53 protein-coding genes, 1 tRNA gene, 1 pseudogene and 1 riboswitch (2 of these 56 cut by a window edge) are annotated in these 55,718 nt (G+C 73.4%); of the genes and pseudogenes, 20 read left to right on the top strand and 35 right to left on the bottom strand.

The genetic code is table 11. From position 1 onward, the window contains the following. Positions 1-620 carry the 3' portion of a pyridoxal phosphate-dependent aminotransferase gene (locus tag HUT16_RS21810; RefSeq protein ID WP_176189798.1) on the top strand. 595 nt of this gene lie to the left of the window's left edge, so 620 of the gene's 1,215 nt are visible here — the last part of the coding sequence; the start codon falls outside the window, past its left edge; the stop codon is at positions 618-620. 57 nt (positions 621-677) lie between these two features. Here HUT16_RS21810 and HUT16_RS21805 read toward each other — a convergent pair whose 3' ends face one another. Then, positions 678-2,507 (bottom strand): phosphoenolpyruvate carboxykinase (GTP), encoded by a 1,830-nt coding sequence (locus tag HUT16_RS21805; protein WP_176189797.1) that lies wholly within the window; start codon positions 2,505-2,507, stop codon positions 678-680. A gap of 273 nt (positions 2,508-2,780) precedes the next feature. Here HUT16_RS21805 and HUT16_RS21800 point away from each other — a divergent pair, with 273 nt between their 5' ends. Next, positions 2,781-3,440 carry a hemolysin III family protein gene (locus HUT16_RS21800; RefSeq protein WP_176189796.1) on the top strand — a complete coding sequence of 220 codons (660 nt, stop codon included), beginning with the start codon at positions 2,781-2,783 and terminating at the stop codon, positions 3,438-3,440. Between the two features lie 10 nt (positions 3,441-3,450). On the opposite strand, the gene HUT16_RS21795 is transcribed toward HUT16_RS21800, so the two are convergent. Together HUT16_RS21795 and HUT16_RS21790 are read right to left on the bottom strand one after the other, a co-directional pair. Beyond that, the gene (locus HUT16_RS21795) at positions 3,451-3,720 is read right to left on the bottom strand and encodes a hypothetical protein (RefSeq protein WP_176189795.1); all 270 of its coding nucleotides are present in this window, start codon (positions 3,718-3,720) and stop codon (positions 3,451-3,453) included. A gap of 200 nt (positions 3,721-3,920) precedes the next feature. Continuing rightward, positions 3,921-4,853, bottom strand: coding sequence for an NADP-dependent oxidoreductase (locus HUT16_RS21790; protein WP_254897929.1), 933 nt, complete (start codon positions 4,851-4,853; stop codon positions 3,921-3,923). Between the two features lie 153 nt (positions 4,854-5,006). Between HUT16_RS21790 and HUT16_RS21785 the strand changes: the two genes are divergently transcribed. Next, positions 5,007-6,029 carry a GlxA family transcriptional regulator gene (locus HUT16_RS21785; RefSeq protein WP_176189793.1) on the top strand — a complete coding sequence of 341 codons (1,023 nt, stop codon included), beginning with the start codon at positions 5,007-5,009 and terminating at the stop codon, positions 6,027-6,029. 155 nt (positions 6,030-6,184) lie between these two features. Here HUT16_RS21785 and HUT16_RS21780 read toward each other — a convergent pair whose 3' ends face one another. Both HUT16_RS21780 and HUT16_RS21775 read right to left on the bottom strand, forming a co-directional pair. Continuing rightward, a complete protein-coding gene (locus tag HUT16_RS21780) occupies positions 6,185-7,003 on the bottom strand; it encodes a hypothetical protein (RefSeq protein WP_176189792.1) in 819 nt (272 codons plus the stop codon). Positions 7,004-7,014: 11 nt separating this feature from the next. Continuing rightward, complete coding sequence (locus HUT16_RS21775) at positions 7,015-7,662, bottom strand: papain-like cysteine protease family protein (protein WP_176189791.1); 648 nt, start codon at positions 7,660-7,662, stop codon at positions 7,015-7,017. 255 nt (positions 7,663-7,917) lie between these two features. Between HUT16_RS21775 and HUT16_RS21770 the strand changes: the two genes are divergently transcribed. Beyond that, on the top strand, positions 7,918-8,856 hold the full coding sequence (locus HUT16_RS21770; RefSeq protein WP_176189790.1) for a hypothetical protein: 939 nt from the start codon (positions 7,918-7,920) through the stop codon (positions 8,854-8,856). A gap of 80 nt (positions 8,857-8,936) precedes the next feature. On the opposite strand, the gene HUT16_RS21765 is transcribed toward HUT16_RS21770, so the two are convergent. From HUT16_RS21765 to HUT16_RS38445, 3 genes are all read right to left on the bottom strand, one after another. Further along, a complete protein-coding gene (locus HUT16_RS21765; RefSeq protein ID WP_176189789.1) occupies positions 8,937-9,845 on the bottom strand; it encodes a GNAT family N-acetyltransferase in 909 nt (302 codons plus the stop codon). 39 nt (positions 9,846-9,884) lie between these two features. After that, positions 9,885-11,999: a thioredoxin domain-containing protein gene (locus HUT16_RS21760; protein ID WP_254897928.1), complete on the bottom strand. Its 2,115-nt coding sequence runs from the start codon at positions 11,997-11,999 to the stop codon at positions 9,885-9,887. 469 nt (positions 12,000-12,468) lie between these two features. Then, on the bottom strand, positions 12,469-12,981 hold the full coding sequence (locus HUT16_RS38445) for a hypothetical protein (RefSeq protein ID WP_254897927.1): 513 nt from the start codon (positions 12,979-12,981) through the stop codon (positions 12,469-12,471). On the opposite strand from HUT16_RS38445, the gene HUT16_RS38440 reads away from it, so the two are divergent. Next, positions 12,968-13,648 carry a GIY-YIG nuclease family protein gene (locus HUT16_RS38440; protein ID WP_254897926.1) on the top strand — a complete coding sequence of 227 codons (681 nt, stop codon included), beginning with the start codon at positions 12,968-12,970 and terminating at the stop codon, positions 13,646-13,648. The two genes, HUT16_RS38445 and HUT16_RS38440, sit on opposite strands and share 14 nt — an antisense overlap. Before the next feature lie 165 nt (positions 13,649-13,813). On the opposite strand, the gene HUT16_RS21750 is transcribed toward HUT16_RS38440, so the two are convergent. Continuing rightward, positions 13,814-14,359, bottom strand: coding sequence for a Uma2 family endonuclease (locus tag HUT16_RS21750; RefSeq protein ID WP_176189788.1), 546 nt, complete (start codon positions 14,357-14,359; stop codon positions 13,814-13,816). Positions 14,360-14,415: 56 nt separating this feature from the next. Here HUT16_RS21750 and HUT16_RS21745 point away from each other — a divergent pair. Next, positions 14,416-14,810: pseudogene (locus HUT16_RS21745) on the top strand (Uma2 family endonuclease); the annotation flags it as partial. Positions 14,811-14,908: 98 nt separating this feature from the next. Here the strand turns inward: HUT16_RS21745 and HUT16_RS21740 are convergent. Both HUT16_RS21740 and mca read right to left on the bottom strand, forming a co-directional pair. Further along, positions 14,909-15,100 carry a hypothetical protein gene (locus HUT16_RS21740; protein ID WP_176189787.1) on the bottom strand — a complete coding sequence of 64 codons (192 nt, stop codon included), beginning with the start codon at positions 15,098-15,100 and terminating at the stop codon, positions 14,909-14,911. Between the two features lie 78 nt (positions 15,101-15,178). Further along, the gene (gene mca / locus HUT16_RS21735) at positions 15,179-16,048 is read right to left on the bottom strand and encodes a mycothiol conjugate amidase Mca (protein ID WP_176189786.1); all 870 of its coding nucleotides are present in this window, start codon (positions 16,046-16,048) and stop codon (positions 15,179-15,181) included. Between the two features lie 158 nt (positions 16,049-16,206). Here mca and HUT16_RS21730 point away from each other — a divergent pair, with 158 nt between their 5' ends. Both HUT16_RS21730 and greA read left to right on the top strand, forming a co-directional pair. Continuing rightward, positions 16,207-16,644 carry a DUF4307 domain-containing protein gene (locus tag HUT16_RS21730; RefSeq protein WP_176189785.1) on the top strand — a complete coding sequence of 146 codons (438 nt, stop codon included), beginning with the start codon at positions 16,207-16,209 and terminating at the stop codon, positions 16,642-16,644. Positions 16,645-16,873: 229 nt separating this feature from the next. After that, positions 16,874-17,371, top strand: a complete 498-nt coding sequence (gene greA, locus HUT16_RS21725; protein ID WP_176189784.1) for a transcription elongation factor GreA — start codon at positions 16,874-16,876, stop codon at positions 17,369-17,371. 87 nt (positions 17,372-17,458) lie between these two features. On the opposite strand, the gene HUT16_RS21720 is transcribed toward greA, so the two are convergent. From HUT16_RS21720 to ilvA, 3 genes are all read right to left on the bottom strand, one after another. Then, entirely contained in the window at positions 17,459-18,319 is an 861-nt protein-coding gene (locus tag HUT16_RS21720; protein WP_176189783.1) for an ABC transporter permease, read from the bottom strand. A 1-nt stretch (position 18,320) separates the two neighbouring features. Continuing rightward, the gene (locus HUT16_RS21715; RefSeq protein ID WP_176189782.1) at positions 18,321-19,337 is read right to left on the bottom strand and encodes an ATP-binding cassette domain-containing protein; all 1,017 of its coding nucleotides are present in this window, start codon (positions 19,335-19,337) and stop codon (positions 18,321-18,323) included. Between the two features lie 231 nt (positions 19,338-19,568). Continuing rightward, the gene (gene ilvA, locus HUT16_RS21710; RefSeq protein WP_176189781.1) at positions 19,569-20,780 is read right to left on the bottom strand and encodes a threonine ammonia-lyase; all 1,212 of its coding nucleotides are present in this window, start codon (positions 20,778-20,780) and stop codon (positions 19,569-19,571) included. Between the two features lie 90 nt (positions 20,781-20,870). Between ilvA and HUT16_RS21705 the strand changes: the two genes are divergently transcribed. Beyond that, a complete protein-coding gene (locus HUT16_RS21705; RefSeq protein WP_176189780.1) occupies positions 20,871-21,320 on the top strand; it encodes a MarR family winged helix-turn-helix transcriptional regulator in 450 nt (149 codons plus the stop codon). Between the two features lie 21 nt (positions 21,321-21,341). Here HUT16_RS21705 and HUT16_RS21700 read toward each other — a convergent pair whose 3' ends face one another. Beyond that, complete coding sequence (locus tag HUT16_RS21700) at positions 21,342-22,496, bottom strand: cystathionine gamma-synthase (protein WP_176189779.1); 1,155 nt, start codon at positions 22,494-22,496, stop codon at positions 21,342-21,344. A gap of 174 nt (positions 22,497-22,670) precedes the next feature. Between HUT16_RS21700 and HUT16_RS21695 the strand changes: the two genes are divergently transcribed. The 3 genes from HUT16_RS21695 to HUT16_RS21685 all read left to right on the top strand — a co-directional run bounded on the left by HUT16_RS21695 (position 22,671) and on the right by HUT16_RS21685 (position 25,969). Then, entirely contained in the window at positions 22,671-24,311 is a 1,641-nt protein-coding gene (locus HUT16_RS21695) for a M48 family metalloprotease (RefSeq protein ID WP_176189778.1), read from the top strand. Between the two features lie 38 nt (positions 24,312-24,349). Further along, complete coding sequence (locus tag HUT16_RS21690; RefSeq protein ID WP_176189777.1) at positions 24,350-25,486, top strand: hypothetical protein; 1,137 nt, start codon at positions 24,350-24,352, stop codon at positions 25,484-25,486. Between the two features lie 114 nt (positions 25,487-25,600). Next, a complete protein-coding gene (locus HUT16_RS21685) occupies positions 25,601-25,969 on the top strand; it encodes a cupin domain-containing protein (protein ID WP_176189776.1) in 369 nt (122 codons plus the stop codon). A 3-nt stretch (positions 25,970-25,972) separates the two neighbouring features. Here HUT16_RS21685 and HUT16_RS21680 read toward each other — a convergent pair whose 3' ends face one another. The 5 genes from HUT16_RS21680 to HUT16_RS21660 form a co-directional block, all read right to left on the bottom strand. Then, positions 25,973-26,521: a DUF1203 domain-containing protein gene (locus HUT16_RS21680; RefSeq protein ID WP_176189775.1), complete on the bottom strand. Its 549-nt coding sequence runs from the start codon at positions 26,519-26,521 to the stop codon at positions 25,973-25,975. Positions 26,522-26,660: 139 nt separating this feature from the next. Further along, a complete protein-coding gene (locus HUT16_RS21675) occupies positions 26,661-27,773 on the bottom strand; it encodes a hypothetical protein (RefSeq protein WP_176189774.1) in 1,113 nt (370 codons plus the stop codon). A gap of 387 nt (positions 27,774-28,160) precedes the next feature. After that, positions 28,161-29,438: an Ig-like domain-containing protein gene (locus HUT16_RS21670; protein ID WP_176189773.1), complete on the bottom strand. Its 1,278-nt coding sequence runs from the start codon at positions 29,436-29,438 to the stop codon at positions 28,161-28,163. Positions 29,439-29,579: 141 nt separating this feature from the next. Beyond that, the gene (locus HUT16_RS21665) at positions 29,580-29,906 is read right to left on the bottom strand and encodes a hypothetical protein (protein ID WP_176189772.1); all 327 of its coding nucleotides are present in this window, start codon (positions 29,904-29,906) and stop codon (positions 29,580-29,582) included. Positions 29,907-30,418: 512 nt separating this feature from the next. Beyond that, positions 30,419-31,819, bottom strand: a complete 1,401-nt coding sequence (locus tag HUT16_RS21660) for a cystathionine beta-synthase (RefSeq protein ID WP_176189771.1) — start codon at positions 31,817-31,819, stop codon at positions 30,419-30,421. A gap of 187 nt (positions 31,820-32,006) precedes the next feature. Between HUT16_RS21660 and HUT16_RS21655 the strand changes: the two genes are divergently transcribed. From HUT16_RS21655 to HUT16_RS21640, 4 genes are all read left to right on the top strand, one after another. Continuing rightward, positions 32,007-32,468 (top strand): hypothetical protein, encoded by a 462-nt coding sequence (locus HUT16_RS21655; RefSeq protein WP_176189770.1) that lies wholly within the window; start codon positions 32,007-32,009, stop codon positions 32,466-32,468. Positions 32,469-32,595: 127 nt separating this feature from the next. Next, the gene (locus HUT16_RS21650; protein ID WP_176189769.1) at positions 32,596-33,708 is read left to right on the top strand and encodes an SGNH/GDSL hydrolase family protein; all 1,113 of its coding nucleotides are present in this window, start codon (positions 32,596-32,598) and stop codon (positions 33,706-33,708) included. 56 nt (positions 33,709-33,764) lie between these two features. After that, positions 33,765-34,985: an acetyl-CoA C-acetyltransferase gene (locus HUT16_RS21645; RefSeq protein WP_176189768.1), complete on the top strand. Its 1,221-nt coding sequence runs from the start codon at positions 33,765-33,767 to the stop codon at positions 34,983-34,985. Between the two features lie 290 nt (positions 34,986-35,275). Beyond that, on the top strand, positions 35,276-36,226 hold the full coding sequence (locus HUT16_RS21640; protein ID WP_176189767.1) for a hypothetical protein: 951 nt from the start codon (positions 35,276-35,278) through the stop codon (positions 36,224-36,226). 116 nt (positions 36,227-36,342) lie between these two features. On the opposite strand, the gene HUT16_RS21635 is transcribed toward HUT16_RS21640, so the two are convergent. Further along, a complete protein-coding gene (locus tag HUT16_RS21635) occupies positions 36,343-36,684 on the bottom strand; it encodes a hypothetical protein (RefSeq protein WP_176189766.1) in 342 nt (113 codons plus the stop codon). 152 nt (positions 36,685-36,836) lie between these two features. After that, positions 36,837-37,709, bottom strand: coding sequence for a Bax inhibitor-1/YccA family protein (locus tag HUT16_RS21630; protein ID WP_176189765.1), 873 nt, complete (start codon positions 37,707-37,709; stop codon positions 36,837-36,839). A 168-nt stretch (positions 37,710-37,877) separates the two neighbouring features. On the opposite strand from HUT16_RS21630, the gene HUT16_RS21625 reads away from it, so the two are divergent. Continuing rightward, positions 37,878-38,405, top strand: a complete 528-nt coding sequence (locus tag HUT16_RS21625) for a peptidylprolyl isomerase (protein ID WP_176189764.1) — start codon at positions 37,878-37,880, stop codon at positions 38,403-38,405. Positions 38,406-38,480: 75 nt separating this feature from the next. Here the strand turns inward: HUT16_RS21625 and HUT16_RS21620 are convergent, their stop codons facing one another. Together HUT16_RS21620 and HUT16_RS21615 are read right to left on the bottom strand one after the other, a co-directional pair. Next, positions 38,481-41,039 (bottom strand): ABC transporter permease, encoded by a 2,559-nt coding sequence (locus HUT16_RS21620; protein WP_176189763.1) that lies wholly within the window; start codon positions 41,037-41,039, stop codon positions 38,481-38,483. Between the two features lie 68 nt (positions 41,040-41,107). Beyond that, positions 41,108-41,881 carry an ABC transporter ATP-binding protein gene (locus HUT16_RS21615; protein ID WP_176189762.1) on the bottom strand — a complete coding sequence of 258 codons (774 nt, stop codon included), beginning with the start codon at positions 41,879-41,881 and terminating at the stop codon, positions 41,108-41,110. 334 nt (positions 41,882-42,215) lie between these two features. Here HUT16_RS21615 and HUT16_RS21610 point away from each other — a divergent pair. Beyond that, positions 42,216-42,297, top strand: a tRNA-Leu gene (locus HUT16_RS21610). 119 nt (positions 42,298-42,416) lie between these two features. Next, the gene (locus HUT16_RS21605; protein WP_176189761.1) at positions 42,417-42,869 is read left to right on the top strand and encodes a DNA-binding protein; all 453 of its coding nucleotides are present in this window, start codon (positions 42,417-42,419) and stop codon (positions 42,867-42,869) included. A gap of 35 nt (positions 42,870-42,904) precedes the next feature. Here HUT16_RS21605 and HUT16_RS21600 read toward each other — a convergent pair whose 3' ends face one another. The 8 genes from HUT16_RS21600 to HUT16_RS21565 all read right to left on the bottom strand — a co-directional run bounded on the left by HUT16_RS21600 (position 42,905) and on the right by HUT16_RS21565 (position 52,636). Next, positions 42,905-44,239, bottom strand: a complete 1,335-nt coding sequence (locus tag HUT16_RS21600) for a carboxypeptidase-like regulatory domain-containing protein (protein ID WP_176189760.1) — start codon at positions 44,237-44,239, stop codon at positions 42,905-42,907. A 280-nt stretch (positions 44,240-44,519) separates the two neighbouring features. Continuing rightward, positions 44,520-45,887: an NAD(P)/FAD-dependent oxidoreductase gene (locus HUT16_RS21595; protein WP_176189759.1), complete on the bottom strand. Its 1,368-nt coding sequence runs from the start codon at positions 45,885-45,887 to the stop codon at positions 44,520-44,522. A gap of 513 nt (positions 45,888-46,400) precedes the next feature. Continuing rightward, complete coding sequence (locus HUT16_RS21590; protein WP_176189758.1) at positions 46,401-47,336, bottom strand: Ppx/GppA phosphatase family protein; 936 nt, start codon at positions 47,334-47,336, stop codon at positions 46,401-46,403. Beyond that, positions 47,333-47,992 (bottom strand): DUF501 domain-containing protein, encoded by a 660-nt coding sequence (locus tag HUT16_RS21585; RefSeq protein ID WP_176189757.1) that lies wholly within the window; start codon positions 47,990-47,992, stop codon positions 47,333-47,335. The genes HUT16_RS21590 and HUT16_RS21585 overlap by 4 nt, the downstream gene beginning before the upstream one ends. A 52-nt stretch (positions 47,993-48,044) precedes the next feature. Next, entirely contained in the window at positions 48,045-48,488 is a 444-nt protein-coding gene (locus tag HUT16_RS21580) for a septum formation initiator family protein (RefSeq protein WP_254897925.1), read from the bottom strand. 149 nt (positions 48,489-48,637) lie between these two features. Continuing rightward, entirely contained in the window at positions 48,638-49,927 is a 1,290-nt protein-coding gene (eno, locus tag HUT16_RS21575; protein ID WP_176189755.1) for a phosphopyruvate hydratase, read from the bottom strand. Between the two features lie 301 nt (positions 49,928-50,228). Then, positions 50,229-50,957: a transglycosylase family protein gene (locus HUT16_RS39300; protein WP_176189754.1), complete on the bottom strand. Its 729-nt coding sequence runs from the start codon at positions 50,955-50,957 to the stop codon at positions 50,229-50,231. A gap of 3 nt (positions 50,958-50,960) precedes the next feature. Beyond that, positions 50,961-51,159, bottom strand: a riboswitch (cyclic di-AMP (ydaO/yuaA leader). A 232-nt stretch (positions 51,160-51,391) separates the two neighbouring features. Further along, positions 51,392-52,636 (bottom strand): cytochrome P450, encoded by a 1,245-nt coding sequence (locus tag HUT16_RS21565; protein ID WP_176189753.1) that lies wholly within the window; start codon positions 52,634-52,636, stop codon positions 51,392-51,394. A 156-nt stretch (positions 52,637-52,792) separates the two neighbouring features. Between HUT16_RS21565 and HUT16_RS39295 the strand changes: the two genes are divergently transcribed. Continuing rightward, positions 52,793-53,212, top strand: coding sequence for an SDR family NAD(P)-dependent oxidoreductase (locus tag HUT16_RS39295; RefSeq protein ID WP_176189752.1), 420 nt, complete (start codon positions 52,793-52,795; stop codon positions 53,210-53,212). A 30-nt stretch (positions 53,213-53,242) separates the two neighbouring features. On the opposite strand, the gene HUT16_RS21555 is transcribed toward HUT16_RS39295, so the two are convergent. The 3 genes in view from HUT16_RS21555 to HUT16_RS21545 are tightly spaced (at most 44 nt apart) and all read right to left on the bottom strand, a layout consistent with a single transcriptional unit that may run on beyond the window. Then, the gene (locus tag HUT16_RS21555; protein ID WP_176189751.1) at positions 53,243-54,238 is read right to left on the bottom strand and encodes a MazG family protein; all 996 of its coding nucleotides are present in this window, start codon (positions 54,236-54,238) and stop codon (positions 53,243-53,245) included. Between the two features lie 44 nt (positions 54,239-54,282). Further along, a complete protein-coding gene (locus tag HUT16_RS21550) occupies positions 54,283-55,158 on the bottom strand; it encodes a cupin domain-containing protein (protein WP_176189750.1) in 876 nt (291 codons plus the stop codon). Between the two features lie 14 nt (positions 55,159-55,172). Then, positions 55,173-55,718 carry the 3' portion of a cupin domain-containing protein gene (locus tag HUT16_RS21545; RefSeq protein WP_176189749.1) on the bottom strand. It continues 324 nt past the right edge of the window, so 546 of the gene's 870 nt are visible here — the last part of the coding sequence; its start codon lies off the right edge, out of view; its stop codon occupies positions 55,173-55,175.

Below are 55,718 nucleotides of genomic sequence, written 5' to 3'. Positions count from 1 at the left end.
ACCGGCTGGTGATCTACGCGGACGAGATCTACGACAAGATCCTCTACGACGGCGTGGAGCACACCCCGCTGGCCACCCTGGCGCCCGACCTGTTCTGCGTCACCTTCAACGGCATGTCCAAGTCCTACCGGGTGGCGGGCTTCCGCTCCGGCTGGATGGTGCTCTCCGGCGACCGGCACCGGGCCCGCTCCTACATCGAGGGCCTCAACGTGCTGGCCTCGATGCGGCTGTGCGCCAACATGCCCGCCCAGCACGCGGTCGCCGCGGCGCTCGGCGGCCGGCAGTCCATCCGGGACCTGATCCTGCCCGGCGGCCGGCTGCTCGCCTCCCGGGACGCGGCGTACAGGCTGCTGAACGAGATCCCCGGCGTCTCCTGCGTCAAGCCGAAGGGCGCGCTGTACGCCTTCCCCCGGCTCGACCCGCAGGTCTACAAGATCAAGGACGACGCGCAGATGGTGCTGGACCTGCTGCGCTCGCAGCGGATCCTGATCGTCCAGGGCACCGGCTTCAACTGGCCCGACCCGGACCACTTCCGGCTGGTCACCCTGCCGCGCCCGGAGGACATCACGGACGCGGTCACCCGGATCGGCGACTTCCTGGCCGGCTACGCCCAGCCGTAGCGGCCGTCCGCCCCGCACCCCCGGCGGGTTCCCGGGGGTGCGGGGCGGACCGCTGCGTCAGTCGCCCAGGCGCTTGACCAGCGCCCGGTACTCCTCCCACAGCTCGCCCGGCGTGTGCGCGCCGAACAGCTCCAGGTGGGCCGGGACGAGCGCGGCCTCCTGCTTCCAGATCTCCCGGTCGACCGTGAACAGCAGCTCGCGGTCGGCGTCGGAGAGCTCCAGCCCGTCCAGGTCGAAGCCGTCCACCTCGGGCAGCACGCCGATCGGCGTCTCGACGCCCGCCGCGGTGCCCTCCAGGCGCTCGACGATCCACTTCAGGACGCGGCTGTTCTCGCCGTAGCCGGGCCAGACGAACTGGCCGTCGGCGTTCTTCCGGAACCAGTTGACGTAGTAGATCTTCGGCAGCTTCTCCGGGTCGGCGTCCGCGCCGACCTTGAGCCAGTGCGCGAAGTAGTCGCCCATGTTGTAGCCGCAGAACGGCAGCATGGCGAACGGGTCGCGGCGCAGTTCGCCGACGGTGCCCTCGGCGGCGGCGGTCTTCTCGGAGGCGATGTTGGCGCCGAGGAAGACCCCGTGCTGCCAGTCGAAGGACTCGGTGACCAGCGGGACGGCGGTGGCCCGGCGGCCGCCGAACAGGATGGCCGAGATCGGCACGCCGGCCTGGTCCTCCCACTCGGGGGCGATGGTCGGGCACTGCGCGGCTGGGACGGCGAACCGCGCGTTCGGGTGGGCGGCGGGGGTGCCGGACGCGGGCGTCCAGTCGTCGCCGCGCCAGTCGGTGAGGTGCGCGGGCGGCTGCTCGGTCAGGCCCTCCCACCAGACGTCGCCGTCGTCGGTGAGCGCGACGTTGGTGAAGACGGTGTTGCCCCACAGGGTCTTGATCGCGTTGGCGTTGGTGTCCTCGCCGGTGCCGGGGGCGACGCCGAAGAAGCCCGCCTCCGGGTTGATCGCGTAGAGCCGGCCGTCGGCGCCGAAGCGCATCCAGGCGATGTCGTCGCCGATCGTCTCGACCTTCCAGCCCGGAATGGTCGGCTGGAGCATCGCCAGGTTGGTCTTGCCGCAGGCGGACGGGAACGCGGCGGCGACGTACTTCACCTCACCGGAGGGCGGGGTGAGCTTGAGGATCAGCATGTGCTCGGCCAGCCAGCCCTCGTCACGGGCCATGGTGGAGGCGATCCGCAGCGCGTAGCACTTCTTGCCGAGCAGGGCGTTGCCGCCGTAGCCGGAGCCGTAGGACCAGATCTCCCGGGTCTCCGGGAAGTGCGAGATGTACTTGGTGGTGTTGCACGGCCAGGCGACGTCCGCCTCGCCCTCGGCGAGCGGGGCGCCCACCGTGTGCACGGCCTTGACGAACTCGCCGTCCTCGCCGAGCTGGTCGAGCACGGCCTGCCCCATCCGGGTCATCACGCGCATCGAGACGGCGACGTACGCGGAGTCGGTGACCTCGACGCCGTACGCGGCCAGCGGGGAGCCGACCGGGCCCATCGAGAACGGCACCACGTACATGGTGCGGCCGCGCATCGCGCCGCGGAACAGGCCGTCCTCGCCCTGGAAGACCTCGCGCATCTCGGCGGGGGCCTTCCAGTGGTTGGTCGGGCCGGCGTCCTGCTCGCGCTCGGAGCAGATGAAGGTGCGGTCCTCGACGCGGGCGACGTCGGACGGGTCGGAGGCCGCGTAGTAGGAGTTCGGGCGCTTGGTCTCGTCGAGCTTGGTGAAGGTGCCCTGGGCGACCAGCTGTTCGGCGAGGCGGTGGTACTCCTCCTCCGAGCCGTCGCACCAGACGACGCGGTCCGGCTGGGTGAGGTCGGCAATCTCGTTGACCCAGTCCACCAGGAGCTGGTGGCGGGTGGGCGCGGACTCGGCGAGCGCAGAGATCTGAGGCGGCACGATCGCTCCGTTTCACACCATCTCGGCCAGGAGACGGCTTCGCGGGGGTTGAGGGTGGTTACACGGTAGCCCCGGATCGCCACCCCATCTTCGTCCAATTGGCGCCATTGACGAGATCTTTACTACACGGTGTCTGATTCGGGGGCTCCGTGACGCCCTGCGCATGCCCCGGCGAGACCTTGATCACTCGACCCCAATGCTCCATAACGTACAAAAGTGAGAGTCGCCACTTCACTACGAGCCAGTAACCTACGGTTCCGTAAGATGTTGCCCATGACCGCGGAAGCACTGGAGCTCATGAAGCCCAAGTGGCGTGGCTGGCTGCACGCCGGAATGTTCCCGGCCGCCCTGGCCGCCGGAATCGTGTTGATCTGCCTGGCCGACTCGACGGCGGCGCGGGTCGCCTGCGTCGTCTACTCGGTGAGCGCCTGGATGCTGTTCGGGGTGAGCGCGGTCTACCACCGCTTCACCTGGGGCCCGCGCGGCGAGGCGGTGCTGCGCCGGCTCGACCACGCCAACATCTTCCTGATCATCGCCGGGACGTACACCCCGTTCACCATGCTGCTGCTGGACGGCGCGCGGCAGCAGGTGCTGCTGTGGCTGGTGTGGGGCGGCGCGCTGGCCGGGATCGCGTTCCGGGTGTTCTGGGTCGGCGCCCCGCGCTGGCTGTACACCCCGTGCTACGTGGCCCTCGGCTGGGCGGCGGTGTTCTTCCTGCCCGACTTCCTACACAAGGGCGGCCCGGCCGTCCTGACGCTGATCGTCGTCGGCGGCGCGCTCTACACGATCGGCGGGGTGGTCTACGGCCTCAAGCGCCCGAACCCGTCACCGCGCTGGTTCGGCTTCCACGAGGTCTTCCACGCCCTCACCCTGGGCGCCTTCATCGTGCAGTACGTGGGGGTCTCCCTGGTGGCGTACACCGTCGCCTCCTGACCCCCGACCCCTAGTGGCGAACCGGCTGGGCCCTGGTCTCCAGCCGCTCCCGGGCCCGACGGCAGCGCTCGCAGTGCGCCGCGTCGGGCCCTTCGCCCGCCGTCCGCCGGTGGGCCCGCCCCCGGAACCGGTACCCGACCCAGGCCATCACCGCCAGCACCTCGACCGCGGAGACCGCCCACACCAGGCGGGCCCCGCCGATCAGGTACCCGGCTATGACGGCCAGCGCGGCCAGCACACCGACCACGCCGCTCCAGAACCGCGCCGCACCGTACTCCATCGGCAAACCTCCCGCCGGCCGACAGGCCTTCTGACACGTCGTCAGAGAACTCCCCACCTACAGTGACATGTTCAGCACGGTCCGGGGGCGAACGGGGGATCAACAACGCGTCAATAACAGTGGTGGGAATCCTGTAGGAGGCTCTCCGGTTCGGGCCCGGGGCACGGTCTCCGGTTCGGGCCCGGGGCGCGGCGAGGGGGTCAGTCCACCAGGAGCACCAGCTTGCCCGCGACCCGGCCGCCGTCGCCCGCCCGGTGCGCCTCGGCGGCGTCGGCCAGCGGGAAGGTGCCGGCGATCTCGGCCCGCAGCAGGCCGCGCTCGGCGAGTTCGGCGATCGCCGTCATGCCGGCGTGGTCGGCCTCGACCAGCATCATCGCGGTCCGCACCCCGAGCCGGGCCGCCTCCTCGGCCAGGCCCTCGACGGGGAACGGGAGGATCGACACCAGCAGTCCGCCCCGGCGCAGCGTGCGCAGCGAGCGGAGCTGGTAGTCGCCGCCGATGGCGTCCAGCACCACGTCGACGTCGCGCACCGTCTCGGCGAAGTCGACCGCCCGGTAGTCGACCGGCTCGTCCACCCCGATCCGGCGCAGGAAGTCGTGCTTGCCCGCGCTGGCGGTGCCGATCACGTACGCGCCGCGGGCCTTGGCGATCTGCACCGCCAGGTGCCCGACCCCGCCGGCCGCGGCGTGCACCAGGACCCGGTCCCCGGCCCGCACCTGCGCGGTGTCCACCAGCGCCTGCCAGGCCGTCAGCGCGGCCAGCGGCAGCGCGCCCGCCTGCACCGGTTCGACCGAGGCGGGGCGGCGGGCGAAGGCCCGGGCCGGGCCGACCACGTACTCGGCGTGCGAGCCGGCCCCGTGCGGGTAGGGCAGCATGCCGAACACCTCGTCGCCGGGGGCGAACAGGGTCACGCCGAGGCCGACCGCCTCGACCGTGCCCGCCGCGTCCCAGCCCAGGACGAACGGGGGCCGCCCCAGGAAGAGGCCCGACTGCCGGTGCTTCCAGTCGGTCGGGTTCAGGCCCGCGGCCCGGACCCGGACCAGTACCTCGCTCGGGCCGGGCTCCGGGCGGGGGCGCTCCACCACCCGCAGCACCTCGGGGCCGCCGAGGGCGTCCTGGCTGATCGCGCGCATGGTGCCGGTGGTGTTTCCAGTGTTCTCGGTGCTCGTGGTGCTCGCGGTGCTCGCGGTGTTCGTCGTCATGTCCTCCAGCCTGGCGGCGGCGGGCGGCCCGCCGTGAGTGGCAAGATGGTCACTGTCCGATGGAATCCTGCCAGGAGGTCCGCCATGGCCACCGACCCGCTGTGCGCCGCGCCGTCCGACCCGGCGGCCTCACCGCCGACCGCGCCGCCCGCCGGGGCGGCGAGCGCACCGCACCGGGTCGCCGTGCTCGCCCTGGACGGCGTGTACCCGTTCGAACTGGGCATCCCCAAGCGGGTGTTCGGCAGCACCGACGGCCTGTACCGGCTGTCCACCTGCACCGTCGACGGCCGTCCCGTCCGCACCGACGCCGACTTCGGCCTCACCCCCGACCACGGGCCGGAGGTCCTCGCCACCGCCGACACCGTGGTCATCCCGCCGTTCGCACCCGTCCCCGCCACCCCCGGCCTCGACCCCGCCGTCGCCGCCGCGCTGGCCCTGGTCCGGCCCGGCACCCGGCTGATCTCGATCTGCACCGGCGCCTTCGTGCTCGCCGCCGCCGGGCTGCTCGACGACCGTCCGGCCACCACCCACTGGGCCCTCGCCGACCACTTCCGCCGCCTCTTCCCGCGGGTCCGGCTCGACGCCGACGTGCTGTTCGTCGACGACGGGCGCATCCTCACCTCGGCGGGCGCGGCGGCCGGCGTCGACCTCTTCCTGCACGTCCTGCGCAACGACCACGGCACCGCCGCCGCCAACCGGGCCGCCCGGCTCTGCGTCGTTCCGCCCTGGCGCGACGGCGGCCAGGCCCAGTACATCGAGCACCCCGTCCCCACCGCCGGGAGCACCGGCACCGCCCCCACCCGCGACTGGGCCCTCGCCCGGCTGCACCAGCCGCTGACCCTCGCCGAACTCGCCGCCCACGCGGCCATGAGCACCCGCACCTTCGCCCGCCGCTTCCAGGAGGAGACGGGCCAGAGCCCCGGCCGCTGGCTCACCCAGCAGCGCATCGCCCTGGCCCGCCACCTGCTCGAAGCCACCGACCTCAGCGTCGACCAGGTCTCCACCCGCGTCGGCTTCGCCAACCCGGTCTCGCTGCGCCAGCACCTGCACAGCGCGATCGGCGTCTCCCCGCTCGCCTACCGGCGCACCTTCGCGGGGAAGGAGTAGGAAACGACCCACTCCGGGGAACGACCCTCCCCGGCGCACGGCCCGCCCCGGCGCACGGCCCGGACGGGGGAACGGCCCCGACCGGGGAACGGCCCGGACGGGGAGGGCCCCGCCGTTCCCCGGGGCGGGGTACCGGGGAACGGCGGGGCCTGCGCTCAGTACGCGATGCGCGCCCGGCGCCGCCGCAGCCCGAGCGCCGCACCGGCCAGGACCGTGATCCCGACCGCGGCCCCGGCCGTGAGCAGCGGCGCGGCGCCGGTGCCCGGGGCCGCCGTCTCGAAGCCGCCCGCCTTGCCGGAGGCGTCGTACGCGGAGCCGGGCAGCTTGTCCCCGTAGCGCTGGTGGACGAGCCGCTGGTAGGCCGCGACGGTGGTGCCGTGCGCGCCGACCGAGCGGCGGGCGTCCTCGTCGAGCGGGAGGACGCGGCCGTCCTTGAGCTCGTACCAGGCGTCGAGCTGGGGTTCGCGGAAGGCGGTGCCGCCGTCCGCGGCAGCCGCGGCCGCGTAGTCGGTCTCGTCGCCGCCGGAGGCGATGTTGACGACCCGCCAGCCGCCGCCCTGCCGGGCGGTCCAGACCGAGGCGCGCTGTCCGTCCGCGGCGACGGCGGTGGTCGCGGTGAACTCGACCTCGGCGACCGGGGTGCCGGCCCGGCCGGCGACGAAGGCCGCGGAGAGGGTGTAGACGGGCACGGTGTCACCGGTGAGGCGGGGGGCGGCCGCGGTCGCGGCCCGGGCCTCGTCGGCGGCGCTGATCCCGAGCCGCTGGGTGGGCGGCACGCCCTTGCGGGCGAAGAAGTGCCCCAACTGGTCGATCACGGCGGGCTGTTGGGTGGCGCTGCGGGCGGCGGCCAGCTCGCCGGGGCCGGGCGCGGCGGGGGCGTCGGCGGCGTGGGCCGCGGGCGCGAGGGCGAGGGTGAGCGCGACGGCGGCGAGGGCGGTCGCGGTGCGGGTGGCGCGGACGCGGTGGTTGCTCATGGCGGGTCTCCTCACGCGCCGATCCGGTACAGGGAGTGGGTCCAGGAGAAGGACCCGTTGCTCACGTAGTAGTTGTAGTCGCCCCAGTTGTAGCGGTAGTTGGACGGCCACGGGTCGCCCCAGTACAGCCAGTTGTTGCCGGGGTCGTAGCCGTACAGGACGTTCATGTGGCCGCCGCCGGAGCTCCACTGGATGCGGGTCTCGACCGGCCGGCCGGCGTCGATCTCGCCCTGCACGGTGGCGTAGCGCAGGTACCCGTTGACGTACGAGCCGGTGCTGATGCCGATCCGGTACAGCGCGTTCTGCACCTCGGCCAGGCTGGCCTGGCTGTTGGGGCAGGAGGAGTTGACGGAGCGGCCGAACGCCAGGTTGCAGAACTGGTTCTGGCTGTAGGTGTAGCCGTAGTAGGTGGCGATGGTGTTGCCGCTCGCCGCCCAGCACCAGTTGGTCTGCTGCTGGGCCTGCATGGTGATGTTCAGGGTCCGCGCGGTGCCGGCCAGCGCCGGGGCCTGGGGGGCGGCGGGGGCGGCCGCGGCGGGGACGGCGGTGTCGGGGGCCGCCTGGGCGGGAGTGGTGGCGGCCACGCTCAGCGCCGGGGCGAGGACGCCCAGGGCGAGTGCGGCGACCGTCCGGCGCAGCCGGATCGGGAGGTGTGGCATGGGGGTGGTCCTCCTGGCAGGGGCGAGGAGTGGATGTGGGGGGAGCGGCGTCCGGACGGCGCGGGAAGAGCATCCGGCCCGGCCGGTGCGCAGGTCAACGGCCGTCTCCGGCAAGGGAGTCGGGGTGTGAACGGGCCCGGCCCGGGTGTGAACGCGACGGCCCTGGGCAGCGCGGATATCGTCCGGGCCGATGACAGGGCGGCCCGGAGGTGTGAATATTCACGGTCAACCCACGGTCGATCGAGGAGGTGGCCGTTGCAGCAGCCGTCCGCACCGCCCGAGTTGGTCCTCGCCCTGCGCACCGGGCCGTTCCACCTCGCGCTGCGCTCCGCGATCGCCGCCCGCGGCCTCGCCCTGCACCGGCTGCGCGAGCGGCTGGCGCAGCGCGGCGTGCGGGTCGGGGTGACCAGCCTCAGCTACTGGCAGCAGGGGCTGCGGCGACCGGAGCGGGCCGAGTCGCTGCGCGCCGTCGCCGCGCTGGAGGAGGTGCTGGAGCTGCCCGAGCACTCGCTGACCCGGCTGCTCGGCCCCCGCCGCGGCACCCCCGGCCCCGCCCCGGCCGGTCCGGCGGTCCGCCCGTACCGGGACCTGATCAGCCCGGCCGAGGCGGTCGACGGGCTGCTCGCGGTGCTGTCCGGGCCGCCCGACACCGGGCTGCACACCATCACCCACATCGAACGGATCAGGGTGGGCGCGGACCGGCGGCTGCTGCGCCGCGACTCCCAGCACGTGCTGCGCGCGCACCGCGACGGCATCGACCGCTACCTGGCCATCTACCAGGGCGATCCGGGCTGCGACATCGAGCGCGTCCGGGTCCGGGCCGAGGAGAACTGCCGTCCCGGCCGGATCCGCCGCGACGGCGCCGCGAACCTGCTGGTGGCCGAACTGCTGCTGGACCGCCGGATGCGCACCGGCGACACCCACCTGCTCGGCTACGGCTTCGACGAGGCCCCGTCGACCGGCCCGAGCCACGAGTACGTGCGCGGCTTCAACGCGGGCGCCGGCCAGTACGTCCTGCAGGTGACCTTCGACCCGGCCGCGCTGCCCGTCCGCTGCGACCGGTTCACCCAGCGCACGCCCGGACAATCCCCCCTGGAGATCGAGGAGTTGACCCTCGACGGGCACCACTGCGCGCACCTGGTGGCCGCCGACCTGCCGCCCTGCCTGCTCGGCCTGCGCTGGGACTGGGAGTGAACCGCGTCCACCGGGGGCCGCCGGGGGTTCCGGAGGGCCGGAGGGCCGTCCGCACCGGAGGCCACCGGGGGTTCCGGGGCCTACCGGAGGAGCACGTGCACCGCGTCCTCCACCGGGACGTAGCCGATCCGCTGGTAGATCGCGTTGCTGGTCGGGTTGGCGAGGTCCGTGTACAGCAGCACCTCCGCCGCGCCGCCGGCCCTCGCGTGGGCGGAGGCCGCCGCCGTCAGCGCGCTCGCGTGGCCGCGGCCGCGCAGCTCCGGCGGCGTGTAGACCGGGCCGATCCGGGACATCCCGGCGACCGCCGGGCTGGCCCCGGCCATCGCGACGACCCGCCCGTCCGCGTCCTCCCGGACCAGCAGGGCGCGGGCGGCGATCCGCTGGTCGGCTTCGAGCAGCGGGTCCTCGGGGGCGCGCACCCCGGCCTCGACGCAGAACGCGGCGAGCCACTCGGCGAGCAGTTCCCGGTCGGCCGGCTCGGCGAGCCTGGACCGACCGGCCGGCGGGGCCGCCGGTGGCGTCAACTCGCCCAGTCGGTAGAGCCGTTCGTGGAATTCGACGGACCAGCCGCGGCCGGTGTGCCGTTCCCGGGCCGCCGCGAAGGCCAGCACGGCCTCCCGCCCGCCGCCGACGTCCGCGTTCCCGTCCCCGTCCCCGTTCCCGTCCGCGTTCCCGTTCCCGGGCCGCTCCTCCCGCTCGGCCGGCTGCTCGGCGGCGAGCAGGAGGGCCAGCGCTCCGGCGGCCTCGGCGGTCATCCGTCCGAGGCGCTGTCCGTGCGGCGGGGTGCGCAGGGTGGCGCCGGTGACGGTGCCGTCCGGCTCCCGCCACCAGCCGTAGCGCGGCGGGGCCTCGCCGTAGACGTGCGGGCCGTCCCGGCCGATCCGGTCGACGATGGTGAGCAGCACGGTGTTCCCGACCGGGTCGGCCGCGAGGAACTCCCCCGCTGCGGTGCGGAACTCGTCCAGCGAGGTGGTGAGGGTCCAGGCCATGGCCCATCCTCACCCGTCCCCGCCGCCCGCGGCCATCGGTTATCCCGCGGCGCCTTCCGTTCCCTCCGCGCCTTCCGCTCCCGCCGTGCCTTCCGTTCCCTCCGCCCCTACCGTTCCCGCGGTTTCCGGGCGCAGCCGTCCGGCCAGTTCGGCGGCGTCCGCGGTCGGGCGCTCGCAGACGAAGTGCCGGCACACGTACGCGGCGGCCCGGCCGTCCAGCAGCGGGCGGTCGGCGAGCAGCGGCACCTCGGTGTCGCCGCTCTCGCCGACGGCGACCACCGCGCCGGGCGCGGTGGCCCGCAGCGCGGTCAGGTGCAGGGCGGCCCGCGCGGGATCGTCGGGGGCGCCGATGACGGCGACCTCGCGGGGGCCGTCGAGCAGCGCCTCGGCGACGGCCAGACCCCAGCCGGTGAACCGGGGGGCGCGGGTGCCGAGGGTCGAGACGATGCCCAACGCCCGTTCGGCGGCGGTGCGGTGGCGGGCCGATCCGGTGTACGCGGCGTACCCGAGCAGGGCGCCCGCGGCGGCGGTCCAGCCGGACGGGGTGGCGTTGTCGGTGGGGTCCTGCGGGCGGCGGATCAACTGCTCGGCGTCGTCCGCGGTGTCGTACAGCGCGCCGGACGCCTCGTCGGTGAAGTGCAGCAGCACCAGGTCGAGCAGCTCGCCGGCCAGTTGCAGCCAGGAGCTGTCCCCGCTGACGGCGTACAGCGCGAGGAAGCCCTCGGCGGTGTCCGCGTAGTCCTCCAGCACGCCCGCGTTGGCGCCCGCCCGGCCGTCCCGGGAGGTGCGCAGCAGCCGTCCCTCGGGCGTCAGGTGGACGGTGATCAGCAGGTCGGCGGCGCGCTCGGCGGCCTCGACCAGGTCGGGGCGCTCCAGCAGGGCGCCGGCCTCGGCGAGCGCGGCGATCGCCAGGCCGTTCCAGGCCGCCACCACCTTGTCGTCCCGGGCGGGGGCGGGGCGCCGCGACCGCGCCTCGAACAGCTTCGCCCGGATCTCCTGGTACTCCTCCCGGTCCTCCGGGTCCTTGGGCAGCTGGAGCACCGAACTACCGTGCTCGAACGTCCCGGTGACGTCGAACAGCCCGACCGCGCGGGCGGCGTCCGCCGCCCCCAGCACCTGCTCCAGCTGCTCCGGCGTCCACGCGTAGTACGCGCCCTCGGCGGTCCTCCCGCTCGCCTCGTCCAGCGAGTCGGCGTCCAGCGCGGAGGCGAACCCGCCCTCGGGGGTGCGCAGTTCGCGCAGCAGGAAGTCGGCGGTCTCCAGCGCGACCCGGCGCGCCCGCTCCTCGCCGGTGGCCCGCCACAGGTGCAGGTACACCCGCAGCAGCAGGGCGTTGTCGTACAGCATCTTCTCGAAGTGCGGCACCGTCCAGGTCGCGTCCACCGCGTACCGGGCGAAGCCGCCGCCGAGCTGGTCGTAGATCGCGCCGCGCGCCATCGCCTCGCAGGTGCGCTCGGCCATCTGCAGCGCCGCCGCCGACCCGGTCCGCGCGTGGTGCCGCAGCAGGAACTCCAGCACCATCGACGGCGGGAACTTCGGCGCCCCGCCGAAGCCGCCCCGCCGCTCGTCGAACGACCGCGTCAACTCCACGACCGCCCGGTGCAGTTCGTCCTCCCCCGGCGGCTGACCGACCCCGCTGCCCACCGCGTACACCGAGGCCCGCTCCGCCAGGTCCCGGCTGATCCGCCCGGCCACCTCGCCGACCTCGTCCCGCCGCCCCGTCCAGGCCTTGTCGACCCCCTCCAGCACCTGCCGGAACGAGGGCATCCCGTGCCGCGGCTCCGGCGGGAAGTACGTCCCGAAGTAGAACGGCTCCTTCTCCGGCGTCAGGAACACCGTCATCGGCCACCCGCCCTGCCCCGTGGCCGCCTGCACCGCCTCCATGTACACCGCGTCGACGTCCGGCCGTTCCTCCCGGTCGACCTTCACCGCCACGAACCGCTCGTTCAGGAACCCCGCCGTCGCCTCGTCCTCGAACGACTCGTGTGCCATCACATGACACCAGTGGCAGGCCGCGTACCCCACCGACAGCAGCACCGGCACCCCACGCCGCGCCGCCTCCGCGAACGCCTCGGGGGACCACTCCCACCAGTCGACGGGGTTGTCGGCGTGCTGCTGCAGGTACGGGGACGTCGCGTTCGCGAGTCTGTTCATGTCCACATCGTTGCACGCTGCGGGACTTCGAGGCTGATCAAACACAGTCTGGCGGCTCCGGCGAACGACCACGAGAACGGGCGCGATGCCCCGCGTGTGGCGGGTGCGCCCGAGGGCTGGAAACTCCGTGCCAGAGGCGCTGAGCCGGCCTCCGATGGCTGCGGGGAGAGAGTGCGCCGCATCATGGGTGGTGGTGGTTCGGAACAGTCGCGCCCCGTCGTCGGCAACGTGCTGCTCCGCTTGCGCCGCATGCAGTTGCGTTCACAATCGTGCGTGCCCCGTCCATCGTGTCCGAGGAGCAGCTGTGGCGAGTCTGCGTTTCAACCCGCCCCCGAACTGGCCTCCCGCTCCTGCCGGTTGGACTCCCCCGCCGGACTGGCGGCCCGACCCGTCCTGGTCGGCGCCACCTGATGGCTGGCAGTTGTGGATCGCTGGGGACCCTGGAGTGTCGGCGGTCGGCCGGCCGGCTTCACCACCGGGCATCGAAGATCGGGGTGCTCGCCCCAAGCTCTTCGGCCGACGTCGAGGGCGGGAAGAGGACGCCCGCGAACTTCGCCTCGAGGCCCGCAATGCAGTACGCCGAGAGACCGCCGAGATGCAGGCCCTCCTCAAGGAAGCAGGCAAGGCACGGCAGGAACTGGAGAAGGCCCGGCAGGACCTGTTCGAGGTGCAGAACCGTCTGGCCCGGGCCCGGGCGCAGATCGTGGTGACCGAGGAAACCGCCCTGTTGCAGCAGGTCGGGGTGTACGACTACCAGCACCCGCTGCAGGACGCGGTCGCCTACCGCACCCGTCTGGACTCCCTGCAGGCAGAGATCAAGCAGATGGTGCGCGCGGGGCAGGCGGTGCAGTCCGTCTCGCAGTGGACCGTCAACGGGTCGCAACGCGAGGGCAAGAAGATGGTGCGGGACTTCTCCAAGCTGATGCTGCGCGCCTACAACGCCGAGGCCGACCAAGCTGGGCGCCACCATGCAGATCCGCATTGCGGACGGCTACCACGACGCCCGCGTACGCGAGTTGACGCTGACCGCCGACTACCTGCAGAAGAAGGACGAGGAAAAGGAAGCCCAGCGCGAAGCACGTGCCCGCCAGCGCGAGGAGGAGCGGGCGCAGCGCGAGTTCGACCGCGAACGTGAGAAGTTGGACAAGGAGCGCAACCATGTCCAGACAGCTCTGCAGCGGCTACGCGAACGCGGCGACACGCAGGGCGTCCTGGATCTGGAGAGCAGACTCGCCGATATCGAGTCCGCCCTGCGCAGCGTAGAGGCCCGGGCGGCGAACATCCGCACCGGCTACGTCTACGTCATCTCCAACGTGGGTGCCTTCGGCGAACGCATGGTCAAGATCGGCCTGACCCGTCGGCTCGAACCCCTGGACCGCATCTACGAGCTCAGCGGCGCGTCCGTGCCGTTCCGCTTCGACGTCCACGCGCTCATCTTCAGCGACGACGGCGTCGGACTGGAGACCAAGCTCCACCAGCACTTCGCGGACCGCCGGGTCAACCAGGTCAATACTCGACGCGAGTTCTTCTACGTCAGCCCCGCAGAAGTCCGGGACGCCCTGCAGGAATACGTCGGACAGCACCTGGTCGAATTCACCGACGCGCCCGAGGCGCTCGAGTGGCGAGCCAGCGGTGGCAGGCCGGCTTGAGTCACGAGCCGGTGCGCGATCGCGACCGGTCCGTGCCGGCCCGGGCCGGGGCAAGGACGCGTGTGCGAGACGATCCGCCCTGCCCCGCCCCGCCCTCGCGCACCGGACGCCTGGTCCGCCCTCGAACACGGGACCGGCGTCCAGACACCCACCCGGTCCCGTCCGTCAGCGGGCGTCGGCCTCGGGCCGGGGCAGCTCGTCCAGGTCGAGGGTGTAGGTCCGCCCGTCGGCCAGCTCGATGGGCAGCTTGCCCGAGCCGTACTGGTGGGTGTGCGCCGCGATGTAGCCGGAGCCGGTGGGCCGGGTGTGGACGACGACCTCCGCGGCGTACGGGTCCACCACCACGTAGACCGGGATGCCGTAGCGACCGTACTTCGCCGTGCAGTCGTCGTAGTCCTTGCGCGCGGAGGAGGCCGACACCACCTCGGCGATCAGCAGCACGTCCTCGAAGCCGTAGCGCTTGCCCTGCCGCTGCGCGTCCTCCCGCAGGATCGCGAAGTCCGGGGCCGAGTTCTCGTCGGCGGGGAAGTCCAGGTACACGTCGGAGGTGGTCTTCGCGTGCCGCCCGAGCGAGAGCGAGTCGATCTGCATCGACTTGATCGTGCTGGAGTGCTCTTCGCTCCGCGGGGTCATGACCACCTTCCCGTCGGTACCGAAGAAGAGCACGTACCCGGCGGGGAACTCGGTGTTCATGACCGCGTCGACGCTCATCAACGGCTCCTTCCTGTCGCCTCTCAGGATATGGGGCCACGGACTCGTACGGGTCGCGGCACAACCGCCTGGCCCGGGTCCTGGCGAACGCCCTGGATGCAGCCGCCGGCACGGACTGGAACGCCGACACGGACTTCGATGTCCGGTTGCAGGACGTGCCGCTCACCAACCGGCGGCCCGACGTCGTGGTCTACCGGGCGGAGACCATCGACATCACCCCCACCCGCCGCCTGGTTCGGAGACCACCGACCGCATCGTGAAGGTGGACCAGTACGCGCAGGCCGGCATCGCCTTCTACTGGCGGATCGAGCAGACCGCCAACGGCGTCCCTCTCGTCTGCACCTACGTCCTCGACCCCGCGAGCCGGTCCTACCGCGACGCGGACGTGTTCACGGGCACGATGAGGACCACCGCTCCGTTCGCGGTCGAGGTCGACCTCGGCGCGATCTGACCCGTCCTCCGCGCGCGCGGCCGGTCGGCCTCGGGCGGGGCGGTACGGGGCCGCGGCCCTTCCCGGGGCAGGGGCGGCCGGGGAGGCCTGCGGGCGGGTCAGTCGTCCTTGGGGTCCGGCTGCTCGGTGAAGTCGATCTTCTTGAAGCGGGCGTTCATCGACTTCAGCAGGAACCAGGTGGCGATGCCGAGGGCGGCGAAGACCACGAAGCCGAGGAGACCGGGGGTGACCTTGGTTTCGTCGAGGGCCAGGGCGGTGGCGAGCTGGACGGGGTTCACGGGGGTGCTCATTCCTCCATGGTGACCCGGCCTTAGGACGGCCGGGTCACCGGGGGGTGGTGCGGGGCGGTGCGGGGCGGGACGAACGGGCTACTTGCGCAGGCCCGCGAAGAGGTCGGTCTCGGGGAGGTCGGTGTCGACCAGGGACTTGGCGAGCTCGTAGTCCTCGGTGGGCCAGACCTCGCGCTGGATGTCGATCGGGACGCGGAACCAGGGCCCGTCCGGGTCGATCTGGGTGGCGTGCGCGATCAGTGCCTTGTCACGGATCTCGAAGAAGTCGGCGCACTCGATCCGGGAGGTGATCTCCCGCTCGGCCCGGCCGGACTTCTCCCAGCCCTCGATCCACTCGCCGTACGGGGAGTCGTGCCCGTTCTCGCTGAGGTAGGCGTGCAGGGCCCGGATCCGGCCCATCGGGAAGCCGTGGTTGTAGTAGAGCTTGGACGGCTGCCAGGGCTCGCCGGCCTCGGGGTAGGCCGCCGGATCGCCGGCCGCCTCGAAGGCCACCATGGTGATCTTGTGGGTCATGATGTGGTCGGGGTGCGGGTAGCCGCCGTTCTCGTCGTACGTGGTGATCACGTGCGGGCGGAACTCGCGGATCAGCTTGACCAGGGCGCCCGCCGCGACCTCGACCTCCTCCAGGGCGAAGCAGCCCTCGGGCAGCGGGGGCAGCGGGTCGCCCTCGGGCAGGCCCGAGTCGACGTAGCCGAGCCACGCCTGCCGGACGCCGAGGATCTCCCGGGCGGCGTCCATCTCCTTGCGGCGGACCTCGTGGATGTTCTCCTCGACCCACGGGTCGCCCTGGAGCTTGGGGTTGAGGATCGACCCGCGCTCCCCTCCGGTGCACGTGGCGACCAGGACCTCCACCCCCTGGGCCACGTACATGGCCATGGTGGCGGCGCCCTTGCTGGACTCGTCGTCCGGGTGCGCGTGCACCGCCATCAAACGCAACTGCTCGCTCAACGCCTGATCCCCTTCAGGTACAGGTATGTCCGGGTTCGTCGGGCCGGCTCCCCCGCCGCCTCTGGCGCGGACGTGACCCTCCTATAGTGACGGACTGGAGGGCCCGTCCATTCCCACCGAAGGACGAACGCCGCTCCGCGAAAGGACCGAGCCCCGCCATGGACCACAGCCCTACGCCCGAGACCCGCACCGCACCGCCGGCCGCACCGCCGGCCGGCCGCTACAGCCGGGCCGACGACCGGACGGCCGACCGCAGGCTGCGGGTGGCCGCGGCGGTGTGCGGGGTGCTGTTCCTCGGGCTGATCGCCTGGCTGGGCAGCTCGTACCTGCTGCGCGAGACCAGGATGAACGGTACGGTGCCCACCTTCCAGGCGGTGTCGGACACCGAGCTGCAGCTGCAGCTGTCGGTGCGCAAGAGCGCGGGCACCTCCGGGGTGTGCACGGTGCGCTCGCAGGGGACGGACGGCTCGGTGGTCGGCCAGTCGGACTTCCAGGTCCCGGCGGCGGGCAGCAGCTACGACCAGGTGGTCACGCTCCGGACCACCGCCCGCGGCACCACCGCGGAGCTGCTCGGCTGCACCCCCGACAAGGAGTAACGCGCTCCGCCGCCGCCTCGCTCACCCTTTCGGAGGGCAGCCGGGCCCGGGGAGGCCGCCGGCTGCCCGCAGCCCTCCCGTCCGCGCCCGGAACTTGTTAGGCTCGTGGTTTCGCCCCTTCCGCGCCGACCGGCTCGGGAGCGGGCGTTGCTTTGCATCTGCCCAGAAAATCGACCCACTGCCGCCGGTCCACCCCCGGGGCGACGCCAGCACCGACGAGGAGCACCCCGTGACCCAGACCAACGATGACGTGACCTGGCTCACTCAGGACCACTACAACAAGCTCAAGGCCGAGCTTGACCAGTTGACCGGGCCCTGGCGCATCGAGATCGCGAAGAAGATCGAGGCCGCGCGCGAGGAGGGCGACCTCAAGGAGAACGCCGGCTACCACGCGGCCAAGGACGAGCAGGGCAAGACCGAGGCCCGCATCCGCCAGCTGTCCCAGCTGCTGGAGCGGGCGAAGGTCGGCGAGGCCCCGGCCGACTCGGGCGTGGTGGCCCCGGGCATGCTGGTGAAGGTCGCCTTCGACGGCGACGAGGACGACACCATGGAGTTCCTGCTGGCCTCCCGCGAGGTCACCGACGGCGACATCGACGTGTACTCCCCGCAGTCGCCGCTGGGCCGGGGCATCATCGGCAAGTCGGTGGGCGAGAACGCCCAGTACGAGCTGCCGAACGGCAAGAAGGCCAGCGTGAAGATCGTCGACGCCAAGCCGTTCTCGGGCTGACCGCCCCGGACGGACCGCACGCGCCGCGACGGCCGCTCCCCCGGGTGGGGGGAGCGGCCGTCGCGCGTGTCCGGCGGGGCGGGGCGGTCAGCCGGCCGCGCGGCGGTACTTGCGCACCGCCAGCCAGGAGAAGACCGCCGTGATGAGGACCGACCAGACCACCGAGACCAGCGCGGCGTGCTGCATCGGCCAGGAGTCCGGCACCGGGCCGAGCTGGTTGCCGAACAGGCTGCGGCAGGCCTGCACGGTGGCGGAGAACGGGTTCCAGTAGGCGACCGGCTGCAGCCAGTCCGGCATCGAGCTGACCGGTACGAAGGCGTTGGAGACGAAGGTCAGCGGGAACAGCCAGATCAGCCCGGCCGAGGTGGCCGCCTCGGGGCTGCGCACCGACAGGCCGATCAGCGCGCCGATCCAGGAGAAGGCGTAGCCGAGCAGCAGCAGCAGGCCGAACGCGGCGAGCATGTCCAGCACGCCGTTGTGGATCCGCCAGCCGACCGCCAGCGCGACCAGCGACAGCACGACCAGGATGAACGCGGTCTGCACCAGGTCGGCCAGGGTGCGCCCGGTGAGCACGGCGGCCCGGGACATCGGCAGCGAGCGGAACCGGTCGACCAGGCCCTTGGTCATGTCCTCCGCGATGCCGGCCGAGGCGCCGGCCACCGCGAAGGTGACGGTCTGGGCGAAGATGCCGGCCATCAGGTACTCGATGTACGTCTGGTGGCTGGGCTGCGCGCCGGGGATCGCGATCGCGCCGCCCATGACGTACGAGAACAGCAGCACGAACATGACCGGCTGCATGAGGCCGAAGACCACGATCTCCGGGATCCGGGTCATCCGGCGCAGGTTCCGCTTGGCGACCACCCAGGAGTCGTGGGCGGTGGCGGCGACGCCGCGGCGCGGGGTGACGGGGGCGCCGCCGATGGCGCCCCGGGTGTCGGAGAGTGTCATCTCAGGCGTCCTTCCCGTGGCCGCGGCGGCCCTTCTTGGCGTCGGCGGCCGCGCCGCCGTCCTCCTCGTCCGCCCCCTCCTCGGTGACGTGGCCGGTGAGGGAGAGGAAGACGTCGTCGAGGGTCGGGCGGCGCAGGCCGATGTCGTCGATCTCGATGGAGCGGGCGTCCAGTTCGCGGATGGCATCGGCGAGCACCCGGGCGCCGCCGCTGACCGGGACGGTGATCCGGCGGGTGTTCCGCTCCACCGTCGGGTCGCCCTTGGCGTACGGGGTGAGCGCGGCGACGGCCTCGGGGACGAGGTCGGCGGCCCGGACGACCACCTCGATCCGCTCGCCGCCGATCTGGCGCTTGAGCTCGTCGGCGGTGCCGCGGGCGATCACCTTGCCGTGGTCGACCACCGCGATGTCGTGGGCGAGGCGGTCGGCCTCCTCCAGGTACTGGGTGGTGAGCAGCAGGGTGGTGCCCTGGTCGACCAGGGTCTCGATGACCTCCCACAGGGCGATCCGGTTGCGCGGGTCGAGGCCGGTGGTGGGCTCGTCGAGGAACATCACCGGGGGCCGGACCACCAGGGCGGCGGCCAGGTCGAGGCGGCGGCGCATGCCGCCGGAGTAGGTCTTGGCGGTGCGGTCCATGGCCTCGGAGAGGTGGAACCACTCCAGCAGCTCCAGGGCCCGCTTCTTCGCGTCGCGGGCGCTCATCTGGTAGAGCTCGCCGACCATCTGGAGGTTCTCGCGGCCGGTGAGGTACTCGTCCACGGCCGCGTACTGGCCGGAGAGGCCGATCAGGCTGCGCACCTTGTTGGGGTGCTTGAGGACGTCGACCCCGGCCACGGTGGCCCGGCCGGAGTCCGGTTGGAGCAGGGTGGTCAGGACGCGGACGGTGGTGGTCTTGCCCGCGCCGTTGGGCCCGAGCAGCCCGAGGACGGTGCCCTCGGGGACGTCCAGGCTCACGCCGTCCAGGGCGCGGACGTCACCGAAGGTCTTGACCAGGTTCTCGGCTTCGATGGCTGCCGCCATGGGCCTGCCTCATCTCCTGATGCGAGTCGATTCTGTGGGGAAATCATCCGATTTGTTACCCGAGCCCACCGGCGGCGAAGCTCGCGATACATCGCAAGATGCTGTCACTCGCGATATATCGCGTCAAGCGCCGCAGGTGAGGCGGGTCACAGCCTTCCACCCGGCACTGACAACCCGGCCGACACCTCGACCGACGGCCCGGCCGCGACCGGCACCGACGACCCGACGGCCTCAGCGGCTGACCACGTACCCGGCCTCGCGCAGCTCCCCGATCACCGCCGCGCAGTGCTCGGGGCCCTTGGTCTCCAGGTGCAGGTCCACCTCGACCTCGGTCAGGCCCAGCTGCGGGTCGATCCGCACGTGCGCGACGTCCAGCACGTTGGCGTCCACCCTGGTCAGCACACCCAGCAGGTCGGCCAGCGAGCCCGGCCGGTCGAACAGCCGCACCCGCAGCGACAGGTAGCGGCCCGCCGCGGCCAGCCCGTGCCGCAGCACCCGCTGCATCAGCTGCGGGTCGATGTTGCCGCCGGAGAGCACCGCCACCACCGGCCCCTCGAACCGGCCCGGCTCGGCCAGCAGCGCGGCGATCGGCGCCGCCCCGGCGGGCTCGACCACCAGCTTGAGCCGCTCCAGGCCGACCAGCAGCGAGCGGGAGAGCTCGTCCTCGGAGACCGTCAGCACGCCGTCCGCGAGCGCGTTCACCACTTCGAAGGGGATGTCGCCGGGGCGGCCGACCATGATGCCGTCCGCCATGGTGGCGAACCGTTCCAGCGAGACCGGGCGCCCCGCCGCCAGCGACAGCGGGTACGCGGCGGCCGCGGCGGCCTGCACGCCGATCACCCGGACGTCCGGGCGCAGCGCCTTGACCGCGATCGCCACGCCGGCCAGCAGCCCGCCGCCGCCGGTGCCGACCAGCACGGTGCGCACCTCGGGGCACTGCTCCAGCACCTCCAGGCCGACGGTGGCCTGGCCGGTGATCACGTCCCAGTGGTCGAAGGGGTGGATGAACACCGCGCCGGTCGCTTCGGCGTACTCGCGGGCGGCCTGCAGCGCCTGGTCGACGTTGGCGCCGTGCAGCCGGACCTCGGCGCCGTACTCGCGGGTGGCGGCGACCTTCGGCAGCGGCGCGGCGAGCGGCATGAAAACGGTGGAGCGCACGCCCAGCAGCGCGGCGGCCAGCGCGACGCCCTGCGCGTGGTTGCCGGCGCTGGCGGCGACCACCCCGGCGGCCCGCTCGACCGGGGAGAGCCCGGCGATCCGCACGTACGCGCCGCGCAGCTTGAACGAGCCGGTGCGCTGCAGGTTCTCGCACTTGAGGTGGACGGGCGTGCCGGCCACCCCGGACAGGTGGCGGCTGGTCTGCATGGGGGTGATCCGGGCCACCCCGGCCAGCATCTTCTGCGCGCCCAGGACGTCGTCCACCGTGATCGGCCAACTGTGCATGGGGGCAGCCTAGGACGCGCGTGGTTCCGGTGTTCGTCCGGCGCGCGTACGCTGCTGGTCACGAGTCGCCCGCACCCCCCGTGAGCCGCGATGAGCCTGCCTGCGCCCGATTCCCCCACCGACCCCGGCTGTCCGGATGCGGACAGTCAGCTCCCTTACCAGGTCGCGGTGTTCGCGCGGCGGATCAGTGTCGCCGGTGAACTCGACCGGGCCGCCTTCCTGCTGCTGGAGCAGCTCTCCGCGACCGGCCCGGCCAACGTGAAGACGCTGGCGGCGGAGCTCGGGGTGGACTCCTCGACGGTGACCCGGCAGGCCGCGCCGCTGCTGCGCGAACGGCTGGTGGCGCGGCTGCCGTACCCGGCGGACCGGCGGGCGGTGCGGCTGGGGCTGACGCCGCTGGGAGCCGGGCGGCTGGACCAGGTGCGGCAGCGGCGGCGGGAGTTGATCGCCGAGCTGACCGCGGGCTGGACGTCCCGGGAGCGGGCGGTGTTCTGCGCGCTGCTGGCCCGGTTCAACGACGGTCTGCTGGACCGCCGTTGAACCGGACGGGCGGACGGCGCGTCAGCCGAGGGCCTGCTCCAGGTCGGCCAGCAGGTCGGCGGCGGACTCGATGCCCACCGAGATGCGCACCAGGTCGGCGGGCACCTCCAGCGGGGAGCCGGCCGCGGAGGCGTGGGTCATCCGCCCGGGGTGCTCGATCAGCGACTCCACGCCGCCCAACGACTCGCCCAGGGTGAACAGTTCGGCCCGGTTGCAGACCTCGACGGCGGCCTGCTCGCCGCCGGCGACCCGGAAGGACACCATGCCGCCGAACGCCTTCATCTGCTTGGCGGCGACGTCGTGCCCGGGGTGGGCGGGCAGGCCGGGGTAGAGCACCTGCGTCACCTTCGGGTGGCCGGCCAGCAGTTCGGCGACCTTCTCGGCGTTCTCCGAGTGCCGGTCCATCCGGACGCCGAGCGTCTTGATGCCGCGCAGCACCAGCCAGGCGTCGAACGGCCCGGCCACCGCGCCCATCGCGTTCTGGTGGTAGGCGACCTCCTCGGCCAGGCCCGCGTCGGCGACCACCAGGGCGCCGCCGACCACGTCGGAGTGCCCGCCCATGTACTTGGTGGTGGAGTGCACCACCACGTCCGCGCCGAACGAGATCGGCTGCTGGAGGTAGGGGCTGGCGAAGGTGTTGTCGACCACCAGCTTGGCGCCGGCGGCGTGCGCGATCTCGGCGACCGCGGCGAGGTCGGTGATGCCGAGCAGCGGGTTGGACGGGGTCTCCACCCACACCGCGCGGGTGGTCGGGCGGATCGCCTCGCGCACCTTCTCGGGGTGGTGGGTGTCGGCGACCGAGAACTCGACGCCCCAGCGGGTCAGCACCTTGGCGAACAGCCGGAAGGTGCCGCCGTACGCGTCGTTGGGGATGACGATGTGGTCGCCGGGCTGCAGCAGGGTGCGCAGCAGGGTGTCCTCGGCGGCCAGTCCGGAGGCGAAGGCGAGGCCGCGGGCGCCGCCCTCGATCGCGGCCAGGCACTCCTCCAGCGCGGTGCGGGTCGGGTTGGCGGAGCGGCTGTACTCGTAGCCCTCGCGCAGCCCGCCGACGCCGTCCTGCTTGTAGGTGGACACCTGGTAGATCGGCGTCACGACTGCCCCGGTCCGGGGGTCCGCTTCCTGGCCCGCGTGGATGGCGAGCGTCTCGAAGCCGTGGGAAAGCTGGTGCTGGGTCATGCAACCGAGCCTAGTGGGGCCGGGGTTGCGGCCGGGGCGCCGGAAGCCGCGTGCCGGGCGGCGTTTCCCCGCCCGAAAGGCCTCGCCCGGGAACAGGTCGCACCAGTACGATCTGCCAGCCCGTACACATGATCGATACTGGGGGACCCCGGAATGTCCACGGAGCGCACCGGCTTGCGCACATCCACCCGGGCGCTGGTCGCCGTCGCCCTGCTGGCCGGCTTCTACCTGCTCGCCGCGGCCATCGTGGTCGGCCTGGTCTGGCTGAACGTCGAACTGGTCGTCGAATCCGACCGGTTCCACTCCGCCATGGTGAAGATCTGGCTGCTGAGCGCCGCCATCGCCTACCCGGTGCTGCGGGTGGTGTTCCTGACCCGCCGCCCGCGCTCCGAGCACCGCAACGGCCTGGTGCTGACCCGCGCCGAGCAGCCCGGGCTGTGGGACCGGGTGGACCGGATCACCGCGGCCACCGGCGTCCGCGGCCCGTCCGAGATCCGCCTGGTCCCGGACGTCAACGCGTACGTCTCCGAGGACACCGCGCTGCTCGGCCTGGTCCGCGGCCCGCGCCGGCTGGCGATCGGCGCGCCGCTGCTGCTCGGCCTCAGCGAGGCCGAGCTGGACTCGGTGCTGGCCCACGAGTTCGGCCACTACGCCAACAACGACCTGCGCCTGGGCGCCGTCACCGTGGCCGGCCACACCGCGCTGCTGCACTCCATCACCACCCTGCACCGACGGGCCGACCGGCACCGGGCCGGGAAGGCCGCCGAGATCGCCGAGGACAATGCCCACCGGCTGGCCCGGGGCCGCAGCGCCCGCGACGCGGACCCGGGCGACGGCGGCGTCGAACGCGTCCTGGCCAAGGTGTTCACCCAGTACGCCAAGCTGTACTTCCGGGTCACCGAATCGGTGCGCCGCCGACAGGAGTTCGCCGCCGACCGGCACGCCGTCGCGCTGGCCGGCCGGGACGCCACCGCCGCCGCGCTGCGCCGCATCCCGGCGCTGGCCGCCGCCCAGGGCTTCTACCTGGACCGCTACGCCACCATGGGCTGGTCGGCCGGCCTGCTGCCGATGCCCGGCCAGTTCTACGGCGGCCTGGCACACCTGCTCGCCGACCCGGAGCGGCGCGAGGAGCTCACCGCGATGGGCCTCGACCTGCCCGACGACGAGCCCGGCCCGTACGACTCGCACCCGCCGATCCGGCAGCGGGTCGCCGCGATCGAGGCGCTGCCCGACACCCCGGGCCTGCCGGGCCTCGGCGCGGACCGGCCCGCGCTCGGCCTGCTGAGCGGCGCCGAGCGCCTGCTCGCCGACCTGGAGACGCTCGAACTGGCCCCCGAGGCCGCCGCCAAGCGCCGCGTCGACTGGCCGGACCTGGTGCACGAGACCCTGCTGGCGCACGCCCGCGGGCAGGCCCAGCCCGTCCTGCGGGCGCTCACCGGCCTGGGCCTGACCGGCACCGTCGAGGCCATGCTGGACGCCCTGGCGGCGGGCCGCGGCGCGGAGATCGCCGCGCGGCTGCCGCAGAGCGCCGAGTCGGCGAAGGCCACCGGCCGGGCCGCCCGGGAGTTCCGGCGCGGCCTGCTGCGCGAGGCGCTGGAGTCGCTGACCGTGCTGGCGCTGACCTCGGACCGGCGCGCCCGCTGGGAGCTGTCCTGGAGCCGCCCCGCCGCCCTGGTGCTGCCCGGCGACGCCGCCGAGCGGCTGCCCGCCGCCCTGGACGCCGCGGTGGCCGCCGAGCCCGACACCGCCCCGCTGCGCGCCCTGCTGGCCGAAGCCGGGGCCGGGGCCGCGGCCCCGGTGCCCGCCTCGTCCTGACCTCCCCCGCCCCCCCCCCCTCTGGAGAACCACCCCCGATGGCCCGACTGATCGTCATCATCCCGCTCGTCCTGCTCCTGGCCTGGAAGGTGCTCACCTGGTGGGCGAAGGCCAAGACCGCCCGGGTGGAGAAGCTGCAGGGCGAGTTGCAGGAGCGCGTGAAGGCCCGGCGCGCCGAACTCGAACGGGAGCTGTCCACCGAGCACGGCCTGGTCCCGCGCGAGGAACTGGTCGTCACGAAGACCCCCGAGGTCCCGGGGCTGGACGCCGCGCTGGCCGCCGCCACCGCCGGCGACTGGCACCCGGCCGCCGAACTGCTGGCCGCCGCGACCGGCGACCACGACCTGCGGCTGCGCCTGCTCGGCCCGCTGGGCGAGAACGCCGCCGAGGACGACGCCTGGCTGCGGGCCTGGCGCGCCGAGCGGCCCGAGGACGCGGACGCCGCGGTGATCACCGTGGAGGCCCTGGTCCAACTGGCCTGGAACATCCGCAGCTCCAGGCGGGCCAGCGAGGTCAGCCAGGAGCAGTTCCAGGCCTTCCACCGGGTCCTCGGCGAGGCCGAGGAGGCGGCGAAGGACGCCGAGCGCCTGGCGGCGGACGACGACCCGCTGCCGTTCTACGTCCAGCAGCCGGTCGCCATGGGCCTGAGCTGGGCGAACTCCCGCTACGTGGCCCTGTGGTCGGAGCTCTCCGCCCGGGACCCGCGGCACCTGGCCGGCCACCAGCGGGCCCTGCAGTACTGGTGCGCGAAGTGGCACGGCAGCCACGAGCTGATGCACGCCTTCGCGGACGCGGCGGTGGCCGGCGCACCGGTCGGCTCGCTGCTGACGGCGGTCAAGCTCCAGGCCTGGGACGAGCAGTTCCGCGGCGCCGAGGACCGGAGCGCCGCCTACGGCTCCCCCGAGGTGCTGGCCTCCGTCGAGGCCGCGGAGGCCGACCTGGCCGCCGCCGAGGCCGCCCCGGCCGCCGCGGCGACGGCCCCCCGGATCCGGTACCTGCACGGCCTGCTCGCCGAGTTCCACACCCGGGCCGGCCGCGGCGCCGACGCGATGCGGCACTTCCGGGCGCTCGGCCCGCACGTGCCGGGCCCGTGGACGGACTACGAGGACCCGGTGGGCGCCATCCAGCGGGACCGCGTCATCGCCGCCGCCCACCTCGCGGGCGGCACCGCCTGACCGTCCCGCGTCGCGCCCGCCCGGCCGGGTGCCGAGGATGGAGTGGTCAGCCGCGCCCCGCCGCCGAGCCCGGCGGCGGGGCGCGGGGTCGTTCTCGGCCGGAGGTGAACGGTGATGGCCGGGTTGGTGCGGATGAGTCTCGACGAACCGGAGGAGGTCCGCCCGTTCGAGGGCGGCAAGGGGCGGTTGGCGCTGGTGAACCTGGCGGCGGGCGGTGTCGGCCGGGCGGTGTTCGAACCGGGCTGGCGCTGGTCGGAGCACGTGAAGCCGATCGCCGGCACCGACAGCTGCCGCGCCTCGCACGCCGGGTACGTGATCTCCGGCCGACTGCGGGTGGAGATGGACGACGGCGAGGCCGCGGAGTTCGGCGCGGGCGACTTCATGCTCTGCCCGCCCGGCCACGACGCCTGGGTGCTGGGCGACGTGCCCTGCGTGATGCTCGACTGGCAGGGCTACGCCGACTACGCGAAGCCGAAGGGCTGAACGTCAGCCCCGCCGCACCTCGTGCAGGAAGCAGCCGAACTCGACGGCCCGCACGTGCAGCACGGCGGTCGCCGGGTCGTCCAGCAACTCGGCGGCGAGGGACGGGAGTTCACCGGGCTCGCCGACCCGGCCGCCGAGGATGCGGCCGTCCGCGGAGTAGGCCCGCAGCACCCGCGGCCCGCCGTGGAAGCCCTCCGGCCAGCCGCCGGGGTGGCCCGCGCACGGCTCGGCGTGCACGAACACCGGCCCGGTCTCCAGGTAGGGCCCGGGGTCGCAGCCGGTCTCGGCGGCCCAGCGCAGCAGCGGCGCGTACGACAGCAGGGTGATCCGGTCACCGGGCCTGGCCCTGGTCAGGCAGCAGCGCAGCGGGTGGCCGCCGGTCCCGGTGACGAAGGCCTCCCGGGCGTGCCCGGCGTCGTCGGCGCGGCGCAGTGCGGCGAGCACCGGGGCGGGGACGGCCCGGACGTCCAGGGCGGTGGCGACGGCGGCATCGGCATCGGCGGCGGTGGCGGTGGCGGTGGCGGTGGCGGTGGCGGTGGCGGTGGTGTCCATGCCCTCCAGCCTGCGGCCCGACGGCGCCCCGGTCCGGCGGCTTCCGGACGTCGCGCTGCCCCGGGGGCGCGGACGCGGCACGGCCCGCCGCGGCGTGCTGCCGCGACGGGCCGTGGTGCCCCGGCCTACCGACGGTGCGTCAGGTGAGCTCGGGGGCGAGTTCCTTGATCTCGGCGAACGCGAGGCCGCTGCGGTTCATCGCCTCCGCGGTCTCCCGGTCGATGCCGAGCTGCTTCAACTGGGCGAACTCGGACTCGGTCAGCGGTTCGGCCGGGGTGAGGCCGTTGCTGTCGAAGCCGCTGTCGTCGGAGAAGTCCTCGTAGTCGCCGCCCTGGTCCATCGAGGCGAACAGCTCCTGGAGCTTGTCGAGGTCGAGCGGGGTGGCGTCGGACGGGGCGGCGATCGAGACGTCCCGGGTGGAGATGCCGAGCCGCAGCGGCAGGTGCGCCGACCAGTCGGTCTTGTCCGCGAACTGGGCGAGGTCGACGGTGATCGCCGAGGCCCGGCCGTCCACGATCCGCACGTCGGCGGCGAGCTTGCGGTTCGGCACGTCCTGGAAGTCGCCGAACTCCTTGCGGCTCGGGAACTTCGGGGTGCCGGGGACGTCCTGGGCGACCTCGCTGAACGAGTCGTACAGGCTCTCGACCAGCGGGCGCAGCGGCGCGGCGACCCGGATCACGTCGGCGTCGCCGGACTTGCCGAGGTCCTCCAGCGAGACGTTCTCGGAGAGCGACTTCTTCATCGAGTCGCAGAAGTGCTGGAGCACGGACGGGTCGACGCTGGGCGCGGCGCTCGGGCTGCCGCCGGCGGCGCCCTGCTCCGGCAGGCCGCCCTGCATCTGCCGGGAGAGCTCCTTGAACGTGTCGGGGTCGACCGAGACCCACTTGCCGTCGATCAGGTCCTTGATCGGGGCGGCCTCGGGCGGCAGCTCCGACAGGCCCTGGTCGACCGTGGCGGCGTCCTCCCCGGCCAGTTCGGCGAGGCCGCGCACGTCCGCCTTGGCGTACGCCTTGTCGCCGATCACCCGGAGGTCGAGGTAGGTCTTGTCGTTCTTCTTCCCGCTCAGCGCGTAGCCGATCGAGACGCCCTCGCCGCCGGTGGCACCGGCGGCGCCGGAGCAGCCGTCCTTGAAGAACCCGGTCTCCTTGAGCGGCTTGGTGTTGCTCAGCGAGACGGAGAGCTTCAGGTCGGAGAGCAGTTCGGCCTCCTGCTTCTCGATCGGCGAGTCGGTCGCCTCGCCGAACGCGACCAACTGGTCGGCGGCGGCGTCGAAGGAGAGGTCGAAGGTGAGCGTGCGGGCGTCGCCGAGCTTGTCGAAGGACTTCTCGAGCTTCTCGCCGGCGTTGAGCTTCTCGACGGTGCCGCAGGCGACGAGGCCGCCGCCGAGGAGAGCGGCCCCGGTGGTGACGGCTATGCCGGCGCGGAGGGCGCGGCGGCGGATGGCGGTGTTGATGGCTTGCTCCTGCTACTGGAGACGGTTCGGGCCCGGTCGGCCCTGCCGCGGAGGCAAGCTCAGCACAATGACGCGTCCCCCCGCACGCGAATATTTTTACCATTCGTTTAGGACATTCTCACGAGGCCCCCCTACCTCGGCCCCCGGACCTCGCCCCCGGAGCTCGCCCTCCGACCGGCGGGAGCGTCAGACGGCGCTGCCCGCGACCCAGTCCGCCCAGGTCATGTTCCAGCCGTTCAGGCCGTTGGCGGGGCTGACCGTGCGGTCGCCGGAGTTGATCACCTCGACCACGTCCCCGATCATCGAGCTCGCGTAGAACTCCGCCGCGGCGGTGCCCGGGTCGTTGCCGCCCTGGACGTCCTGCAGCGCGATGCAGCCGTGGCTGGTGTTGGCGTCGCCGAACTGCGAGGCGGGCGACCAGTAGTTGCCGTGGATGAAGGTGCCCGAGGTGGTCAGCCGCTGGGCGTGCGGCACGTCCGGGATGTCGTACTCGCTGCCCAGGCCCACCGTGCTGGAGTTCATCCGGGTCTGCTGGTAGCGCTCGGAGATCACCAGCTTGCCGGCCCAGGTGCGGTGGTCGGGCGCGCCGCCGATCACCGGGTAGGTGGCGGTGACCCGGCCGTCGGTGCGGACGGTGAGGGTGTCGGCCGTCAGGTCGGCGGTGGAGACCTGGCTGCGGCCGACGGTGAAGGTGACGTCCTTGGACTGCGTCCCGTACACGCCCTTGGCGCCGGCCACGTCCTTGAGCCGCAGCTTGAGGGTGACCTTGGTGCCCTTCGCCCAGTACTCCCGGGGGCGGAAGTCGATCCGGGTGGCGTCGAACCAGTGGCCGACGACCTCCACCGGCGGGTCGGCGACCACGGTGATCGCCTGCTGGACGGCCTTGCGGTCGGTGATCGCCTTGTTGAAGTTGATCGACACCGGCATGCCGACGCCGACGGTGGTGCCGTCCTCGGGGGTGAAGTAGCCGACGAAGGTGTTGGCCGGGGAGGCGGTGGAGAAGCTCGCGTTGGCGTCGGCCGGGCGCTGGTCGCCGTCCACGGCGGAGGCCGCGACGCTGTACCGGCTGCCGCTGGAGAGCGTGGCGGTGGAGGTCCAGCCGGCCTTGTCGTCGGAGAACCGTCCCGCTATCGCCTTGCCGGTGCCGTCGGTGACGTCCACCGAGGTCAGGGTGCCGTTCAGCACGGTGACGGTGACCGGCTCGGTGAACGGCGCGGCGGTGGTGCCGTCGGCGGGCTTGATCGTGATCTCGGCGACCGAGGCCTTGGGGCTGGTGGACGGGCTGCCCGAGGCCCCGCCCCCGGCGGGGGCCGAACCGGAGGCGCTCGGGGTGCCGGACTTGTCCCCGCCCGAACAGGCCGCGACCAGCAGCACCGGAGCGCCCAGCAGTCCGGAGAGCACCCCGCGCCGGCTCCAGTTGCCGCCGCGCGGCCGGTCCTGCTTCTCCGCTGCGGTCACGTCCACGCTCCTCGATCACCAGATCACTCATTTATGTGCAGATCGTACGAGAGTACCCAAGTGACCCGCAGAACGGACAAAAGCCCGGTCCGGGGCTACCGGACCGGGCTCTCGCACGGGTGGAACGGGGTGGAGCGGGACGGGGTGTCACTGCACCTCGTACTCGTCCCAGCTCTCGTCGTCGGGGTCGTAGTCGGTGCTGGCGGACTCCCAGGTCGCGGAGGTGAGCTCCACGCCGGGGATGTCGCCGAGCAGGGCCACCGGGTCCACGAAGTGGGCGAGCGAACCGGTCGGGTCCACCTCGATCGCCTCGACGGCCTGGGCCCGCTCGTCGTCCTCCAGGTACTCGTCGTCGGCGACCTGGGTGAGCGCGGCGGCCTTGAGGGCACCCTCGTCGGTGATCTCGGCGATCAGCTCGATGGTGAGGCGAACGTAGCGCGGTGCGTCCTGCTCGGGCAGGTCGGTGCTGGTCATACCGGCGAGCCTAGGGCCTCGCACAGCCTTCCGACGCATCCCCCTGCCGAAAAGGCGCCGCCCCGGCACGAGGGAGGGCCGGCCCGGGCGAACCCGGACCGGCCCTGCCTCCTCCGCTCGGACTCCCCCACCCGGGAGCTCGCGGAGCCGCGCCTCGCGGCGCGCTATCTGCCGCGGGAGCCGCCGCACCCTGGGAACCAGGGGCGGGACGACGGCGCCTCCCGCGGATCGGACACGGTGGGCCGGGTCAGGGCCGACCGGTCGTGTCCTGGGTGACCGTGGGGGCTGGGGAGCCGCTCCCTTCCCCCACCGTCACCGCTCTCGGCTTCTTGCCGTGCTTCAAAGATGCCCTGCCCGTGTTAACCGGGTGATGCGCGGTTGTGACGTCCGGGTACCAACCGTTCCCGGTGCCCCGTTCCACCCGGACGGCGGCCGCTCCCGGGCCGGTCAGCGGCCGGTCAGCGGCCCGACGGGCAGCACGCCGGGCCGGTCAGCGGCCGGTCAGCGGCCGGTCAGTGCCCGGCCCGGGCGGTCAGGAAGGCCAGCAGGTCCTGCCTGGTCACGATGCCCTGCGGCTTGCCCTCGACCAGCACCACCACCGCGTCGGCCTTCTCCAGCACCGCCATCAGGTTGGTCACCGACTCGCCCGAGCCGACCACCGGCAGCGGCCCCGACATCACCCCGTCGAGGGTGTCGGAGAGCTGGATCCGCCCGCTGAACAGGCCCTCCAGCAGGTCCCGTTCGACCACCGAGCCGACCACCTCGCCGGCCATGATGTCCGGGTGCCCGGCGCCCGGGGAGACCACCGGCATCTGCGAGACGCCGAAGTCCCGCAGCACCCGGACCGCCTCGGCGACCGTCTCGCCCGGGTGCATGTGCACGAACTGCGGGATGCCCTCGTGCTCGATGGCGTCCTTGCGGGCCAGCACCTCGCCGATGTGCGCCTCGTCGGTGGCGGTCGGCAGGAAGCCGTAGTCGGCCATCCAGTCGTCGTTGAAGATCTTCGACAGGTAGCCGCGGCCGCCGTCCGGCAGCAGCACCACCACCACGTCGTCCGGCCCCAGCTCGCGGGCCACCTCCAGCGCCGCCACCACGGCCATCCCGCAGGAGCCGCCGACCAGCAGGCCCTCCTCCTTGGCGAGGCGGCGGGTCATCTGGAAGGAGTCCTTGTCCGAGACCGCGACGATCCGGTCCGCGACCTGCCGGTCGTAGGCGGTCGGCCAGAAGTCCTCGCCGACGCCCTCCACCAGGTACGGCCGCCCGGTCCCGCCCGAGTACACCGAGCCCTCCGGGTCCGCGCCGACGACCTGCACCTTCCCGCCGGAGACCTCCTTCAGGTAGTTGCCGGTGCCGGAGATCGTCCCGCCGGTGCCGACGCCCGCCACGAAGTGGGTGATCCGCCCGCCGGTCTGCTCCCACAGCTCGGGGCCGGTGGAGTGGTAGTGCGAGGCCGGGTTCTCCGGGTTGGAGTACTGGTCCGGCTTCCACGCGTTCGGGGTCTCCCGGACCAGCCGGTCCGAGACGTTGTAGTACGAGTCCGGGTGCTCGGGCGCGACCGCGGTCGGGCAGACCACGACCTCCGCGCCGTACGCCCGCAGGGTGTTGATCTTGTCGGTGGACACCTTGTCCGGGCAGACGAAGATGCACTTGTAGCCCTTCTGCTGGGCCACGATCGCCAGCCCCACCCCGGTGTTGCCGCTGGTGGGCTCGACGATGGTGCCGCCGGGCTTGAGCGCGCCGGAGGCCTCCGCCGCCTCGATCATCCGCATCGCGATCCGGTCCTTCACCGAACCGCCCGGATTGAAGTACTCGACCTTCGCCAGCACGGTGGCGCTGATCCCCTCGGAGACCTTGTTGAGCCTCACCAGCGGGGTGTCGCCGACCAGCTCGATGATCGAATTGTGGTACCGCACGGGGGTCCTCCCGGTCCGTGGCATCACTGATTTCCCGAAACCCCCAGCCTAGGGCCCTCCCCCGCTCCCCGGCCCCCGTCGGCGAGTCCGTCCCCGTCCGGTACCGACCCGGTGACGGAACCGTTCGGCACCGACGGCCACGACCGCGGCCGGGTGCGCGGACCCGAGCTACGAGTTCACCCCGGCGGTGGAGACGCAGACCCTGACGTACGTCACCCCGACCGTCACCCTCACCGCCCCGGACGGCGGCCCGCTGCGCTTCGCCGACGCCCGCCCCGTCCAGCGGCCCGTCGCGACCGCGGCCTCCAGCGCGGGCGAGGCCGACGCCCGCCGGGCGTACGACGCGTTCGTCAGCCGGTCCCCCACCCCGCGACTGCCCGCGTACGGCAGCTCCCCGGACCCCTACCCCGGCGTCCCGGTCACCGGCACCGACCGTCCCGGCCGCTACCTCGGTTACGCCTTCAACTGGGTGATCACCAGCTCCTTCGTCCGCCACTGCGGCGGCGCCGCCCCGCGGCCCCCCGGCGCCTTCGGCACCGTCACCACCCTCCGGCCCCGCTTCCCGGTCGCCCTGGTGTCCGACTGCGCCGCCCCCCGCGGCGACGTCGAACGGCAGGCCGCCCTCCTGGTCTGCGACCCGCCCGCCTGAACCACCGGGCCCGTGCCCACCCCCGCCGTGCGGCGCCCGGGTGGTTCTGCCCCGGCGGGTCGGTAGGGCGGGGCGGTCGGGGGGTACCAGTGGGGTACCGGTGTGCGGAGTGGAGAGGGGGTGGCCGATGACCGGCTCACAGGCGTCCAGGGCCCGGGTGGCACGGCGGATCGCCACCGCGGCGGCGTACGGGGGCGGCGGGCTGGGGCTGCTGGGGGCGGGCCTGGCCGGGGTGCTGCTGACCGAGAGCCGGATGGCGATCCGGGCGATCGGCATCCTGGACGGCGACCCGCCGTACGCGGACGGCGTGTACGGCGAGGCCTTCACCGATCCGGCCGACCCGCGCGAGCCCCTGGTGCTGGCGTTCCTGGGCGACTCGACGGCGGCCGGGCTGGGCGTGCAGCGGGCGCAGGAGACGCCCGGCGCGCTGCTGGCCTCCGGGCTGGCCTCGATCGCGGAGCGCCGGGTGCGGTTGGCGAACGTCGCGCGGTCGGGGGCGCGCTCCTCCGACCTGGCCCGGCAGCTGGAGCTGGCGCTGCCGCAGCGGCCGGACGTCGCGGTGGTGATGATCGGCGCGAACGACGTGACCCGGCACGCCCCGGCGGCCCGCAGCGTGCGCGAGCTGGGCGAGGCGGTGGGCGCGCTGGTCTCGGCGGGCTGCCGCGTGGTGGTGGGCACCTGCCCGGACCTGGGCACCATCAAGCCGGTCCGGCCGCCGCTGCGCTGGGTGGCGCGGCGGCTGAGCCGGCAGCTCGCGGCGGCGCAGACCATCGCGGTGGTGGAGGCGGGCGGGCGGACGGTCTCGCTGGGCTCGCTGCTGGGCCCGGAGTTCGCCTCCCGGCCGGAGCTGTTCGCCGCGGACCGCTACCACCCGTCCGCGCAGGGGTACGCGACGGCGTCGATGGCGCTGCTGCCCTCGCTGTGCGCGGCGCTGGGGCTGTGGCCGCAGGAGTCGGCGGCGGGCGGCCCGGTGGAGCCGCAGGCGGTGCTGCCGGTGGCGGTGGCGGCCGCGGCGGCGGCGGGGCGGTCGGGCACCGAGGTGACGGCGGCCGGTCCGGCGAACGGCACCTGGCGGTGGGCGACGCTCAAGCAGCGCTTCCGGCTGGCGCTGCCGCACGGCGCGGACGCGGAGCCCGCCGGAGCGGGTGCGGCGGAGCTGGCGGAGGAGGGCGGGCCGCGGGCGATCACGTCGGCGAACTCACATCCGGAGTCGGATGACGCCGGAGCTACCAAGCGGTAACTTTCCCGGGAGATCCGCCGGATCGCGTCCCGAGGTCACTCAGCGAGGAGCCCGCCATGCCCGAAGCCGTCATCGTCAGCGCCGCCCGTTCGCCGATCGGCCGGGCGTTCAAGGGCTCGCTGAAGGACGTCCGCCCGGACGACCTGACCGCGCAGGTGATCGGTGCGGCGCTGGCCAAGGTCCCGGAGCTGGACCCGCGGCAGATCGACGACCTGATGCTGGGCTGCGGCCTGCCGGGCGGCGAGCAGGGCCACAACCTGGCCCGGATCGTGGCCGTCCAGATGGGCATGGACTACCTGCCGGGCGCGACGATCACCCGGTACTGCTCCTCCTCCCTGCAGACGACCCGGATGGCGCTGCACGCGATCAGGGCCGGCGAGGGCGACGTCTTCGTCTCGGCGGGCGTGGAGACGGTCTCGCGTTCGGTCAACGGCACCTCGGACGGCATGCCGGGCACCACCAACCCGCTGTTCGACGCGGCGCAGGCGCGCACCAAGCACCGCGCGGAGACCGGTGGCGGGGAGTGGCACGACCCGCGCGAGGACGGGCTGCTGCCGGACGCGTACATCGCGATGGGGCAGACCGCGGAGAACCTGGCGGCGCTGAAGGGGATCACCCGGGCCGAGCAGGACGAGTTCGGCGTGCGTTCGCAGAACCTGGCCCAGGCGGCGATCGAGGCCGGCTTCTGGCAGCGCGAGATCACCCCGGTGACGCTGCCGGACGGCACTGTGGTGAGCGCGGACGACGGCCCGCGCGCGGGCGTGACCCTGGAGGGGGTCTCCGGGCTGAAGCCGGTGTTCCGCCCCGACGGCACCGTTACTGCTGGTAACTGCTGTCCGCTGAACGACGGCGCGGCGGCGCTGGTGGTCATGTCGGACACCAAGGCGCGCGAGCTGGGCATCACCCCGCTGGCCCGGGTGGTCTCCACCGGCGTCTCCGCGCTCTCCCCCGAGATCATGGGCTACGGCCCGGTCGAGGCGTCCCGGCAGGCGCTGAAGCGGGCCGGCCTGTCGATCGGCGACATCGACCTGGTGGAGATCAACGAGGCGTTCGCGGCCCAGGTCATCCCGTCCTACCGGGACCTGGGCGTCGACCTGGACCGGCTGAACGTGAACGGCGGCGCCATCGCGGTGGGCCACCCGTTCGGCATGACCGGCGCCCGGATCACCACCACGCTGATCAACTCGCTCCAGTGGCACGACAAGCAGTTCGGCCTGGAGACGATGTGCGTGGGCGGCGGGCAGGGCATGGCGATGGTGATCGAGCGCCTCAGCTGACCACCGCGACAGCCGCTGTGACGGGCGTCTCACCCATCCGGAGTGACGCTGCGTGATTGAGGCCCGGATCACACCGAAGGTGCGATCCGGGCCGTTTTCCGTCGCTCCGCGACCGAATGATCGACGCACCGGATTGGATCAACTCCGCAGCGTAGAAAGGTATTACCTAACAATTTGAGGACAAGTAGGAAAGTCACCGACAAATCCGACATCAGCCACTGCAGTAACGGTCCCCGATACGGCAGTGTGGAGGCGTAACCCCGTTCCGCTCCTCGTTGGGAGTACGTTCCGTGAGCGCCGTCTTCCTCTCCCTGCTGCTGGTACTGATCGCCCTGACCACCGCCGTCCTGCTCCACCTCCGCGCACTGGCACGGAAGTTGGACGCACGGCAGCCCGCCGACGCCCCGCAGTTGGACGAGGCGCTGATACGCCGGGCCGTCACCGACGCGCTGGCCGCCGACCGGGAGCGGGAGATCACCGAGGCCCGGGCGTTCTGGGCCGAGCAGGAGGCGCGCGCCGCCGAGGACTCGCCGCTGTTCGACACCCCGTTCACCACCATCGGCGAGGAGTGGCCGCTCTTCTTCCCGCGCCCGACCGGCCCGCAGGACGCCGCCGACAACAACGGCGTGATGGACCCGGAGTTCGGCGAGGCGCTGCGCCACGCGCTGGAGGACCTGATCGACGACGGCCCGGCCGGCGGCTCCCGGGCCGCGCACCCCGCCCAGGGCCACCCCGCCCAGGGCCACCCCGCCCAGGGCCACCCCGCGCAGGGCGGCGGCCTGCCCGCCCCCGGCGACAACGGCGACGTGAAGGCCCGCCGGGAGGCCGATCTGCTGGCCACCGGCCTGGAGGCCGGGCTGCTGGACGCCGAGGCGGAGCCCGCGACCGCGCCCGACCCGCGCCGGCACCCCTCGCACCCGGACTTCGTGCCCAGCCCGACCCCGTCCCGCGAGTGGACCGACGACCGGCTGGCCGCGCTGGCCGAGGAGCGGATCGCGCTGACCGACGTCCGCCCGGGCCCGCTGGGCACCCTGGACGTGTACGCCTTCGCCGACGGCACCACGCTGTGCGTCGCGCCCGGCGACCGGGAGGCCGCGTACCGGCTGATCGACGCCGTCCGGGCCGGTGAGGACGTCCGGCTGCTCGGCGGGTCCCGGTTCTCCGGCTCGTACTCGCTGACCTTCTCCACCGACGACGAGACGGTGTACGTGCTCGCCGACCGGGTGGTCGCCTCGATCTGACCCGCCCGCCCGCGCCCGTGACGGGGCGCCGAGAGGCCCGGCAAGGGGTTGCCCGGGCCGTTCTCGGCGCCCCGTCGGCGTTCCCGCCCGGGCTGGCCCGGGGTGCTGACACGCCGTCAGGCGGTGAGCCGGTCGGTCTCCTCGACGTCGGCGAGCGCGGCGGCCAGCGCGCCGGGGTGCCCGTCGCCCGCGGCGAGCGCCAGGTCGTGCCCGGTGACGGCCAGTTGGTCGCCCACCGCGAACGCCCCGCAGTCCGGCACCTCCAGCGCGGACAGGCCCTCCAGCGCCCGCCCCGCGTCCGCCAGCCGCCGGGCCAGCGCGAGCACGGCGGCAGCCCGGGACGGGTGCCCGGGGACGGCGCCCAGCAGGCGGCTCTGCGGCATCGCCCGGAAGCGGTCGGCGAGCCGGTCGACGGCGGTGGTCAGCCGCGCGGCGGCGGCGGGCAGTTCCTCGGACATGCCCCGAGACTAGGGCCTGTCCGGCCCCGGTCGGCCGGGGCGCCCCTCCACCGGCCGACCGGGGCGCCCCTCCCCCGGCCGGGAACGGCCGCGGCGGGCCGCGGAGGAACGTTCCTCCGGGGCCCGCCGCGGGTGTGCGCCGGGGGCGCGGGTCAGTCGTCGCCGCGCAGGATGGCGATCAGGCGCAGCATCTCCATGTAGATCCACACCAGCGACAGCGTGAGGCCGAAGGCGGCCCGCCAGGCCTCCTTCTCGGGGGCGCCCATCCGGATGCCCTCCTCGATCTGGGCGTAGTCGAGGGTGAGGAAGAAGGCGCCGAGGGCGATGCCGACCAGGCCGACCAGGATGCCCAGCGGGCCGGAGCGCAGGCCGAAGTCGGCGCCGAAGGCCATCGCCACCGTGTTGACCAGCATCAGCAGCACGAAGCCGATGGCGATCGAGATGCCGATCCGGGTGTACCGGGGGGTGACCCGGATCCGGCCGCTCTTGTAGGCGATCAGCGTCGCCGCGAAGACCGCCGAGGTGCCCAGCACGGCCTGGATCGCGATGCCCGGCCAGAGCGTCTCGAAGGCCTTGCTGATCGCGCCGAGGAAGAAGCCCTCCAGGGCCGCGTAGGCCAGGATCAGGCCGGGGTTGACGCTGCGCTTGAAGCTGATCACCAGGCCGATGACCAGGGCGATCAGGGCCGCGCCGATCGCCGGGGCGAAGTTGTCCATCGGCACGGTGAACCAGGCCACCGCGCCGAAGGCGACCAGGGCCAGCAGCGTCATGGCCGTCCGGGCGACCACGTCGTCCATGGTCATCCGGCCGGTCTGGAGCGGGCCGGCCGACGGCGCCTCGTACATGCCCGCGAGCTGCTCGTCCGTCAACGGCGGCTGCCCGGCGCCCTGGTGGCCCGCGTAGGGGTTGCCCGCGTAGGGGTTCCCGGCGGCCTGCCGGCCGGCCGTCTGCGTGCCGAACCCCGCGTACTGGTCGTCGCGGGTGAAGGACCCCTCCCGCGAGAAGACCGGGTTCCTGCTTCTCATCACATTCCTTCCGGGGCGGCACGGCACCACCCACACAGAGCACAAGAGTAATGGTTTGGCAAAGTATTCCGCGTCGGTCGTGAGGATGATCCCGTGTCGCCTGCGCGGGGGGCCGTCGAGGGGGCAGGGTGGGTGGCGCACCTGACGCATACCCAGAAAGGCGGCCCCATGGCCGAGGAACTCTACGCCACCCTGAAGACCAACAAGGGCGACATCGTGATCCGGCTGCTGCCGAACCACGCGCCCAAGACGGTCAAGAACTTCGTGGAGCTGGCGACGGGTGAGCGCCAGTGGATCGACCCGAACACCGGGCAGCCGAGCAACGCCCCGCTGTACGACGGCACGGTCTTCCACCGGGTCATCGAGGGCTTCATGATCCAGGGCGGCGACCCGCTGGGCAACGGCACCGGCGGCCCGGGCTACAAGTTCGCCGACGAGTTCCACCCGGACCTCGCCTTCACCAAGCCGTACCTGCTGGCGATGGCCAACGCGGGCCCGGGCACCAACGGCTCGCAGTTCTTCGTCACGGTCGCCCCGACCACCTGGCTGACCGGCAAGCACACCATCTTCGGCGAGGTCACCGACGAGGCCAGCCAGAAGGTGGTGGACGCGATCGCCACCACCGCCACCAACCCGCGCAACGACCGCCCGGTGCAGGACGTGGTGATCGAGAAGGTCGTCGTCGAGACCCGCTGACGCCGCACCGACGCCCGGACGCCGCCCGCCCCTGCACGGGGCGGGCGGCGTCCGGGCGTTCGCGGGCCGTCCGGGTCAGTCGGTCTTGATGCTGGCCAGGATGTCCAGCCGGGAGGCCCGGCGGGCCGGCCAGAGCGCGGCGACCATGCCGACCAGGGCGGCGAGGGCGAGGAAGACGAGCACGCTGCCGTACGGGATCACGGTGGTCAGTCCCTTCAGGTCGGAGGCCAGGACCCTGGTGGCGGCCCAGGCGAGGAAACAGCCGAGCAGGACGCCGATCAGGGCGCCGAAGACCGAGATGACCACCGACTCCAGGCGGATCATCCGCTTGATGCCGCGCCGCTCCAGGCCGATCGCCCGCAGCATGCCGATCTCGCGCTTGCGCTCGAACACCGACATGGCCAGCGTGTTGACCACGCCGAGGACGGCGACGATCACCGCCATGGCGAGCAGGCCGTACATCAGGTTGAGCATGGTCGAGATGATCCGGCTGAACTCGTCGACCATGTCCTTCAGCGTGCGGACCTCCATCACCGGGTTGCGGCCGGTGGCGTCCTTGATGGACTGCTTCAGCGCGGCGGTCGGGCCGTCGACGCCCTTGACCAGGATCTGCTGGACCAGCGGCTGCGGGTCGTGGCTCTCGATCAGCCGGTTGGGCGCCACGATCGGGGAGACGCCGTCGTTGCGCTCGAAGACGCCGCCGACGGTGAGCGTCACGGCCTCGCCCCGGGCCGCGGTGGCCTTCAGGGTGGAGCCGACCGCCAGCCGGTGCGCGGTGGCGAACTCGTCGTTGACCAGCACCTGGTCCTGCCCGAGGGCGGCGGTGGAGCCGGACTTCATCGTCAGGTTGACCAACTGGTCGAAGGCGGCCGCGTCGTAGCCCTCGATGGCGCGGCCGGCGCCCACCCCCTCGATGTCCCACCAGACGTTGTCGACCTGGCTGACCGCCTTGACCCCGTCCGCCTTGGCGACCGCGCCGGTCAGGTCGGTGGACAGCTCGCGGCCGTTGGCCATGCCGACCACGTAGTCGGCCTTCATCGAGTCGCCGACCATCGAAGTGACGGCGCTGGTGACCGAGTTGCCGATCACGGTCAGCGCGGTGACCAGGGTCAGGCCGATGGTCAGCGCGGCCGCGGTGCTGGCGGTGCGGCGCGGGTTGCGCACCGCGTTCAGCCGGGCCAGCTTGCCGGGGGTGCCGAACACCTTGGCCAGCACCGGGCCGACCAGCGCGATCACCGGGCGCGACAGCAGCGGCAGCAGCACGAACACGCCGATCAGGGTGAGCGGGGCGCCCAGCTCCAGCATGTGCTGGGCGTTCGAGCCCTTGCCGTTCGCACCGGCCAGGATCAGGCCCAGGCCGGAGCCGGCCACCAGCGCGCCGATCGAGTTGCGGATCACCAGGCCGCGCTGGGTGGCGGGCTGGTCGCCGCTGCTCATCGCCGCCACCGGGGGGATCCGGGAGGCCCGGACGGCCGGCAGCAGCGCCGACAGCACGGTGACCACCACGCCGGTGACCAGCGTCCCGACGACCGTCGCCGGGGCGATCACCAGCGAGCCGGTGGGCAGGCCTTCGTTGAAGGCGTGCAGCAGGGACTGCAGGCCGGCGCCGATGCCGACGCCCGCGAGCAGGCCGCCGACGGAGGCGATCACGCCGATGGCGAGCGCCTCGACCAGCACCGACTTGGTGACCTGGCCGCGGCTGGCGCCGACCGCGCGCAGCAGCGCCAGCTCCTTGATCCGCTGGGCGATCAGCATGGTGAAGGTGTTGACGATGATGAAGATGCCGACGAACAGCGAGATACCGGCGAACACCAGCAGCATGGTCTTCATGCCGCCGACCGAGTCGGCGACCATCCTGGTCTGCTCGTCCTTGAGCTCCTGGCCGGTCTTCAGCTCGGCGCCCGCGGGGGCCTGGGCCCGGGCCTGGTCCAGGAGCGCGGCCTCGCCGGTGCCGGCCCGGGCGGTCAGCACCACGGAGCTGAACCGGCCCGGCTCCAGCAGTTCGCGCTGGGCGGTGGCGGTGTCCATCAGCACCAGGGTGCCGCCGGAGGTGACCTGCGGGTCGTCGGTGGTGAACACGCCGGTGAGCACGGCGTCCCGGGCGGCGCCGTTGCCGGCCACCCGGACGGTGTCGCCGACGTGGTAGCCGGCCTTGTCGGCGGCCTGCCGGTTCAGCGCGACCTCGCCGGCGGTGCGCGGGCCGCGGCCCTCGGCCATCGGGTAGCGGGTGTCGGCGCCGGAGGCGTCGGGGGCGAAGTTGGCGCCGCGGGCGCTCCACGCCTCGCCGACCAGGTTGCCGTTCTTGTCGGCGACGCCGGTGAAGCCGGAGACCACGCCGCGGGCCCGCTCGGTGCCGGGCAGCGCGGCCAGCCGCTCGACGGTGTCCGCGGTCAGCGTGTCCTTCTGGGGGCGCGGGGCGTCGTGGTCGGCCGGGCCGTCGTCCGCGCCCCCGGCGGAGACCAGCACCGAGACGTCCGAGAAGCTGGTGGAGTAGCTGTCGCGCATGGCCCGGCCCATGGTGTCGGAGAACACCAGGGTGCCGGCCACGAAGGCGGTGCCGAGCAGCACGGCCAGTGCCGTCATCAGGAGTCGGCCCTTGTGGGCCAGCACGTTGCGCAGTGCGGTGCGATACATGGGGTCAGTCCTGGGGAGGTGGGTGCGGTCGGGTTCGACGGGGCCCGCGGGCGGGCGGCCGCGGGACGTCAGCTGGTGCGGCCCTTGGCGTCGAAGCGGCGCATCCGGTCCAGGACGGTGTCGGCGGTGGGGTGGTGCAGCTCGTCGACGATCCGGCCGTCGGCCAGGAACACCACCCGGTCCGCGTACGAGGCGGCCACCGGGTCGTGCGTCACCATCACCACGGTCTGGCCGAGTTCGCGCACCGAGTTGCGCAGGAAGGAGAGGATCTCCGCGCCGGAGCGGGAGTCCAGGTTGCCGGTGGGCTCGTCGGCGAAGATGATCTCCGGCTTGGAGGCCAGCGCCCGGGCGCACGCCACCCGCTGCTGCTGGCCGCCGGAGAGCTGGGCGGGCCGGTGCGAGAGCCGGCCGGACAGGCCGACGGTCTCCACCACCCGGTCCAGCCAGGCCCGGTCGACCTTGCGGCCGGCGATGTCCATCGGCAGCGTGATGTTCTCCAGCGCGGTGAGCGTGGGCAGCAGGTTGAACGCCTGGAAGATGAAGCCGATCTTGTCCCGGCGGAGCTTGGTCAGCTGCTTGTCCTTCAGCCCGACCAGCTCGGTGTCGCCGATCGTGGCCGAGCCGGAGGTGACCTCGTCGAGCCCGGCCATGCAGTGCATCAGGGTCGACTTGCCGGAGCCGGACGGGCCCATGATCGCGGTGAACTCACCCTGGCCGAAGGCGACCGAGACGTCGTCCAGCGCCACGACGCGGGTCTCGCCCGCGCCGTAGACCTTGTTCAGGCCGGTGGCGCGGGCCGCCGCCAGTCCGGTGTGGGCTGCGTACGCGGTCGAGGTGCTCACGGTGGGACTCCTTGTCCGGAGGGTGGGTTCGTCACGGCGCGGCCGCTCCGAGGACTCCTCCGACCGCTACTCCATCCTCACCGCCGCCCCGGCCCCCCACGTCGCTCCGCCGAAGGGTCGGCCCACCACCGCCAGGCGTACGCTTCCTCCCACCGTCTCCTCCTGCGGTATGACCCCTTCCCCGAGGTCCGGATGGCCGAGAACAGCCGAAGCGTGGCCGAAACGCCAGACGCTTCGTCAGATGGCATGGAAGCATGACAACTTCCGTACCTGGAAATATGCGAAACGGTCGTCCGGCCGACTAGGCTCAGCGTTGAGATCGCCGCGCTCCCAGGCCCAGATGGTGGAACGCAGACACGGGCAGCTTAAAACTGCTTGGCCGCGAGGCCGTGCCGGTTCGAGTCCGGCTCTGGGCACTCCCCTGCCCACCCGTCGTGACGCTTTGCAACCGAACGGGTACGGTCACCCTCGGTGTTGAACAACTTGTTCACAACGAACGCTTGACGCGTCGGCGTTCAGCTCGCATCCTGGGGCCATGGCCGACACCCCTCCCCCGCCGTCCGCGGGCACCGACCCGTTCGCCCCGCCCGATCCCGACGCCGCCCGCGCCCAGCGGGTGTACGCCGCGCTGTTCCGGATCGCCGAGCGGCACGCCGCCACCGACGGGCAGCGGCGGCGGCAGACCAACCCGGCGGTGGTCGCCCCGCACGAGGCGGTGCGGCTGGTGGCGTTCCTGCTCAGCGGGGCGGCCCTGGCCGAGGAGGGCGAGCCGGAGGTGGACCGGGCCGACGTGCTGGCCGCGCTGACCCTGCTGCCGCTGGTGCGGGCCGAACTCGACGAGCTGGAGGCCGGGTTGCTCACCATGGCGCGCGGACGCGGGATGACCTGGCAGGAGATCGCCTTCGGGCTCGGCCTGGGCACCCCGCAGGCCGCCCGGCAGCGGCACGAGCGCCTCGCCGAACGCACCGCGCCCGCCGACCCCGCCTGACGACCGGCCGCGCCCGCGCCCGCCCCCGCGGGCGCTCACCCGCGCCGGACCGCCCGGACGGCGACGGCCCCCAGCAGCAGGGCGAGCCCGGCCGCCACCGCCGCCGTCGCGACCCCGCCGGTGCCGGTCGCGGCGAGGACGGGCCGCTGGACGACGGCGACGCGCTCCGCCGCGGTCACCAGCGTGCCGTCGGCGGTGTGCCCGCCGACGGCGAAGTCGTCGGGCCCGGTCCAGCCCTCGTCCGGCTCGTACCGGACGTGGCAGTTGTCGAGGATCCGCACGGTGCCGTGCCCGGGCCGGCGGGTGACGGCCAGGTCGGTGCCGCCGCACAGCGCCGGGGGGAGGTCGACCGTCCGCGCCAGGTCGCTGCCGACCTCGACCGGCGGCTGCTCGGGGAGCACCACCGGGTGGCAGGCGAGGGCGAAGTCGACTCCGCCGGCGTCGCCGGCGGTGGCGTCCGCGGCCCGGACCGGGACGGGCGCGTCGTAGCCGCCGGGGACCCGCACGGCGACCCGGTAGGCATCGGGGGCGAGCCCGTCGAAGCGGTACGTCCCCTCCTCGCCCGCCCCGGCGGTGACCGGCTCGCCGTCCGCCCCGGTGACGGGCGTGCCGTCGGGGTGCCGCAGCAGCAGGGTGCCGTGGTCCGGCGGCGCGCAGCCGTCCGCCGTGACCCGGCCGGTCACCGAGGCGGTGGCGGCGGCCACCCACAACTGGCCGACCGGGGCGCCGCTCTGGACGCTGAAGACCAGGGTGAGGTCGCGCACCGCCTTGACCGGGCGGAACCAGCCCGACGCACCGTAGGTGTCCGCGCCGTTGCCGATCAGCGTGGCGCTGTCCCCGTCCCAGCGCGGGACGTCACCCTGCACACCGCCGCAGCCGGACGGCAGCGGCGCGGCCGCGCAGTAGTTGAAGGCCCCCCGGAAGCCGAGGTTGGCCGGGGTGAGCGGGCTCCCGTCCGCCGCCGTCCCGGTGATCCGCACCGTGTCGGCGTCGATGTCGCCCAGCGCGAAGGCCCAACTCCCGGCGGCGAGCGGGCGCTCGAAGGCCAGGGTGGTGGTGGACGGCCCCCTCCCCGCGGCGGTGCGCAGCGTCAGGTACGGGTGGCCCTGGGAACCGCCGTAGGCCGCGCCGAACGGGGTGGCGGCGTTGAGGAACGCCGAACCGCCGGACGCGACGGCCGGGTTGGTGCCGTCGGTGGTGACCGTGGCGCGGGGCAGGCCGACCACCGGGAAGCCCAGGGTGCCGGTCGGGCCGGACAGGCTCCAGTCGCCGTAGGCGGAACCGGCGGCCCCGGCCGGAGCGGCGGTGAGGGCGAGCAGGACGCCCGCCGCCGCGGCGGCGGCCAGGCACTGGATCGTACGACGGCGCATCGGGCCGCTCCTGTCGGAAGGCGCTGGGACCCGTCCACCATGCGGCCCGTCCGTTCCCGCGCGGGACGCACACGCGGCGGGCCGCCGCACCCCCACCCGAACAGCCCGAAGGCCCCCACCCGGTGGAGGGTGGGGGCCTTCGTCAGCTGCCTGCTGTACTCCGCCCGGTGGCGGGGCCGGCTGAGCACCACGGAGGTCGTGGTCCGGCGGCGCTGCCGGGCGGAGGGCCTCCGACTCGTACCCGGCCTGGGGCCGGGTCTGGTCGCCTGCTCGTCGCGACTTACTTGCTCGCCGCGAGCTCCTTCTTCGGCTCGGCCGCGGCGGCGGGCTTCGGGGCCGGGGCGGTCGCCTCCTGGAAGGCGTCGAACGGCTTCTCCATCTCGGAGAGGCCGACCGTCTCGCGCTTGAGGAACATCGCGAGGGTCCAGTCGGTGAAGACCCGGATCTTGCGGTTCATGGTCGGGACCATCGCGCCGTGGTAGCCGCGGTGGAACCACCAGGCCAGGCGGCCCTTCAGCTTGATCTTGCCGAAGAGGATCGCCACGCCCTTGTGCAGGCCGAGGCCGGCCACCGCGCCGAGGTTCTTGTGCTTGTACTCGGCCTGCGGGAAGCCGCGCATGCCCGCGATGACGTTGTCACCGAGGACGGCGGCCTGGCGGACGGCGTGCTGCGCGTTCGGCGGGCACCAGGCGCCCTCACCGGCGGCCAGGTCGGGGACCTGGGCGTTGTCGCCGGCCGCCCACACGTAGTCGAAGCCCTGGACCTGGAGGGTCGCCGCGGTGTCCACGTGGCCGCGCGGGCCGAGCGGGAGGCCGAAGCGGTTGACCACCGGGTTGGGCTTGACGCCCGCGGTCCACACGATGGTGGAGGCGTCGAACTCCATGCCGTTCTTCAGCACCACGTGCTGGTCGACGCAGGAGTCCATCGAGGTCTCGATGTAGACCTCGATGTCGCGCTCCTCCAGGCGGCCCTTGGTCCACAGACCGAGGTCCGGGCCCATCTCGGGGAGGATGCGGTTGGCCGCCTCCACCACCACGAAGCGCATGTCGTCACGGCTGACGGTCTTGTAGATCTTGGCGGCGTCGCGCGCCATGTCCTCGATCTCGGCGACGGTCTCGATGCCGGCGAAGCCACCGCCGATGACCACGAAGGTCAGGGCCTTGCGCCGGACGTCCTCGTCCGTGGTGGACTCGGCCTTGTCGAGCTGCGCCATGACGTGGTTGCGGAGGCTGATCGCCTCCTCGACCGTCTTCATGCCGATGCCGTGCTCCGCCAGACCCGGGATCGGGAAGGTGCGGGACACCGAGCCGGTCGCGACGACCAGGTACTCGAAGGGCAGTTCGTAGGACTCGCCCGCTGCGGGCTGGATGGTGGCGACCTTGCGGGCGTGGTCCACCTCGGTCACGTGACCGGTGAGCACCTCCGCCTTCTTGAGGGCGCTGCGCAGCGGCGCGACGAGGTTGCGAGGGGCGACGTTGCCGCCGGCCGCCTCGGGGAGGAAGGGCAGGTACGTCATGTACGACCGCGGGTCGACGACCGTGACGGTCGCTTCGCCGTAGCGCATCTTCTTGAGGATGCGCATCGCGGCATACAGGCCGACGTAACCACCGCCGACAATGAGGATGCGAGGACGCTCCGTGGTGCTCATATCCGAAAGTATCCACCCCCGCCTGACGGGCCATTCGTGAGGCCCGTCACAAGCTCCTGGACACCGGGTGCTACACTGCGCGCCCGCACTTCCGGCTTCCGGTGGACTCCCGGGGGTCCGCTCACCGCCGGCGGGCCCCCGCCGTGAGCGGTTCGACCCGCAGGACCGCGCTGAACAGCAACGATCCCGGCGTCACCCGGGTTCCCGAGCGGGGTTTCGATTTCTCCGCGATGAACGGCAGGTTGCCTGCGATCCCACCGGCGACTCCCGGATGGCGCCTTCGGTCCCACATTTCGGGCGGAGCGGAGCCCCCGAGTGGGTCGAAAGACTGGATTGCCATGTGAAGAAATTCACGAAGGTTCTCGCCGCGACACGCCGGGAGGCCCCGAGGAGGCCCCGGAAGGGGCCCGGAAGGGGCTCGCGGGGGTCTCCCGGGCACCCTCCGGGGGCCTCCCGGAACCCGTTCGGACCAGTGGGCACCCGGGCGTTCGCCGAGCCGGGCCCGAGCCGTGATCAGGCGATCGACCAGGCGATTCCGTCCAGGATGTCGTGCTCCGAGACCAGCAGTTCGGCGGCCCCGGTGCGCTCCATGACCTCCAGCAGCACCAGCGCGCCCGCGGCGATCACGTCCACCCGGCCGGGGTGCATGACCGGGACGGCGGCCCGCTCGGCGTGCGAGGAGTGCAGCAGCCACTGGGCGGTCTCCCGCACCTGCTCGACGCCGACCACCGCGTGGTGGATCCGCTCGGAGTCGTAGCCGGGCAGCTCCAGGGCGATCCCGGCGACGGTGGTGACGGTCCCGGCCAGGCCGATCAGGGTGGCGCCGGAGTCCAGCGGCACGGCCGCGGCGACGGCGTCCAGCGCGGCCCGGATGTCGGCCCGGGCGGCCTCGATCTGCGCCTCGGTGGGCTGCCCGCCCGAGAAGTGACGCTCGGTCATCCGGACGCAGCCGATGTCCATCGAGTACGCGGCCCGCACGTCCTGCTCGCCGAGCACGAACTCGGTGGAGCCGCCGCCCAGGTCGAACACCAGGTACGGCGGCCGGTGCGGGCCGCCGAGCAGCTCGCGGGTGGCGCCGGTGAAGGACAGCCGGGCCTCCTCGTCGCCGCTGACCACGCTCGGCGTGACGCCCAGGATCTCCTTGACCCCGGCGGCGAACTCGGCGGCGTTCTCGGCGTCCCGGGAGGCGGAGGTGGCGACCATCCGGATCCGGTCCGGGGCGACCCCGTGCTCGGCGATCACCTCCGCGTACTCGCGGCAGGCCGCGAAGGTGCGGGCCAGCGCCTCGGGGTGCAGCCGCCCGGTGCGGTCGACGTCCTGGCCGAGCCGGACGATCAGCATCCGCCGGTCCAGGTCGGTGATCTCGCCGGTGGCCGGGTCGAGGTCGGCGATCAGCAGGCGGATCGAGTTGGTGCCGCAGTCGATGGCGGCGACCCGGGTCGGGCTCACGACTCGTCCTCCGATCCGGCCTCGGCGGCCTTGCGGGCGGCGCGCTCGGCGCTCAGCGCCTCCTTGGCGGCGATCACCGCGCCGTGGTCCCCGGCCTTGGCCCGGTTGCGGGCGACCCGCTCACCGGCCGCGTCGACCTCGGCGGGGCTGACGCACGGGCCCTTGGCCCACCAGTCCTCCAGCATCCCGATCGCCTCGTCGCCGAGCGGGTTGACGCCCTCCCCGGCGGCCAGCGAGTGCCCGACCAGCACGTGCAGGCACTTGACCCGGTCGGGCATGCCACCGGCGCTGGGGAAGCCCTCCAGCACCTCGACGGCGTCCCGGCGGGCGATGTAGTCCTCGTGCGCCGCCCGGTACGCGGCGGCCAGCTCCGGGTCCTCGGCGAGCCGGGCGGTCTGCTCCTTCATCACGCCGTCCGCCTCCAGGGTGCCGATCAGCGAGGCGGCCCGGGGACAGGTCAGGTAGTAGAAGGTCGGGAACGGCGTGCCGTCGGGCAGCCGGGGCGCGGTCTCCACCACGTCCGGGTTGCCGCACGGGCAGCGGTGGGCGACGGCGCGCAGCCCGCGCGGGACCCGGCCGAGCTGGGCGGCGATGGCGGCGACGTCGCGGTCGGACACCTCGGGGGCGTCGGACGCGGGAGGGTTCTGGTTGCTCATCGGGAGTCTGTTCGTCAGAGGGGGCGGGGGTCGTTGGGGGGACGCCGGGGCGTCAGGGGGCCGGCTCCGGTGCGGGCGGCGCGGCGGCGTCGGCGGCGTCCACCGAGTCCCAGAGGGCGGCGTACCAGGGCTTGAGCGCCTTCGGGCGGCCGGCCGCGGCGTCGTCCGAGGAGGGCTTCGCGCCGGGCGCGGGCGGCGGGGAGACCGAGACGAACGGGGTCTCGCCGGGCAGCGCGTAGTGCAGTCGCTCCCGGGCCCGGGCCTTGACGTACTCCGGGTCCTGCCAGCGGGCCTTCTCCCGGCGCAGTTCGTCGACCTGCTGGCGGGCGTGCTCGGCCTTGGCCCGCTGGGCGGCGATCTCGCCGCGCTGGGCGATGTACTGCCGGGCCGGGTAGGCGAGTATCGCCACCAGTGAGCACAGCACGAGCACCAGCACGGTGGCCCGGCTGGTGAAGCGCGGTCGCGCCGCCAACCCGGGAATCCTCCACTTGGCCATCTGCTCGCCCCTCCTGCGCATGCCGGTGCCCCGGCCCCACCCTACGCGGTGGGGACCGGGGCACCGGTCACATCAAGCGGTAGTTCAGCCCTGCTGCGCTTACTTGTCCGCGGGGCGGCTGTGCCTACTTGTCCGCGGAGCGGCTGTGCTTACTTGTCCGCAGAGCGGAACCGCGGGAACGCGGAGCGGCCCGCGTACTCGGCGGCGTCGTCGAGGATCTCCTCGATGCGCAGCAGCTGGTTGTACTTGGCGACGCGCTCGGAGCGGGCCGGGGCGCCGGTCTTGATCTGGCCGCAGTTGGTGGCGACGGCGAGGTCGGCGATGGTGACGTCCTCGGTCTCGCCGGAGCGGTGCGACATCATGCAGCGGTAGCCGTTGCGCTGGGCCAGCTCGACGGCGTCCAGGGTCTCGGTCAGCGAGCCGATCTGGTTGACCTTCACCAGCAGCGCGTTGGCGGTGCCGGTCTCGATGCCCTTGCGCAGGCGCTCCGGGTTGGTGACGAACAGGTCGTCGCCGACCAGCTGGACCTTGTCGCCGATCGCGTCGGTGATGGCCTTCCAGCCGTCCCAGTCCGACTCGTCCAGCGGGTCCTCGATGGAGACCAGCGGGTAGTCGGCGACCAGCTCGGCGTAGTACGCGATCAGGTCGGCGGAGGAGAGCGCCTTGCCCTCGAACTGGTAGGCGCCGTCCTCGAAGAACTCGGAGGCGGCGACGTCCAGGGCGAGCGCGACGTCCTTGCCCGGGGTGTAGCCGGCCTTCTTGATCGCCTCGGTGATGAGGTCGAGGGCCTCGCGGTTGGAGTCCAGGTTCGGGGCGAAGCCGCCCTCGTCGCCCAGGCCGGTGGAGAGCCCGCGCTCCTTCAGCACGCCCTTGAGGGTGTGGTAGACCTCGACGCCCCAGCGGACGGCCTCGGAGAAGGACTCCGCGCCGATCGGGGCGATCATGAACTCCTGGATGTCGACGTTGGAGTCCGCGTGCGAGCCGCCGTTGAGGATGTTCATCATCGGGACGGGCAGCACGTGGGCGTTCGGGCCGCCCAGGTAGCGGAACAGCGGCAGGTCGCTGGCCTCGGAGGCGGCGTGCGCCACGGCGAGCGAGACGCCCAGGATGGCGTTGGCGCCGAGCGAGGACTTGTCCGGGGTGGCGTCCAGGTCGAGCATGGCCTGGTCGATCAGGCGCTGCTCGGTGGCGTCGTAGCCGACCAGCTCGGGGCCGATCTGCTCGATCACGGCGAGGACGGCCTTCTCGACGCCCTTGCCGAAGTAGCGGCTCTTGTCGCCGTCACGGAGCTCCAGGGCCTCGAAGGCACCGGTGGAGGCGCCCGACGGGACAGCCGCGCGACCGGTGCTGCCGTCGTCGAGACCGACCTCGACCTCGACCGTGGGGTTGCCGCGGGAGTCGAGGATCTCACGGGCTACGACGACATCAATGGACGGCACGAGGCATCTCCTAGCGGAAGCGGATGTGTGGTCGTTACGACCAGAGCCTAGCCGCACAGCGCCGCGCGGCCACGCCCGGCCGGGCCCCGTCTCACGGTGTGGCCCGGCTACTCATCGGTAGTTCACCTGTTTGACGGCCGCTCCACCGCTCCCGGCGGCGCGAACTGCCGGGCGCGCGCCGGGAGCGGACGGGGAGTCAGGGGACGCGGCCCTCGTCAGGGCGGCGGCGGGGCCTCGTCAGGCCGCCGGCCGTGCGCGTCCCGCATGCCGGAACACCGTCCGGACAGGGGTCGGAGCGGGATCAGAGCGAGAGCACCTGACCGGGCAGGATCAGGTCGGGGTCGGCGCCGATCAGCCCCTGGTTGGCCCGGTAGATCCGCTCCCAGCCGCCGGAGACGTTCTGCGCGGCGGCGATGCCGGAGAGCGTGTCGCCGTCCCGGACGGTGTAGCCGCCGGCGGCCGGGAGCTGCGGGGCGGCGTCGTTCTGCGGGGCGGCCTGGGGTTCGGCGGCGGCCTGGGGTTCGGCGGCGGCCTGGGGCTCGGCGGCGGGCTCGGCCGGCTTCTTCGACGGCGAGCCCTTCGGCTGCTGGGGCGGGCTCGGGCGCTCCTGGGAGCGCGAGGCGGTGTCCTCGGAGGTGTCGGCGGGCGCGCCGCCCTTGGTGAGTCCGGCCCGCTTGGAGCAGACCGGCCAGGCGCCGGGGCCCTGGGAGGCGAGCACCCGCTCGGCCACCGCGATCTGCTGGGAGCGGCTGGCCAGGTCGGCGCGGGCCGCGTACTGGCCGCCGCCGAAGGCGCGCCAGGTGGAGGAGGTGAACTGCAGGCCGCCGTAGAAGCTGTTCCCGGTGTTGATGCTCCAGTTGCCGCCGCTCTCGCACTGGGCCACGCGGTCCCAGGTGTCGGCTGACGCAGCTGCCGCTCCGGTGGCGGCGAGCAGGGGGAGGGCCAGGCCGACCGAGGCCACGCCGGCGGCGGCGATGACCTTCTCGGCCTTGGTACTACGGCGGTGGCGAGGGGTGTTGGCGAACAGCACGGGACATCCTCTCCGCACGCCTGCGAGGTGAGCTGTCGGGTTCGGACCGGGAGGCTGGCCCGGCCGCCGGACGGTTCGGACGCGGTTGCGCCCGCTGCTCGGCGGCTTCACCCCAAGCCGTTGGGACTACGGCGTTCACACTGGTTCCCCCGCTCCTGTCCGGTACCTGGTAGGTGGCCCGAGGACGCGGCGGACAGGACTCGGCGTGCCGCGATCGGGGCCCGCAGCTGCGGGCATGTCGGAGAGTAAGCAAAGCTGACGAGCAATCACAAGCTCATATCACCATGATCACGCCGAAATTACGGATCCCCTTTTCACGTACACGAACGATCCAGGTATGTCCGGATTCGTTCCGAGCAGGAGTGCGACGCGCGCCCCCGCCCCGGCGCGTCGTCGGCCCAGCGGTACGGCGTGTCGCGGGTGTCGAAACGGCGTCAGCGGGGCGTGAAGGAGACCGGGAGGTCGCGCAGACCGCGCATGATCAGCCCGCCCCGCCAGCGCAGCTCGGCCGGATCGGCCGCCGGCCGGAGGTCCGGAAGCCTGGTCAGTAGGCTGCCGATCGCGCTCTGCCCCTCAAGCCGGGCCAGCGGGGCGCCGATGCAGTAGTGGATGCCGTGACCGAAACCCAGGTGCGGGTTGTCCGAGCGGGCCAGGTCGAGCGTGTTCTCGGCGGAGAACCGGGCCGGGTCGCGGTCGGCCGCGGCCAGCACCACCAGCACCGGGTCGCCGACCGGGACGTCCACCCCGCCGATGGTCAGCGGCGCGGTGGCGAACCGCCAGGTCGCCAGCTCCACCGGGCCGTCGTAGCGCAGCAGTTCCTCGACGCCGGTCTCCAGCAGGGCCGTCTCGCCGCGCCCCAGCGACTGCTGGAGCAGCGCGCGCTGGTCCGGGTTGCAAAGTAGGGCATGAAGCCCATTACCAATCAAATTGATCGTGGTTTCGAACCCGGCGAAGAGCAGGATGAAGGCCATCGCCGCGGCCTCGTTCTCGCTCAGGTGCTCGCCGTGGTCGCCGGCCCGGATCAGGCCGGAGATCAGGTCGTCGCCGAGGTCGGCGCGCTTGCGGTGGATCAGGTCGGCCAGGTAGCCGCGGATCTGCTTGACCGCGCGGCCCACGCCTCCCCGCTTGCCGCCGGTGTGGCGGATCATCATGCCCGCCCAGTCGCGCAGGTCGTCCTGGTCCTCGGCGGGGACGCCGAGCAGGTCGCAGATCGCGTAGATGGGGAGCGGGAAGGCGAACTCGTGGATCAGGTCGGCCTCGCCGCGGCCGGCGAAGGAGTCGATCAGCCGGTCGGTGATCTCCCGCACCCGCGGTTCGAACTCGGCCACCCGGCGCGGGGTGAACGCCTTGGAGACCAGCCGGCGCAGCCGGGTGTGGTCGGGCGGGTCGATGTTCAGCAGGTGGGTCATCAGGTCGGCCTGCCGCTCGCCGGGGATGCCGACCCGGCCGCTGCGGTGGGCCTGCTCGCTGTGGTGCGCCGGGTTCTTGGAGAGCCGGGCGTCCGCCAGGGCCTGCCGGGCGTCCGCGTAGCGGGTGACCAGCCAGGCGTCGACCCCGCTCGGCAGGGTAGTGCGGTGCACCGGCGCGTGCTCCCGCAGCCAGGCGTACGCCGGGTAGGGGTCGGCGGCGAACTCCCAGGTGAACAGGGGCGGCTGGGGGGCGTGGGGCTGGTCTGGCATGTCTTGACCGTATCGGGAAGCGCCGTCGCGTGAGTCTGGTCACCTGGTGGGTAATCCCTGTTGCGGAGCGTCGGGGCGAGCCTACGATCCTCCGATAACCACCGTGGGCGGCGTGCGGGCCGACCACGGGTGCGCGCTCTGAAAGGGGAGCAGGCCATGCGAGTAGCCGGTGCAGTGGTGGTCATCGCGGTGCTCGACGGGGGTTCGGGGGCCGACCTGGCCCGCCGGTTCTCCGCCGCCGGCGCCGCCGGCCTGCTGGTCGCGGACCTGCGCCCGGGCGTCGCCGAGGACCTGGCCGCCGAGCTCGACCGTCCCGGCTGCCCGGTGGTCGGCGTCTCCGGCGACATCCACCACCCCGCGGACGTCGCCGCGCTGGTCGCCACCGCCGTCAAGCACCTCGGCCCGATCGACCTGTTCGCGGTGGCGGGCCCGGACGGCGAGCGGATCGTCCAGCTCGCCGACCTGCCCGGCCACCTCGACCCGCTGGCCGAGGTCCTCGCCCTGGTCGGCGAGGCCATCGGCGAGGTCGTCCCGGCCCAGCGCCGCCCGGTCACCGACGTCCCGCTGGCCGGCTGAGGCCGCTCCCCGGGCGACCGCTCCCCCGGGCTACTCCGCCGGCAGCCCCTCCGCCGTCCGGACCGCCGCGCGGTAGCGGCGGGCCGCCGCGCGCAGCGCCGCGTCCACGTCCACGCCCCGGTCGTGCGCCCGCTGCGCGACGGCCAGCAGCAGCTCGCCCGCGGACTGCGCGGTCAGTTCGGCGGGCAGCTCGTACGGCGCGTCCGGCACGCCGGTGAAGTGCGCCCGGCGCACCCGGGAGACCAGTTTGGCCGCGTACGCCAGCGCGGGCAGGCCGGAGGGCACGCCGTCGAGCACCGACTCGCGCTGCTTCTCCGCCGCCTTCAGCTGCTCCCAGTTGGCCTCGGTCTCGGCGGAGCCGGTCACGCTCACGTCGCCGAACACGTGCGGGTGGCGGTACGTCAGCTTCTCCACGATGTCGCCCGCGACGTCGTCGATCGAGAACGGGTCCGCGGCGTCCTCCTCGGCGATCCGCGAGTGGAAGAACACCTGGAGCAGCACGTCGCCGAGCTCCTCGCGCAGGGTCTCCCGGTCGCCCTCCTCGATCGCCTCGACCAGCTCGAACGCCTCCTCGACCAGGTACTTCACCAGGCTCTCGTGGGTCTGCTCGGCGTCCCACGGGCAGCCGCCGGGCGAGCGCAGCCGGTCCATCACCGCGACCAGGTCGAGCAGCCGGGCCCCCGGCAGGTCGTACGAGCCGGGCAGCACCTCGATCTCCGGGTGCTCGCCGGCCTCCTCGACGGCGATCCGGGCCAGCGCGTCGGTCAGGCCCGGGTCGCCGTCCGGGCTCTCCAGCCAGAGCGCCGGGGCCTCGGCCAGCAGCAGCCGGGCCAGCGCGGGGGCGGACGGCCGCTCGACCACCTCCGGTTCGACGCCCGCCGCGCGCAGGGCGGCCAGCTGCGGGTGGTCCGCGACGCCGGCCAGCACCTTGGGCGCGGACCGGAGCGCCTCCCAGGCCGGCCAGGAGAGCAGACCGGGGGCGACGCGGTGGGTGGTGGTCAGCAGGATCAGCTTCGGGGTCTCCACGGGTCCGAACCTACCGCGGGGGGCGGGGCGGCCGGGTGCGCCGGTCAGGCCGCGGGCCGGAGCACGACCTGCCGGGTGACGGCCAGCAGGTCGGCCGGGGTCAGCTCGGCCAGCAGCTCCGCGGCGTGGTCGAGCAGCCGGGCGGCGGCCCCGGTCAGCGCGGCGTCGTCCAGCGGGCGGCCGGGCAGTTCGCAGCTGTCGGCGAGCAGGCCCTGCGCGACGGCGTACAGGTTGGCGCTGGCGACCTCCCGGACGGTCAGCGACAGGTGGGCGGACGGCGCGCCCTCCTCGGCGCGGGCCCGGTGCGCGAACCCGCGCGGCACGTACAGCACCTCGCCGGGCCGCAGGACGGTGTCCAGCAGCGCCTCGCCCGGGTCGCCGTCCTCCCGCTCCGGCACCCAGTTGCCGTCCGCCGGGCCGCCGTGCACCCACCAGCGCTTGGCGCCGGAGAGCTGCACCACGAACACGTCCGCGTCGTCCCGGTGCACCGGGCGGCCCTGGGTGCCGGGCGGCGTCAGGAAGTAGAACGCCTCGACCGGGCGGCCGAGTTCGGCGGCCAGGCCGTGGCACAGGGTGCGCACCCCGTGGTGCCACTGGTCGACGTAGCGCAGCAGCAGGGTGGCCCGCTCGTCCCGGATCAGGGCGCGCACCGCCGCGCCGTCGGCGTAGCCGCCGACCGGTTCGCCGAGCACCGTCCGGGGCGGGCAGAACCGCGCGTCGGGCAGGTGGGCGTCGCGCTGCACCAGGCCCAGGTAGGGGGCCCGCAGCAGGCCGTGGTCGAGCAGCCGGTCGAGTTCGGCGGCGGGCAGCACGTCCACCGGCGGGTGCGCGGGGTGCAGCACGGCCGGGGCGGTGCGCCACAGTTCGGTGCGGAACCGCTCCTCGTCGGGCACGAAGCGGCGCAGCCAGGTCTCGGTCACGGTCGGTTCTCCTCTCAGGCGGTGGGGCGGCTGCTGTGGGCGGACCGGCGGGCGGCGGCGACCAGCTCCCCGGGGGTGGTGGCGGCCAGCCTGGCCCGCAGGTGGTCCAGCAGGTCGGCGCCGGTGCGCAGCAGGCCGTCCTCGTCGATCGGGCGGGCGGGCAGTTCCAGCCCGGCGGAGAGCAGCCGGCGCAGCTGGGCGCGCAGGTGGACGGCGCCGGCCTCGCGCAGCGCGACGGTCAGGTGCAGGGACGGGCCGTCCCCGGTGGCCCGGGCGGTGTGGGCGTACCCGTTGGGGACGTACAGCACCTCGCCGGGGTGCACCTCGGTCTCCAGCAGGCACGGGCCCGGGTCGTCCTCGCGGACCGGCTGCCAGCCCGGGTCGGTCGGGCCCGCGTACACCTGCCAGTGCTTGGTGCCGCTGAGCTGGATGACCAGGATGTCGCCCTCGTCGCGGTGGACCGGGCCGTGCCGGCCCGGCTGGGAGTAGAACAGGAACGCCTCGGTGAGCCGGCCCAGGCTCTCGGACAGGCCGGTGGTCAGCGCGCGGACGCCCGGGTG

The sequence above is a fragment of the Kitasatospora sp. NA04385 genome, assembly GCF_013364235.1.
Classification (GTDB): Bacteria; Actinomycetota; Actinomycetes; order Streptomycetales; family Streptomycetaceae; genus Kitasatospora.
Note: the sequence above shows the minus strand (reverse complement) of the source record. Positions and strands in the feature narration are given on the sequence as shown.

Coding starts and splice junctions, on each gene's coding strand:
- HUT16_RS21800 (WP_176189796.1), top strand. CDS start 2,781: ATGACCGCGGAAGCACTGGAGCTCATGAAGCCCAAGTGGCGTGGCTGG.
- HUT16_RS21795 (WP_176189795.1), bottom strand. CDS start 3,720: ATGGAGTACGGTGCGGCGCGGTTCTGGAGCGGCGTGGTCGGTGTGCTG.
- HUT16_RS21790 (WP_254897929.1), bottom strand. CDS start 4,853: ATGCGCGCGATCAGCCAGGACGCCCTCGGCGGCCCCGAGGTGCTGCGG.
- HUT16_RS21785 (WP_176189793.1), top strand. CDS start 5,007: ATGGCCACCGACCCGCTGTGCGCCGCGCCGTCCGACCCGGCGGCCTCA.
- HUT16_RS21780 (WP_176189792.1), bottom strand. CDS start 7,003: ATGAGCAACCACCGCGTCCGCGCCACCCGCACCGCGACCGCCCTCGCC.
- HUT16_RS21775 (WP_176189791.1), bottom strand. CDS start 7,662: ATGCCACACCTCCCGATCCGGCTGCGCCGGACGGTCGCCGCACTCGCC.
- HUT16_RS21765 (WP_176189789.1), bottom strand. CDS start 9,845: ATGGCCTGGACCCTCACCACCTCGCTGGACGAGTTCCGCACCGCAGCG.
- HUT16_RS21760 (WP_254897928.1), bottom strand. CDS start 11,999: ATGAACAGACTCGCGAACGCGACGTCCCCGTACCTGCAGCAGCACGCC.
- HUT16_RS38440 (WP_254897926.1), top strand. CDS start 12,968: ATGCAGATCCGCATTGCGGACGGCTACCACGACGCCCGCGTACGCGAG.
- HUT16_RS38445 (WP_254897927.1), bottom strand. CDS start 12,981: ATGCGGATCTGCATGGTGGCGCCCAGCTTGGTCGGCCTCGGCGTTGTA.
- HUT16_RS21750 (WP_176189788.1), bottom strand. CDS start 14,359: ATGAGCGTCGACGCGGTCATGAACACCGAGTTCCCCGCCGGGTACGTG.
- HUT16_RS21740 (WP_176189787.1), bottom strand. CDS start 15,100: ATGAGCACCCCCGTGAACCCCGTCCAGCTCGCCACCGCCCTGGCCCTC.
- HUT16_RS21730 (WP_176189785.1), top strand. CDS start 16,207: ATGGACCACAGCCCTACGCCCGAGACCCGCACCGCACCGCCGGCCGCA.
- HUT16_RS21720 (WP_176189783.1), bottom strand. CDS start 18,319: ATGACACTCTCCGACACCCGGGGCGCCATCGGCGGCGCCCCCGTCACC.
- HUT16_RS21715 (WP_176189782.1), bottom strand. CDS start 19,337: ATGGCGGCAGCCATCGAAGCCGAGAACCTGGTCAAGACCTTCGGTGAC.
- ilvA (WP_176189781.1), bottom strand. CDS start 20,780: ATGCACAGTTGGCCGATCACGGTGGACGACGTCCTGGGCGCGCAGAAG.
- HUT16_RS21705 (WP_176189780.1), top strand. CDS start 20,871: ATGAGCCTGCCTGCGCCCGATTCCCCCACCGACCCCGGCTGTCCGGAT.
- HUT16_RS21700 (WP_176189779.1), bottom strand. CDS start 22,496: ATGACCCAGCACCAGCTTTCCCACGGCTTCGAGACGCTCGCCATCCAC.
- HUT16_RS21690 (WP_176189777.1), top strand. CDS start 24,350: ATGGCCCGACTGATCGTCATCATCCCGCTCGTCCTGCTCCTGGCCTGG.
- HUT16_RS21685 (WP_176189776.1), top strand. CDS start 25,601: ATGGCCGGGTTGGTGCGGATGAGTCTCGACGAACCGGAGGAGGTCCGC.
- HUT16_RS21680 (WP_176189775.1), bottom strand. CDS start 26,521: ATGGACACCACCGCCACCGCCACCGCCACCGCCACCGCCACCGCCACC.
- HUT16_RS21665 (WP_176189772.1), bottom strand. CDS start 29,906: ATGACCAGCACCGACCTGCCCGAGCAGGACGCACCGCGCTACGTTCGC.
- HUT16_RS21650 (WP_176189769.1), top strand. CDS start 32,596: ATGACCGGCTCACAGGCGTCCAGGGCCCGGGTGGCACGGCGGATCGCC.
- HUT16_RS21645 (WP_176189768.1), top strand. CDS start 33,765: ATGCCCGAAGCCGTCATCGTCAGCGCCGCCCGTTCGCCGATCGGCCGG.
- HUT16_RS21635 (WP_176189766.1), bottom strand. CDS start 36,684: ATGTCCGAGGAACTGCCCGCCGCCGCCGCGCGGCTGACCACCGCCGTC.
- HUT16_RS21630 (WP_176189765.1), bottom strand. CDS start 37,709: ATGAGAAGCAGGAACCCGGTCTTCTCGCGGGAGGGGTCCTTCACCCGC.
- HUT16_RS21625 (WP_176189764.1), top strand. CDS start 37,878: ATGGCCGAGGAACTCTACGCCACCCTGAAGACCAACAAGGGCGACATC.
- HUT16_RS21620 (WP_176189763.1), bottom strand. CDS start 41,039: ATGTATCGCACCGCACTGCGCAACGTGCTGGCCCACAAGGGCCGACTC.
- HUT16_RS21605 (WP_176189761.1), top strand. CDS start 42,417: ATGGCCGACACCCCTCCCCCGCCGTCCGCGGGCACCGACCCGTTCGCC.
- HUT16_RS21600 (WP_176189760.1), bottom strand. CDS start 44,239: ATGCGCCGTCGTACGATCCAGTGCCTGGCCGCCGCCGCGGCGGCGGGC.
- HUT16_RS21595 (WP_176189759.1), bottom strand. CDS start 45,887: ATGAGCACCACGGAGCGTCCTCGCATCCTCATTGTCGGCGGTGGTTAC.
- HUT16_RS21585 (WP_176189757.1), bottom strand. CDS start 47,992: ATGAGCAACCAGAACCCTCCCGCGTCCGACGCCCCCGAGGTGTCCGAC.
- HUT16_RS21580 (WP_254897925.1), bottom strand. CDS start 48,488: ATGGCCAAGTGGAGGATTCCCGGGTTGGCGGCGCGACCGCGCTTCACC.
- HUT16_RS21565 (WP_176189753.1), bottom strand. CDS start 52,636: ATGCCAGACCAGCCCCACGCCCCCCAGCCGCCCCTGTTCACCTGGGAG.
- HUT16_RS39295 (WP_176189752.1), top strand. CDS start 52,793: ATGCGAGTAGCCGGTGCAGTGGTGGTCATCGCGGTGCTCGACGGGGGT.